Annotated in this window: 50 protein-coding genes and 3 pseudogenes (2 of these 53 cut by a window edge); 32 read left to right on the forward strand and 21 right to left on the reverse strand. The window is 70.4% G+C overall.

Features of this window, described 5'->3' with window-relative positions; genetic code table 11:
* A protein-coding gene (locus ACSMXV_RS33130; RefSeq protein WP_473174813.1) for an IucA/IucC family protein crosses the window boundary here: on the forward strand, window positions 1–791 show its final stretch. 1,138 nt of this gene lie to the left of the window's left edge; only the last 791 of its 1,929 coding nucleotides appear in the window; its start codon lies off the left edge, out of view; it ends in the stop codon at window positions 789–791.
* Between the two features lie 31 nt (window positions 792–822).
* Entirely contained in the window at window positions 823–1,575 is a 753-nt protein-coding gene (locus ACSMXV_RS33135) for a Clp protease N-terminal domain-containing protein (RefSeq protein WP_473174814.1), read from the forward strand.
* Between the two features lie 66 nt (window positions 1,576–1,641).
* Here ACSMXV_RS33135 and ACSMXV_RS33140 read toward each other — a convergent pair whose 3' ends face one another.
* From ACSMXV_RS33140 to ACSMXV_RS33210, 15 genes are all read right to left on the reverse strand, one after another.
* Window positions 1,642–1,869 carry a transposase gene (locus ACSMXV_RS33140; RefSeq protein WP_473179135.1) on the reverse strand — a complete coding sequence of 76 codons (228 nt, stop codon included), beginning with the start codon at window positions 1,867–1,869 and terminating at the stop codon, window positions 1,642–1,644.
* A complete protein-coding gene (locus ACSMXV_RS33145; RefSeq protein ID WP_473174815.1) occupies window positions 1,860–3,461 on the reverse strand; it encodes an AMP-binding protein in 1,602 nt (533 codons plus the stop codon). Before ACSMXV_RS33145 ends, ACSMXV_RS33140 begins: the two co-directional genes overlap by 10 nt.
* Window positions 3,462–3,471: 10 nt before the next feature.
* On the reverse strand, window positions 3,472–4,860 hold the full coding sequence (locus ACSMXV_RS33150; protein ID WP_473174816.1) for an ABC transporter substrate-binding protein: 1,389 nt from the start codon (window positions 4,858–4,860) through the stop codon (window positions 3,472–3,474).
* Window positions 4,861–4,952: 92 nt separating this feature from the next.
* Entirely contained in the window at window positions 4,953–5,996 is a 1,044-nt protein-coding gene (locus tag ACSMXV_RS33155) for a phosphotransferase (RefSeq protein ID WP_473174817.1), read from the reverse strand.
* Window positions 5,993–7,060 (reverse strand): phosphotransferase family protein, encoded by a 1,068-nt coding sequence (locus tag ACSMXV_RS33160; protein WP_473174818.1) that lies wholly within the window; start codon window positions 7,058–7,060, stop codon window positions 5,993–5,995. Before ACSMXV_RS33160 ends, ACSMXV_RS33155 begins: the two co-directional genes overlap by 4 nt.
* Entirely contained in the window at window positions 7,057–7,716 is a 660-nt protein-coding gene (locus tag ACSMXV_RS33165; protein WP_473174819.1) for a TetR/AcrR family transcriptional regulator, read from the reverse strand. Before ACSMXV_RS33165 ends, ACSMXV_RS33160 begins: the two co-directional genes overlap by 4 nt.
* Window positions 7,713–8,165 (reverse strand): nitroreductase family deazaflavin-dependent oxidoreductase, encoded by a 453-nt coding sequence (locus tag ACSMXV_RS33170; protein ID WP_473174820.1) that lies wholly within the window; start codon window positions 8,163–8,165, stop codon window positions 7,713–7,715. The genes ACSMXV_RS33165 and ACSMXV_RS33170 overlap by 4 nt, the downstream gene beginning before the upstream one ends.
* Before the next feature lie 55 nt (window positions 8,166–8,220).
* The gene (locus ACSMXV_RS33175; protein WP_473174821.1) at window positions 8,221–9,468 is read right to left on the reverse strand and encodes a cytochrome P450; all 1,248 of its coding nucleotides are present in this window, start codon (window positions 9,466–9,468) and stop codon (window positions 8,221–8,223) included.
* A 4-nt stretch (window positions 9,469–9,472) separates the two neighbouring features.
* Window positions 9,473–10,258 (reverse strand): SDR family NAD(P)-dependent oxidoreductase, encoded by a 786-nt coding sequence (locus ACSMXV_RS33180; protein WP_473174822.1) that lies wholly within the window; start codon window positions 10,256–10,258, stop codon window positions 9,473–9,475.
* Entirely contained in the window at window positions 10,255–10,536 is a 282-nt protein-coding gene (locus ACSMXV_RS33185) for a ferredoxin (protein WP_473174823.1), read from the reverse strand. Before ACSMXV_RS33185 ends, ACSMXV_RS33180 begins: the two co-directional genes overlap by 4 nt.
* Before the next feature lie 7 nt (window positions 10,537–10,543).
* Entirely contained in the window at window positions 10,544–11,746 is a 1,203-nt protein-coding gene (locus tag ACSMXV_RS33190) for an amidohydrolase family protein (protein ID WP_473174824.1), read from the reverse strand.
* Between the two features lie 91 nt (window positions 11,747–11,837).
* Complete coding sequence (locus tag ACSMXV_RS33195; RefSeq protein WP_473174825.1) at window positions 11,838–13,307, reverse strand: aldehyde dehydrogenase family protein; 1,470 nt, start codon at window positions 13,305–13,307, stop codon at window positions 11,838–11,840.
* Window positions 13,308–13,369: 62 nt separating this feature from the next.
* Window positions 13,370–14,572, reverse strand: a complete 1,203-nt coding sequence (locus ACSMXV_RS33200; protein ID WP_473174826.1) for a thiolase family protein — start codon at window positions 14,570–14,572, stop codon at window positions 13,370–13,372.
* Window positions 14,569–14,994, reverse strand: a complete 426-nt coding sequence (locus ACSMXV_RS33205; protein WP_473174827.1) for a Zn-ribbon domain-containing OB-fold protein — start codon at window positions 14,992–14,994, stop codon at window positions 14,569–14,571. The genes ACSMXV_RS33200 and ACSMXV_RS33205 overlap by 4 nt, the downstream gene beginning before the upstream one ends.
* Complete coding sequence (locus ACSMXV_RS33210) at window positions 14,991–16,202, reverse strand: CaiB/BaiF CoA transferase family protein (RefSeq protein ID WP_473174828.1); 1,212 nt, start codon at window positions 16,200–16,202, stop codon at window positions 14,991–14,993. Before ACSMXV_RS33210 ends, ACSMXV_RS33205 begins: the two co-directional genes overlap by 4 nt.
* Window positions 16,203–16,365: 163 nt before the next feature.
* Here ACSMXV_RS33210 and ACSMXV_RS33215 point away from each other — a divergent pair, with 163 nt between their 5' ends.
* From ACSMXV_RS33215 to ACSMXV_RS33225, 3 genes are all read left to right on the forward strand, one after another.
* Window positions 16,366–16,599: a hypothetical protein gene (locus tag ACSMXV_RS33215; RefSeq protein ID WP_473174829.1), complete on the forward strand. Its 234-nt coding sequence runs from the start codon at window positions 16,366–16,368 to the stop codon at window positions 16,597–16,599.
* A 146-nt stretch (window positions 16,600–16,745) separates the two neighbouring features.
* Entirely contained in the window at window positions 16,746–17,675 is a 930-nt protein-coding gene (locus tag ACSMXV_RS33220) for a HipA family kinase (RefSeq protein WP_473179136.1), read from the forward strand.
* Window positions 17,676–17,814: 139 nt separating this feature from the next.
* Entirely contained in the window at window positions 17,815–18,066 is a 252-nt protein-coding gene (locus ACSMXV_RS33225) for an Rdx family protein (protein ID WP_473179137.1), read from the forward strand.
* Between the two features lie 12 nt (window positions 18,067–18,078).
* Here ACSMXV_RS33225 and aceB read toward each other — a convergent pair whose 3' ends face one another.
* On the reverse strand, window positions 18,079–19,713 hold the full coding sequence (aceB, locus tag ACSMXV_RS33230; protein ID WP_473174830.1) for a malate synthase A: 1,635 nt from the start codon (window positions 19,711–19,713) through the stop codon (window positions 18,079–18,081).
* 322 nt (window positions 19,714–20,035) lie between these two features.
* Entirely contained in the window at window positions 20,036–20,614 is a 579-nt protein-coding gene (locus ACSMXV_RS33235) for a nucleotidyltransferase family protein (RefSeq protein ID WP_473179138.1), read from the reverse strand.
* Between the two features lie 368 nt (window positions 20,615–20,982).
* Here ACSMXV_RS33235 and ACSMXV_RS33240 point away from each other — a divergent pair, with 368 nt between their 5' ends.
* Window positions 20,983–21,303 carry a DUF5955 family protein gene (locus tag ACSMXV_RS33240; RefSeq protein WP_473174831.1) on the forward strand — a complete coding sequence of 107 codons (321 nt, stop codon included), beginning with the start codon at window positions 20,983–20,985 and terminating at the stop codon, window positions 21,301–21,303.
* Window positions 21,304–21,379: 76 nt separating this feature from the next.
* Here ACSMXV_RS33240 and ACSMXV_RS33245 read toward each other — a convergent pair whose 3' ends face one another.
* A complete protein-coding gene (locus ACSMXV_RS33245) occupies window positions 21,380–22,183 on the reverse strand; it encodes an IclR family transcriptional regulator (RefSeq protein ID WP_473174832.1) in 804 nt (267 codons plus the stop codon).
* Between the two features lie 231 nt (window positions 22,184–22,414).
* Between ACSMXV_RS33245 and allB the strand changes: the two genes are divergently transcribed.
* From allB to ACSMXV_RS33275, 6 genes are all read left to right on the forward strand, one after another.
* The gene (gene allB / locus ACSMXV_RS33250) at window positions 22,415–23,752 is read left to right on the forward strand and encodes an allantoinase AllB (protein WP_473174833.1); all 1,338 of its coding nucleotides are present in this window, start codon (window positions 22,415–22,417) and stop codon (window positions 23,750–23,752) included.
* A 401-nt stretch (window positions 23,753–24,153) separates the two neighbouring features.
* The gene (gene alc / locus ACSMXV_RS33255; protein ID WP_473174834.1) at window positions 24,154–25,269 is read left to right on the forward strand and encodes an allantoicase; all 1,116 of its coding nucleotides are present in this window, start codon (window positions 24,154–24,156) and stop codon (window positions 25,267–25,269) included.
* A 285-nt stretch (window positions 25,270–25,554) separates the two neighbouring features.
* Window positions 25,555–26,163 carry a dihydrofolate reductase family protein gene (locus ACSMXV_RS33260; protein WP_473174835.1) on the forward strand — a complete coding sequence of 203 codons (609 nt, stop codon included), beginning with the start codon at window positions 25,555–25,557 and terminating at the stop codon, window positions 26,161–26,163.
* 136 nt (window positions 26,164–26,299) lie between these two features.
* Window positions 26,300–27,214, forward strand: coding sequence for a DMT family transporter (locus tag ACSMXV_RS33265; RefSeq protein ID WP_473174836.1), 915 nt, complete (start codon window positions 26,300–26,302; stop codon window positions 27,212–27,214).
* Between the two features lie 109 nt (window positions 27,215–27,323).
* Window positions 27,324–27,746 (forward strand): guanyl-specific ribonuclease, encoded by a 423-nt coding sequence (locus ACSMXV_RS33270; RefSeq protein ID WP_473174837.1) that lies wholly within the window; start codon window positions 27,324–27,326, stop codon window positions 27,744–27,746.
* Window positions 27,747–28,131: 385 nt separating this feature from the next.
* The gene (locus tag ACSMXV_RS33275) at window positions 28,132–29,334 is read left to right on the forward strand and encodes a cytochrome P450 family protein (protein WP_473174838.1); all 1,203 of its coding nucleotides are present in this window, start codon (window positions 28,132–28,134) and stop codon (window positions 29,332–29,334) included.
* Window positions 29,335–29,378: 44 nt separating this feature from the next.
* On the opposite strand, the pseudogene ACSMXV_RS33280 reads toward ACSMXV_RS33275, so the two are convergent.
* Both ACSMXV_RS33280 and ACSMXV_RS33285 read right to left on the reverse strand, forming a co-directional pair.
* A pseudogene (locus tag ACSMXV_RS33280) lies at window positions 29,379–31,003 on the reverse strand (nuclease/transposase family protein).
* A gap of 261 nt (window positions 31,004–31,264) precedes the next feature.
* Window positions 31,265–32,275 carry a Gfo/Idh/MocA family protein gene (locus ACSMXV_RS33285; protein ID WP_473174839.1) on the reverse strand — a complete coding sequence of 337 codons (1,011 nt, stop codon included), beginning with the start codon at window positions 32,273–32,275 and terminating at the stop codon, window positions 31,265–31,267.
* Between the two features lie 112 nt (window positions 32,276–32,387).
* Between ACSMXV_RS33285 and ACSMXV_RS33290 the strand changes: the two are divergent.
* From ACSMXV_RS33290 to ACSMXV_RS33345, 12 genes and pseudogenes are all read left to right on the forward strand, one after another.
* Window positions 32,388–33,100 (forward strand): annotated as a pseudogene (locus ACSMXV_RS33290) (carbohydrate ABC transporter permease); the annotation flags it as partial.
* A 136-nt stretch (window positions 33,101–33,236) separates the two neighbouring features.
* On the forward strand, window positions 33,237–33,974 hold the full coding sequence (locus ACSMXV_RS33295) for a GntR family transcriptional regulator (protein ID WP_473179139.1): 738 nt from the start codon (window positions 33,237–33,239) through the stop codon (window positions 33,972–33,974).
* A gap of 167 nt (window positions 33,975–34,141) precedes the next feature.
* Window positions 34,142–35,155 (forward strand): sugar ABC transporter substrate-binding protein, encoded by a 1,014-nt coding sequence (locus ACSMXV_RS33300; protein ID WP_473174840.1) that lies wholly within the window; start codon window positions 34,142–34,144, stop codon window positions 35,153–35,155.
* Window positions 35,152–36,234 (forward strand): ABC transporter permease, encoded by a 1,083-nt coding sequence (locus ACSMXV_RS33305; protein WP_473174841.1) that lies wholly within the window; start codon window positions 35,152–35,154, stop codon window positions 36,232–36,234. The genes ACSMXV_RS33300 and ACSMXV_RS33305 overlap by 4 nt, the downstream gene beginning before the upstream one ends.
* A complete protein-coding gene (locus ACSMXV_RS33310; RefSeq protein WP_473174842.1) occupies window positions 36,231–37,103 on the forward strand; it encodes an ATP-binding cassette domain-containing protein in 873 nt (290 codons plus the stop codon). Before ACSMXV_RS33305 ends, ACSMXV_RS33310 begins: the two co-directional genes overlap by 4 nt.
* Before the next feature lie 91 nt (window positions 37,104–37,194).
* Window positions 37,195–38,406, forward strand: a complete 1,212-nt coding sequence (locus ACSMXV_RS33315; protein ID WP_473174843.1) for an ROK family glucokinase — start codon at window positions 37,195–37,197, stop codon at window positions 38,404–38,406.
* Window positions 38,407–38,485: 79 nt separating this feature from the next.
* The gene (locus tag ACSMXV_RS33320) at window positions 38,486–39,073 is read left to right on the forward strand and encodes a sugar kinase (protein ID WP_473174844.1); all 588 of its coding nucleotides are present in this window, start codon (window positions 38,486–38,488) and stop codon (window positions 39,071–39,073) included.
* A gap of 271 nt (window positions 39,074–39,344) precedes the next feature.
* Window positions 39,345–39,701: pseudogene (locus tag ACSMXV_RS33325) on the forward strand (RICIN domain-containing protein); the annotation flags it as partial.
* Between the two features lie 57 nt (window positions 39,702–39,758).
* Window positions 39,759–40,634, forward strand: a complete 876-nt coding sequence (locus ACSMXV_RS33330) for a pectate lyase (protein WP_473179140.1) — start codon at window positions 39,759–39,761, stop codon at window positions 40,632–40,634.
* A 157-nt stretch (window positions 40,635–40,791) separates the two neighbouring features.
* Window positions 40,792–43,782, forward strand: a complete 2,991-nt coding sequence (locus tag ACSMXV_RS33335) for a DEAD/DEAH box helicase (RefSeq protein ID WP_473174845.1) — start codon at window positions 40,792–40,794, stop codon at window positions 43,780–43,782.
* Complete coding sequence (locus tag ACSMXV_RS33340; RefSeq protein WP_473174846.1) at window positions 43,779–45,698, forward strand: SWIM zinc finger family protein; 1,920 nt, start codon at window positions 43,779–43,781, stop codon at window positions 45,696–45,698. Before ACSMXV_RS33335 ends, ACSMXV_RS33340 begins: the two co-directional genes overlap by 4 nt.
* 143 nt (window positions 45,699–45,841) lie before the next feature.
* Window positions 45,842–47,035, forward strand: a complete 1,194-nt coding sequence (locus ACSMXV_RS33345; protein WP_473174847.1) for a serine hydrolase — start codon at window positions 45,842–45,844, stop codon at window positions 47,033–47,035.
* A gap of 102 nt (window positions 47,036–47,137) precedes the next feature.
* On the opposite strand, the gene ACSMXV_RS33350 is transcribed toward ACSMXV_RS33345, so the two are convergent.
* Entirely contained in the window at window positions 47,138–48,259 is a 1,122-nt protein-coding gene (locus tag ACSMXV_RS33350) for an asparaginase (RefSeq protein ID WP_473174848.1), read from the reverse strand.
* Between the two features lie 474 nt (window positions 48,260–48,733).
* Between ACSMXV_RS33350 and ACSMXV_RS33355 the strand changes: the two genes are divergently transcribed.
* From ACSMXV_RS33355 to ACSMXV_RS33390, 8 genes are all read left to right on the forward strand, one after another.
* On the forward strand, window positions 48,734–49,756 hold the full coding sequence (locus ACSMXV_RS33355; protein ID WP_473174849.1) for a LacI family DNA-binding transcriptional regulator: 1,023 nt from the start codon (window positions 48,734–48,736) through the stop codon (window positions 49,754–49,756).
* 74 nt (window positions 49,757–49,830) lie between these two features.
* On the forward strand, window positions 49,831–51,510 hold the full coding sequence (locus ACSMXV_RS33360; RefSeq protein WP_473174850.1) for an ABC transporter substrate-binding protein: 1,680 nt from the start codon (window positions 49,831–49,833) through the stop codon (window positions 51,508–51,510).
* Window positions 51,511–51,606: 96 nt separating this feature from the next.
* On the forward strand, window positions 51,607–52,584 hold the full coding sequence (locus tag ACSMXV_RS33365; RefSeq protein WP_473174851.1) for an ABC transporter permease: 978 nt from the start codon (window positions 51,607–51,609) through the stop codon (window positions 52,582–52,584).
* 13 nt (window positions 52,585–52,597) lie between these two features.
* Window positions 52,598–53,518 (forward strand): ABC transporter permease, encoded by a 921-nt coding sequence (locus tag ACSMXV_RS33370; RefSeq protein WP_473174852.1) that lies wholly within the window; start codon window positions 52,598–52,600, stop codon window positions 53,516–53,518.
* Between the two features lie 3 nt (window positions 53,519–53,521).
* The gene (locus ACSMXV_RS33375) at window positions 53,522–54,475 is read left to right on the forward strand and encodes an ABC transporter ATP-binding protein (protein ID WP_473174853.1); all 954 of its coding nucleotides are present in this window, start codon (window positions 53,522–53,524) and stop codon (window positions 54,473–54,475) included.
* A complete protein-coding gene (locus tag ACSMXV_RS33380; protein ID WP_473174854.1) occupies window positions 54,472–55,563 on the forward strand; it encodes an ATP-binding cassette domain-containing protein in 1,092 nt (363 codons plus the stop codon). Before ACSMXV_RS33375 ends, ACSMXV_RS33380 begins: the two co-directional genes overlap by 4 nt.
* Entirely contained in the window at window positions 55,560–57,074 is a 1,515-nt protein-coding gene (locus tag ACSMXV_RS33385; protein ID WP_473174855.1) for a glycoside hydrolase family 32 protein, read from the forward strand. Before ACSMXV_RS33380 ends, ACSMXV_RS33385 begins: the two co-directional genes overlap by 4 nt.
* Before the next feature lie 86 nt (window positions 57,075–57,160).
* Window positions 57,161–57,671, forward strand: partial view of a glycoside hydrolase family 32 protein gene (locus tag ACSMXV_RS33390; protein ID WP_473174856.1) — the 5' portion only. Its footprint extends 3,062 nt past the window's final position; only the first 511 of its 3,573 coding nucleotides appear in the window; the start codon lies at window positions 57,161–57,163; its stop codon lies off the right edge, out of view.

The following is a 57,671-nucleotide window of genomic DNA, read 5'->3' on the forward strand; positions in this document are numbered from 1 at the left end:
GGCGGCACGACCTGGTGAAGATGCGCGCGACGGATGCCGCTGTCGCGGCCGCCTTCGCCGCGCTGCGGCACTCCGGCGCCGCGCTGGGGCGCTCCGGCGGCTCGTACTGGGCGGACATGGCGTCGGCGGCCTGGCTGAGCGACCGCGGCTACCGCACGGCGGCCTTCGCGTTCGAGGAGCTCGCCGTGCTGGTACGGGACGGGCTGGGCCGGCACGTCCGGCCCGGCGCGACGCCGCTGCTCGCGGCGGCGCTGGCCGAGGGCTTCGAGGGCAGCCCGCTCGACCGGCTCGCCGATCCGGCGGCGTGGTGGGAGGCGTATCTGCGACACGTGGTGCCGCCCGTGCTCGAACTCTTCGGGCGGCACGGAATCGTCCTGGAGGCGCATCTGCAGAACACGCTGGTGGCGGTGGACCGGGACGGCATGCCGGTGCAGGCACTGTTCCGGGACGCGGAAGGCGTGAAGAAGGTGCCGGAGGTGGGGCGCGCGGCCGGCTGGGAGCGGCTCGTGTACTGCCTGGTCGTCAACCACCTCGCCGAGATCGCGGGCGCGCTCGCCGAGCGGTACCCCTCGGAGGGACCGCGGCTGTGGCCGGCGGTACGGCGCGCGCTCGCGCGCTACGACATCCGGCGCGGACTGCCCGAGATCGCCGACCTGCTCACCGCGCCCAGCCTCCCCGGGAAGACGAATCTGCTGCTGCGCTGGACAGGCGCGGACGGGGCGGACGCCCGCTACCGGCCGGTGCCCAACCCCCTGCTGGACAGCTTGGGCGGAGTGTCAACGTCTGGTTGACACTCGAGGGGTGTCAACTTACGGTTGACACATGACGAATCCACCACGCGTCACCACCCACATCCGCCTCGACGACCTGATCGAGGCCATCAAGAAGGTCCACACCGACGCACTCGACCAGCTCTCCGACGCGGTCATCGCAGCGGACCACCTCGGCGACGTGGCCGACCATCTGATCGGCCACTTCGTGGACCAGGCGCGGCGCTCGGGCGCCTCCTGGACGGAGATCGGGCGGAGCATGGGGGTCACCAGGCAGGCGGCCCAGAAGCGCTTCGTTCCGAAGGAACCCGGCGAGCTGTCGGACCTCGACCCCAGCCAGGGATTCAGCCGGTACACACCGCGGGCGAAGAACGTGGTGGTGGCCGCACACAACGAAGCCAAGGCGGCACGCAACGACGTGATGCGCCCCGAGCATCTGGTCCTGGGCCTCCTGAGCGAACCGGACGGGCTCGCAGCGCACGCGCTCCGGGCGCAGGGTGTACGGCTGGAGGCCGTCCGGGAGGCCGCCGCCGCGGCGCTGCCGCCAGCGGCCGATGAGGTGCCGGAGCTCATCCCGTACGACGCGGGGGCGAAGAAGGTACTGGAACTGACCTTCCGCGAAGCCCTGCGGATGGGGCACAACTACATCGGCACCGAACACATCCTGCTCGCGCTGCTGGAGTTCGAGGACGGCTCGGGTGTCCTCAGCGGCCTCGGCGTCGACAAGTCGGCCGCCGAGGCCCACATCGCCGACATCCTGGCCGACTTCGTCGCTGCCCGCGCCGGCGAGCAGAAGGAGTCATGACCTGGGGTCCTGACCTGGGGTACTGCCCGGGGTCCTGACCTGGTCGCCCGGAAACAAGGATCCGGCTCAGGCAGTGCGGCGACCAGCCGCAGCGCGGTGCTGCGGCTGACGGCTACCCCGAAGGTACTCCCACGGGATGCCGGTGCGGTTGACGTGCAGGATCGCGTTGACGATCTCCCGCAGGTCGTGCACCCGGGCCGCCGTACCCGGCCTGGTCCGTCTCGCCCGCCAGGCAGTGAAGACCGGCTTTGGCAGCGGCACCCGACCCTTTAGGTCCAGCCCGGTCAGCCGCAGGCCGCCCGCAGCTTCCGGCGCAGGAGGAACTTCTGGACCTTGCCGCTTGCGTTGCGCGGGAATTCGTCCACTTGGTGAAGTTCCTCGGGCCACTTCTGGCGGGCGAGGCCGACGTGTTCAAGGTGGGCGCGCACGTCCTCGAGCGGGGGCATGGCGTGGCCGGACCGGAGCGCGAGGAATGCGGCGGCGTGCTCGCCGAGCCGCTTGTCGGGGGCTGCAACCACCGCGGCCTCGGCGACGGCGGGCATGCCGAGCAGCGCCTCTTCGACCTCCAGGGCGGAGATGTTCTCTCCGCCGCGGATGATCACATCTGACTTGCGGTCCGCGATGGTGAGGTAGCCGTCCTCGTCCAGCTTCCCGATGTCGCCTGTGTGGTACCAGCCTTCGTCGTCGAACACGGACGCCGTCAAGCCCGGGTCGGTGTAGCCGAGGCACAGGTCCGGCCCCCGGGTCAGGATCTCGCCGTCCTCGGCGAGCCGGAGCTCCACGCCCAACAGCGGTTCCCCATCGGTGTACAGCCGCTTGTCCTCGGGCGCGGCCGGCAACGACCCGGTGACGGACGGGTGCTCTGTACTGCCGTACGAGCGGTGCGCCGTGAGGCCGAGCCCGGCCAGCCGACGGGTCACGCCGACCGGGACGGCCGCGCCGCCGAGGCCGACGTACTTCATCTTCGGCAGGTGTTCGGGACGCCAGTCGGGGTGGTCCAGCAGGCTGCTGACGTAGTACGGCGAGCCGCCGCCGAAGGTCAGTCCGTCGTCGGCCATCAGCCGCAGCATCCGGGCCGGGTCCCAAGCGTCGACGAGGTTGACCGGCGCACCGTCCAGGACGGGAACGAGGAACGCGGTGAGCATCCCGATGAAGTGGCCCACGGGCGCGGCGGTGATCCAGTCGCCTCGGTCCGAGGGGTAGCGCCGGACGAGCTGGCGGGATTCAAAGCCGAGCGTCTGGTGACTGTGCACCACGCCTTTCGGGTCGCGCGTGGTGCCGGAGGTGAAGGCGATCAGCGCCGCACCGGCCGGATCCGCGGCAAGCGTGCCGGGCATCGGCTCGGCCGCGAGCAGGGCGTCGAAGTCCCGCCCCACCACGCCGACGACCGGCACGTCGGCCACCAGGTCCGGCTGGTGCTCCAGATGGCCGAACCGCTCCGGCCCGACGAAGACCTTCGGTTCGGTGGCCGCCAGGATGTGGCCGAGTTCCTTGCGGCCGTAGAAGTGCACGACGGGCACCACCATCGCGCCCAGCAGGGCCGACGCCCAGAAGACGGCCGCGGCCTCCATCCAGTTCGGCAGCTGGAAGACCACGATGTCCCCGGGGCCGACGCCGCGTTCGGCCAGCCCTGCGGCCAGCCGGCGCGCGACCCGTTCGACGTCGGCGAAGGTGCCCGACCACGGGCGCACCGCAGAGTGGACGTGGAATCCGGCGTCGGGGGCGGCGGCGAGGCCGCGTGCGACCAGGTCTCCGAGCGTTTCCCGAGTCCACCACCCCTCCGCCTCGTAGCGCTTGACCAGATCGGCCGGGATGGTGCGTAGCCAAGCCGGTCCGTCCTGGGCGGACCCCGCTACCGTCGATGGTGTCTGCGCCTGGCCGACCATGATTCCTCCTCTACTTGAAGTCGCTCATGCTCTTGCCGACGTCCTTCAGGGTCGCGGGCCTGCCGTAGGGCCCGGTGAGCTTGTACGCCTTCGCGCCGCAGCGGTACGCGCCGCGATCGGGTTTGAAGTCGGCGGGCTTCCAGCCGTCCGGGGTGGCCTTCTCGACGTTGAAGCAGTTCACCGGGGCGTCCTGCACGGAGAGGTCGAGGGGCGCCTGCAAACCGCCACCCGTCCACGCGGTCTCCTTGCGGGCCGCCTCGTACAGGCACTTGCGGGTGAGCGCGTCCCCGCAGGACGCGGCCGACTTGGCGAACAGCAGCCACGCGGAGAACGCCTTCACCGCCGGCATCGTCACCTGCGCCCCCGGCGCGTATTTCGCGAACAGGTCGATGACCTGCTTCGTCGCGGGGTTGGCGGCGGCCTTCTCGAGGGGGAAGGTGCCCATGAGGTCGGCGAGGTTGTTCTGGGTCGCCAGGACCTGAGGACCGGCGAGCTTCAGGAAGGCGGGGCCGTAGGCGTTGTTGTTGGCGTCAATCCAGTCGAGCTTGTAGTCCATGTCGGTCAGCGCCTGCTCGAGCTTCGCGAGCGAGCCGAAGTCGCCCATGAAGATCAGGCCTTTGACGCCTTTGTTCTTGATCGCCTGGGCGTAGGGCGTCCAGTTGGAGACGCCTTGTGCCGGGTAGAGGTCGGTGTAGGTGATCGTCCCGCCGAAGGCCTTGAGGGTCTCCACGCGCTGGTCGAGGGACATCTTGGTGACCGGGCTGTCGCCGGCGATGATGCCCAGGTCGCCGGCCGAGCCCGGGTATGCCTCCGTGACGGCCCAGTGCAGCATGCCCGCGTTGCGGAAATAGGACGGGCCGCCGGGCTGGACGGAGACCTGGAGGTCGGAGCCTTCGTTCTGGCGCTGGACCACCTGGGCGGGGAAGTCGGGCATCAGGCAGGACAGCCGTTCCTTGACGCCCAGCCCGTCCAGGGCAGCGCTGCCGCCGACGAGGGCGAAGTCGTCGCGGCAGGCCTCGATGACGCGCTGGCGGACCTCCACCATCTTGGTGTCGCGGACGGTCGGGACGAGCTTGCGGCCGTGGATGCCTCCGGCGTCGTTGCACCACTCGGTGAACACCTTGGCGGCGTCCGGGAATTCGGGGTTCTTGGTGAAGCCGACGTCGGACAGGACGCCGACCTGGATCTCCTTGTCGGTGACGCCCTTGGCTGGTGCGCCGGTCGGCTTGCCCGGCCCGCACACGTTCTTCAGATCACCGAAGTCGGCAGACGGGGCCGCCCCGGGCGCGGTGGCCGGCCTTCCTTCGCCGTCGGTACCACCGGAGCTGTCACGGCCGCATCCGGCCGTCAACAATGCGGTGGTCACCAAAACAGCGGCGATGGTTCCGTGGGCTCTCACGGGCTGCCTCCTCGGTGCTGTCGGCCGGCGTCCGGGTCGTCGGCGTGATCTCCTTGGCGGAACGGCGGTACATGGGGGAACGGGACGGTGGGTCAGACGCCCAGAAGCGCGAAGCTGTCGTGCCAGGCGACGGCGCGGCCGAGGCGATCGGTGAGGTGTTCGACGACGGGGCGGTCGACAGCGCGGGTGATGGCCCACAGGAAGAACCCGTACGGCAGGTGCGCGCGGTAGGCCCACCAGGCCTCGTCGCGGGTGGGTGGAGTGCCGCCGTGGGTGGCGAGCCGGTCGAGGTAGTGGTCGAGCAGTTCGCGTTCGCTGTGGGCGCGTTCGTCGGGGTCGAGGACGGCGGCGACGTGGTAGGCGACGTCGAGGGCCCAGACGCCGTGCTGGACGACCTGCCAGTCGATGAGGCCGGGGTCGCCGTCGGCGGTCTCGTACACGTTGCCGGTGTGCAGGTCGCCGTGCACCAGGCACCGCGGGTGGTCGCCGTCGAGCCTGTCGAGGGCACCCATCGCGGCGAGCAGCCGGTCGGCACGGCGCAGGTTTGACGGGACGCCCGGGACCCGGCCGTCGTCGAGCTGGAGTTGCAGCTGTTCGGCGCCCATGTGTCGGGCGAGTGACGCGATGCGGGGCGGGAAGGCGTTAGCCAGGTCTGCCTTCAGGCCGCCCCAGGTCGCGGCGTGCAGGGCGGCGAGCTGGTCGAGGGTTCCGGCCGCCTGCTCGGTGCGAAAGCCCACCAGCGGGTCGCCGAACCGCGCTCCGGCCGCGGTGAGGTCGTGCATCAGCACCAGCGGGTGGCCGGTTTCGTCGTCGACGGCGGCGTGTACGCACGGCGGCGTACGCACCGGCAGATTCGCCGAGAGCAGCCGGTAGAAGTCGGCCTCGGCAGGCGTCGTGCGGCGCCGGCTGACCGGGTTGAGATATCCCTTGGCGCACAGGGCGGACGGCGCGTCGGCCGCCTCGTCGGCGTACTCGACGCGGAACCGCAGCTTGGTGGCGACGGTCTCCAGACGGTCCGTCACCTGCACCCTGGCGACCGCGGCGCCGGGATGGCGTTCCGCGAGGACCGCCGTCAGCCACTCGCGGGACAGGACGACGGCTTCGTCGTGCGGCGCGGGGCCGCCCGGGAATCTCATGACAGGTCCGCCGCTACCGTGAGGTCGAGCATCCGACAGGAGCGTTGCAGGAACGGGTTCGCGCGCCCGTCGGCATTGGGCAGCTTCATCGACCGGCGGGTGTGCAGACCGAGCAGGCCGGCCTTGAGGCCGGCGAACACCTCGTGCCAGTGCAGGCTCTCTACCTGACGTCCGGTCAGTTCCTGCCACCGATCGAGGGTTTCCTGCCGTGTGCCGAGCCCGTCGAGTCGTGCCACACCGTGCTCGACGCTGTGGATGTCGTCGAAGAGCAGCCACCAGCCCAGGTCGGCCATCGGACCGGCCAGGGACGCCTGTTCCCAGTCCATGACGCCGACGACGTGGAAATCGTCGCCGAACATCATGTTGCCGATACGGGCGTCCCCCCACGACAGTCCGGGAACGGAGGCGGGCGGTCGGTGGGTCGTCAGCCAGTCGAGGAGCGCGTGCACGGCCTCGGGGAAGTCGTCGCCGAGCGCCCAGGTCGCGAACCGGCTCCAGTAGGCGAGTTGTTGCTCGTCCCCGGTGGCGCCGTGGTCGGAACGGTCGACGAAGGGCACCTCCGCCACCGGCACACGGTGGATGGCAGCAAACTGCCGCATCGCGCTGTCCCACAGGACCCGGCGCTGGGCGGGCGTCGCCTCTGCCAGCCATCCGGACACGTTGTAGACGGGCATGCTCACCGGCACACGGCCGCGCATGCGGCGCATGAGATAGAACGGCCGGCCGAGGACCGCGGGGTCGTCTTCGTACCACAGGGCTTCGGGGACTCGCACCGAGCCGAGGCGGCGCAGCGCGGCCAGGATGTCGTACTGGAGCCGGAAGCGCGGTTCGAGGAACATCTGGTGTTCGCGCGCGGGCGCGACACGCAGAACGAGTTCGTCGACGTGATCGCCGGTTCGGGCCTCGAAGAGGATCGTCTCGTTGGAGACGCCGGCGCCCTGCGGATAGAACATCCCGGTGACGTCGACGTCCGCGACGCCGAGACGGGCGGCCAGCCACGGTCGCAGGGCGGCGGCCGCGGCGTCCAGGTCGCGGCCTTTGGCGAAGACGGGTGCGTCGCTCATTCCTGCTGCCCCTTTCCGGGTCCGGATTCGCCGCCCCAGGCGGACAGGCAGAACGACCACAGCTGTTCGGCGATGTCCTCGATCGGCTCCTTCGCGGTGGCGAACGCGTAGTGGTGGTAGACCGACATCACCAGCTTCATCACGAACCACGCGTCCGCGGCTGGGTCGTTCGGGCGCAACATCCCCAGGTCGGCGGCCTCCCGCAGCTCCCGCTCGACCAGGTCCGCGAAGTGCTGGTTGGCCTGGACCATCTCGTCGGGGAAGAGCTGGTAAAGGCGCCAGTGCTCGGCGGTGATGAACTTGGGCCCGGAATGGTCGCCTTCGGCGCGCAGCGAGTCGAGTGTTCCGGTGATGTAGAAGCGCAGACGCGCGACCGGGTCCGGGAGTTGTCGCGCGGCGGCCTCGATCCGCGCGGCTTGTTCGGCGATCACATCCTCGACGACGGCTAGCAGGATCTGGTCCTTGCTTGTGAAGTGCCGGTAGATGGTCTGCAGCGCGAGCCCGGCCTCTTTCGTCAGGTCCTGGGTCGTGAAGGAGGTGCCCTTGTCCTGGATCAGGCGGTAGGCCGCGCGCGTGATCGCGGTCATCTGCTGCGCACTGCGGGCCCGCGACCGCTGTACAGCGGGCGAGCGGTCGGTTGCACGGTCCGCACTCATACGTTGGCACCTCCTCGCAGCGGAGTGAGCACGACGATCGGGATGACCCGCTCGGTACGCGTCTGGTACGCCTCGTAGTTGGGCCAATAGCCGACCACGGTCTTCCACAGGCGCGCCCGTTCCGCCTCCGACGCGGTGCGCGCGACGACCGGGATGTGTGCGGCCTTCACCTGGATCTCGGCCTGCGGGCGGGCCAGGAGGTTCAGGTACCACGACGGGTGTTTCGGCGCGCCGCCGGTGGACGCGACGACGAGGTAGTCGTCGCCGTCGCGTCCGAAGATGAGGGCTTTGGTCCGGGGCAGGCCGGTCGTTCGCCCCGTGGTGGTCAGCAGAAGGATCGGCACGCCGTTCCATTCGTAGCCGACCTCGCCGTCGGTCTCCTGGTAGCGGGCCACGTGTTCGGCGCCGACCAGGGACAAGTCCGGTGGCCGGTAGCCGGATTCGGTCATGGTCGTCGTGCCTTTCGTGTCGAGGTGCTTGAGGTGACCGAGGCGCTCTGGGCCGTCATCCGAAGACCACCGGGATTTCGGTGGCTCCCCGTTCGTAGAGGCCGATGAACCGGGGTGGTTCGGCGTCCGGGTCGAGGCGCAGGTTCGGCAGTCGGTCGAGGAGCGCACTGATTCCGATGCGCATCTCGGCGCGGGCGACATGCATGCCCAGGCACACATGCGCGCCTCCGCCGAATGCGAACGACGGCCGCAGTCTCCGGGTGATGTCGAACTCGTTCGGGCGCTCCCAGCGCGCCGGATCGCGGTTGGCCGCGCCCAGGCACAGGTGCAGGACGGACCCTTCCGGCAGGTGCACGCCGTGGAAGTCGATGTCCCGGGTGACGTAGCGTGAGAACATCGGGTCGGTCGGCACCCAGCGCAACGCCTCTTCGATCGCCGGGCGCAGCAGCGCGCGCTCCGCGCGTACCGCCGCGAGCACCTCCGGCCGTTGCAGCAGCGCCGTGAGCGTGATGCCCATCTGCTTCCATGTGGTGCCGGATCCCGCGGTCAGCAGCAAGACCGCGAACGAGTAGATCTCGGCATCGGTGAGCCGGTGCGCGACGCCGTCCTCGTCGGTCATCTCGGCCTCGACCAGGACGCTGATCAGATCGTCCTGGGGCGACTCCCGGCGAGCCGCGACGATGGGCCGGAGGATCTCCACGATCGCCGCGGGGTTCCTGAGCGCCGCGCGGATGTCCAATGCCTTCTCGACCGGCACACCGAAGCTGCCGGTGATGGTGAGCACCGGGATCGCGGCGCAGAAATCCACATTCAGCTCGGCTCGCCCGGCGTCGGCGAAGCCGTCGATGAGCAGATCGACGGTGCGCTCGATCCAGTTGCGGATCCACCATCCGGCCTTGCCAGGTACGAAGGACGGCTGGACCAGGGCCCGGTAGCGCCGGTGACGGCGGCCCCCCATCGCGATCATGCTGTTGCTGACCGCGAGTGAGCCGTTGCCGGGGTCGACCGGGGTGAGGGAGGCGGCGAAGACCTCGGCGTCGCGGTACGCGGCGTCGCAGGCGGCGTAGGTGAACGCGGAGAAGTGCGGTCGGTCGAGGTGCGGCAGGCCCTGGAAGTTCGCCGGTCCGTCGTACCCGGTCAGTTCGTGCACCGTTCCCGGGTGCACGGCGGCCTGTTCCCGCAACCGGTGCCAGACGGGGTAGGGGTCTCCCTCGTACCCGCCGCCGACTTCCGCGAGGTAGGAGCCGCGGAGGTCGAACAGTTCGCGGACGCGGTCGCGGTCGAGTTGCTCGGTCGTGGTCATGGGTTCACCTCGCCGTGTAGCCGCCGTCGACCGGCAGCATGACGCCGGTGACGTTGGCGGCCTTGTCGGACACCAGATAGACGGCGGCCTCGGCACAGTCCTCGGCGGTGATCGCCCGGCCGAGCGGGTGGGTCGCCGCGACTCGCTCAGCCGTCTGGGTCAGGGCCTCGGAGTCGGCGTCGAGGCCGCCGGCGGCCATGAAGTTCGTGTAGGGCATGCCGGCAGGGCAGATGGCGTTGGCCCGGATACCGAACGGCGCGCCTTCGATGGCGACCGCTCGGGTGAGCTGGTGGACGGCCCCCTTGGTTGCTCCGTAAACCGAACCGCCCCAGGCGACCAGGCCCGCGACGGAGCCGGTGTTGAGGATGACCCCGCCGCCCTGGCGTTTGAACTGGATCACGGCGTGCTTGCAGCCGAAGAACACGCCGCCGAGGTTGACCGCGACCAAGCGTTGGAAGTCCTCAGCGGTGTGTTCCTCCAGCGTCGCGCCGAGGCGCGGCGTGGGGATACCCACGTTGTTGAAGAGGATGTCGAGCCCGCCGAAATGCTCTACCGCCGCGGTCACAAGGGCCGCGACGTCGTCCTCGCGGGAGACGTCGCACGCGATGGCCACAGCGGTGTCGCCGGCCTTGCTGATCCGACGAGCGGTCTCTTCGGCCTTCTGAACGTCGATGTCGGCGCAGACGACGCGAGCGCCCTCTTCGGCGAAACGCAGCGCCGACGCGGCGCCGACACCTGATCCGGCGCCGGTGACGATGGCGGTCTTTCCGCCGAGCAACACGCGGCTCACCTCCCTTCCTCTTCGGTTGCGGGTCTTGCGGTGGAGGATCGTGCGATGGCCGATCCGCCCGCGGTGTGTCCGTTGGTCGTGGGTGCGTGGGTCGTCAAGCGCAGTGCCTGGGTCGGGCAGCCCTCCACGGCGGTGCGTACCGCGTCGAGGGGGTCGCCGTGGTCGTGGACGACGGCTTTGGCTTCGTCGTCGTGGGTGAAGGTGTCCGGGGCATACAGGACGCAGATGCCGCTGCCGAGGCATCTGTTCCGGTCGACGGTGACGGTCCAGGCCGGCACGTCGGGCCTACGCGAGGACGGGCGGTTCGGCCGGCGTGAACCGGTAGAGCCGCTCGGCGTTGCCGCGCAGGATCTTGTACTGCGTCTCCGCGGGCAGGTGGTCGATGCGGCTCTTGACGGTCTGGATGCAGTCGGGCCAGGTCGAGTCGGAGTGCGGGTAGTCGGTCTCGCACATGATGTTGTCCTCGCCGATCTCGTCGATGCTGGCGATGCCGTGCACGTCGTCGATGAAGCAGCCGAAGACGTGGTCGCGGAACGTGGCGCGGACGTCGAGGGTGTCGAGGTCGACCGCGTCGCTCCCGGCGTGGTCGCCGAACTTCATGCCGCGCTTGACCCAGTGGCGCTGCTTGTCCAGCACCTGCTCGGCGCGCTCGAGGAAGTACGGCATCCAGCCGATCTCGCCTTCCGACAGCGCGATCTTCAGCTTGGGGTAGCGCTGGAACATGCCACTGAACAACCACGACAGCATCGCCCCGGAGGTGCGTGTGGCCCCCCACGCGAGATTGGCCAGGAACGGCGCGTCGGGCGCGATCTGCGGCACCCGTGAGGAGGAGCCGACGTGCATCGACACGACCATCTCCAGGTCGTTCGCGGCGGCCATCACCGGATCCCAGTAGCGGGCCGCGTCGTGGATCGTGGGCAGGCCGAGCGGCGCGGGGTTCTCGGAGAAGGCGAACGAGGTGGCGCCCTTGGCCGCGCAGCGCTCGAGTTCCCTGGCCGCGAGCGGCGGGTCCCACAGCGGGATGAGGACGAGGGGGATGTAGCGGCCGGGCGCGGCGCCGCACCACTCCTCGATCATCCAGTCGTTGTAGGCCTGGAGACACACGAAGCCGAACTCGCGGTCACCGGCCTCCATGAACAGCTGCCCGCAGAAGCGGGTGACCGTGGGGAAGCACAGTGAGGCGAGGATCCCGGCCCTGTTCATGTCCTCGATCCGGGCGGTCGGGTCGTAGCAGCCGGGGCGCATCTCGCTGTAGGGCAGCGGCTCGGGGCTGAACTCCTCCTTCGACTTTCCTACGACGGCGCTCAGGCCGGAGCTGGGGTAGCGCTTGCCGTCGTAGACCCAGAAGTCCAGGCCGTTGTCGTCGAACTCCATGTGCGGGGCACGGTCGCGATCGGCCTTCGGGACGCGGTCGACCCACAGGTGAGGGGGCTCCAGAACATGGTCGTCGACTGAGACCAGCCAGTCGAGCGAGAGATCGGTGGACACGTCGGCTCCTTTACGTCGGGACGAACTCATCGGGTTTACGTCGGGACGAAGTCATCGGGACGAACTCGTCGCAGTTCCCGTTGGCGCGGGGTCATCTGAGTTCGCCGATCACCAGGTGCTTGATCTCCTGGAAGGCGCGGATGCCGTCGGGTCCGCGCTCGCGGCCGAGGCCGCTCTGCTTGTAGCCGCCGCCGGGCGCGTACGCGCTGAACAGGGCGGTGTTGACGTTGACCGCGCCGGTACGCAGCCGGCGGGCAAGGGCGGTGGCCGTCGCGGTGTCGGCACCGTACACCTGGCCGGACAGGCCGTACGGGCTGTCGTTGGCAATGCGGACGGCGTCGTCGAGATCCCGGTAGCCCAGCACGGCGATGACGGGGCCGAAGATCTCTTCCTGGGCCGCGGGGTTGTCGTTGTCGGGCAGGTCGAGGACCGTCGGTTCGAAGTAGTGGCCGCGCTCCAGCCCGCTCGGGCGGCCGCCCCCGTGGGCCACTCGGCCGCCGTGCGCGACGGCCAGGGAGACGAACCGCTCGCAGCGTTCGTGCTGGGCGGAGCTGATGACCGGTCCCATGGTGGTCTCCGGGTCGGTGGGGGAGCCGACGGTGAGGGACGCGTAGGCCCGGGTGACCGCCTCCACGACCTCCTCCTTGCGGTCGTGCGGTACGAGCATGCGGGTGGCCGCGACGCATGCCTGCCCGGCGGTGGCGGCGACCACGGCGACCGCACCGGCGGCCGCCCTGCCCACGGCGTCGTCGAGGTAGATCTGGGCGGATTTGCCGCCGAGTTCGAGGGCGACCCGCTTCACCGTCGGGGCGGCCTGCGCGAGGATCTGTCGGCCGACCGTGGTGGAGCCGGTGAACGAGACCATGTCGACGGCCGGGTGGCTGGTGAGCAGTTCGGCGCCGGCCGCTCCGGCCTCCACCACGACGCTCAGCACGCCGGGCGGCAGCCCGGCCGCGTCCGCCGCAGCGCCGAAGATCAGCGAGGAGATCGGGGTCAGCGGACTGGGCCGCAGGATCACGGAGTTGCCGGACACCAGCGCCGGGACGATCTTCTGGAGCGCCATCACGATCGCCCCGTTGTACGGTGTGATCGCGGTGACCACCCCGACCGGCTCGTGACGCCGCATGCTCAAGGCGACCCGGCCCCGCACCAGTTCGTCGACCGGCACAGGGTTCGCCTCCTCGTGCGGCATCGACAGATACAGGTCGATCGCGCCGCGCGCCACCGCCACTCCGCCGCTTAACTGCGACCGTTCGGCGAACGCCGTGGGCTGCCCTGCCTCGGCGACCATCGTGGCGACCAGCGCCGCCCGCGAGTCCTCCACGTGGTCGAGGAAGGCGTGCAGGACACGGGCGCGGTCGCCGGGAGGCATGTCCGCCCATACGCCGCGGTCGAAGCTGTCGCGCGCTTCGGTCACCGCGCGTTCGATCTCGGACAGCGGCGTGACGAAGACGTCGGCCACGTGCGATTCATCGGCCGGGTTCTCGACGGCGAGGACTTCCTCACCCTCGACCCACTTTCCGGCCACGTACGAGCGCCGTTCCGGGATGATCGCTCCCACGGGGCTCGCCCCTTTCCCGCCGCGACGCGGCGCTGCGTTCGATGGCGTACGCACAGCCCGGGTCACCAGGGCGTGGTGGTGTAGACGACGGCGCCGCCGTAGTGGGGCGAGGAATGGCACGCGAGCCCGACCGTCGCGGTCTCGCGCTGGCGTTCTCCGGCCCGGCCGGCCAACTGCAGGTAGCACTCGAGCATTTGCGGGATGCCGTGCATGCGCCCGTTGCCCAGCGCTCCTCCGCCCGAGAGCACGGGCAGGCCGCCGGGAGCGTCGCTGTCGATGCCGCCGTCCTGGACGAGGCGGTGCGCTTCGCCGAGCGGACAGAAGCCGAGGGCCTCAAGCCAGAACAGAACGAAGGGGGAGAACCCGTCGTACACCTGCGGAAGATCGACGTCGCCGGGCCCGACGCCTGTGTGCCTCCACAGCTGACGGGCCACCTCAGCGCCGCCGGACATGATGTCGTCCAGAGGCCAGTGCAGGGGCAGCCGCCGCGGGACGGTCCCGCTGCTCGCGTAACCGGCGACATATACCGGCTTGTTCGGCAGGTCGCGGGCACGCGCGGCCGAGGTGAGCACGAAAGCCGCTACACCGTCCACCGGGATGTCGCAGTCGTACCGGCACACCGGATCGTTGATCATGGCTGCCGCGAGGTATTCCTCCGTTGTCAACGGCCGCTTGTGCCAGTACGACCACGGGATCCTCGCCCCGTTCTTGCGCGCCTCGACCACCACCGCCGCCAGCGCCTCCCGATCGGCGCCGTACCTCTGGAGATACTCGTTGGCGGGCAGCGCGATCATCGGTAACGGGCCGAAGAAGCCCTGCGGCGCGGTCCATTGCTGGAGCCCGCGTGCCTCGCGCATCGAGTTGTCGTGGTAGCGCCCGGGCGGGTTGTGCAGGGCACGGTGCAGCAGGACGTAGTCCGCGGCGCCGCTCGCGATGGCGTTGACCGCCAGGGCGACGGACCCGGGGATCTGGCCGATGCCCTGGAAGCCCGCGACGTAGCGGGGTGTGACGTCCAGCCGCTCGGCCAGCCAGTTGGCGGACACCATGCTGACGCCGTCCACGACGGCGTGGGCTCCCGCGGTGGGGAACAAGGCGGCGGTGACGAACCCGTCGACGCTCCCCGGCCGCAGTCCGGCGTCGGCGATCGCCTCGCGGGCGACGTCGACGGCGAGCGCGCCCAGCGGGCGTTCCGCGTGCCGCCGGACGACGCTGTGCGCGTACCCGACGATCGCCACTTGGCGGCCGGCTTTGAACTGCGGGCTCACGTGTCACCCCCGAGTACGAAGGCGGGAACGGCGACGCCCGGGGCCGCGTCCTCGAACGCCACGGTCACCCGGTCGCCGATGTGCAGGGCGGCGTCCGGCCCGTCGAGGAGCCTGCCGATCATGCGCAGGTCGGACTGCTCGGCCAACTCGACGTCGACGAGCACGAAGGGCACTTCGGCGGCGTATCCGGGAAGGGACGACTGCCGGACGACCGTCCAGGACCGCACCGTGCCCCGGCCGCTCATCGGCTCGAACGCGAACGCCGGATCGGTCGTCCGGCAGTGTGGACACGTCTGGTCCGGAGGGACGGCGAACGCTCCGCACACCGAGCAGCGCGCGATAGCGAGGACGTGCCGGGCCGCGGCCTCCCAGTAGGGCGCGGAGAGCTCATCGGGCACCGGCACCGGGCGGGCGACCGTCACGGGATCACCCCCGCGTCCTTCAGCTCGGCGATCCGCTCCCACGTGAAGCCGAGTTCCAGGAGGACCGCCTCGGTGTGCTCGCCGTGTTCCGGCGCCCGGCGCAGCGCCGGCGGCCGCTCGTCGAACTGCACCGGCACGGTAGGCAGCCGATACGACGAGCCGTCCTCCAGTTCGACGTCGCCGACGTAGTCGTTGGCCAGCACCTGGGGGTCGCTGAGCAGCTCCTCGACGGCCTGCACAGGCGCCCACGGCGCGTCGATGCGGGACAGGAGGTCTTTCCACTCGTCGAAAGTCCGGCAGGCGAACTCCGCTTCGAGTTCGGCGACGCACGCTTCGCGGTTCTCGCCGCGTGCCCGCAGGTCGGCGAACCGCGGGTCGCCGATCAGGTCGTCGCGTCCGATGAGCCGACAGAAACTCGCCCAATAGCGGTCCGACTCCAGGAATACGAGCTGGATGTGCCGCCCGTCCTTCGTGCGGTACGCGCCGACGACCGGATTGACCGCACCGCCGCGCCCGGAGACGCCGCGCGGCTTCCCTCCCGCCAGCGCGGCGAGCACGTCCGACGAGAGCGTCCACATCGCCGTGGCGAGGAGCGAGACGTCCACGACCGAGCCCCGGCCGGTGCGTTCGCGCCGCAGCAGAGCGGAGGCGATGCCGAACGCCAGGGCCATCGCTCCGTTGCGGTCGCCCATCGCGCCGCGCTGGCTGATGGGGTGGTCGCGTTCCGGCGGCGTCAGGACGTGGGCCATGCCGCCCTGCGCCCAGAAAGCGGAGGAGTCGTAGCCGGCGCGGTCCGCACCAGGCCCGCGCGCCCCGAAGCCGTGCCCGCGCGCATACACCAGACGGGGGAAACGGCGGGCCAGTTCCTCGGCATCGAGGCCGAGGCGGCGCAGCGCGGCCGGCCGGAGGCTGGTGAGGAACACGTCCGCGGTGTCGAGGAGCCGGTCGAGCAGGCGCGGCCCTTCGTCGCTGCGCAGGTCCAGGGCGACGGACCGCTTGCCGCGGTTGGCGAGGGCGACCGAAAGGTTGATGCCCGTGCTGTCGCTGCCGATGCCCTGGGTGGACAGGCCGCGGTACGGGTCGCCCTCTGGGCGTTCGACCCGGATGACGTCCGCACCCCAATCGGCGAGGAGCGCACCCGCGACGGGGACGAACACCCACTGCGCCAGTTCGACCACGCGCACACCGTCGAATGCGTCGTTGCCCACCAAGCACCTCCCGTACGCCGCACCGCGCTGACTCGGTGACGCCGCCAGGCTAGAGTTTCGCTGCCGCTTTTGGGAAGGCTTCTTTCGTAATTTGTAGAGTGCCATTCTCGTATCTGCGAACGTCTACTTCGCACATGCGCCCGCTCCGCGACGGCATACGGGCATGCCAACGCCCCCGCGCCCCAAGGGGGCGAAGCAGTGGCAGTGGGAGGTGGCACCGAAGGACGGCTTCCAAGCGCTGCGGCACACCTATGCCTCGGTCATGCTGGAGGCGGGGGAGTCCGTGGTTACTTCGGCGCGGTGGCTCGGGCACTCCTCGCCGACTGTCACGCTCGGTTACTATGGTCGCTTCATGCCGGAGGCCGGAGGCCGGAAGCAAGGGGCGCACCGCCATTGACGGGCTACTCGGAAGGGAGGGGTATCGGCATGCCAGCCGAAACTCCCAAGATTCCCTCCAGGGCTGATCGTGGCCGGTTCACCGCGTCGCACCCGTGTGGGGCTGACCGTGGATTGTAAGGCAGGAGAGCCGTGGAGCCTGGGATGATACTGAGGGAGGTCGCTGCAACCCGCTATATCGCGCCCCTGAGGTCCGGCGGCTCCGTGCCCGGAGTCGTGGAGGCGGACGACCTGGGCACCTACGTCGTCAAGTTCACCGGCTCGGCCCAGGGCCGGAAGGCCCTCGTCGCCGAGGTCATCGTCGGCGAGCTGGCCCGGCGGCTCGGGCTGCGCGTCCCGGAGCTGGTGCGCGTGCACTTCGACCCTGCCGTCGCCCGGGACGAGCCGCACCGGGAGGTCCAGGACCTGCTGCGCACCAGCGCCGGGCTGAACCTGGGCATGGACCTCCTGCCGGGAGCGAAGGACTTCACGCCCGAGGCGGCGCGGTCGCTGACCGTGGACCCGCTGGAGGCCGGCAAGGTGGTCTGGCTCGACGCCCTGACCGCCAATGTCGACCGCACCGTGCACAGCTCCAACCTGATGATCTGGCCGACGTTCGGGACGCGCGAGCCCAAGCTGTGGCTGATCGACCACGGCGCCGCCCTCGTCTTCCACCACCGCTGGGACTCCGCGGACGCCTCCGTCGACAAGGCGTACGACTTTCGGCAGCACGCCCTCGGCGCGTACGGTCCGGACACGGCCGCCGCGGACGCCGAGCTGGCGCCCCGCGTGACCCTCGACCTGCTCCGGGAGGTCGCCGCCCTGGTGCCGGACGAATGGCTGGAGGCTGAGCCCGGCTTCGCCGGTCCCGACGAGAAGCGCGAGGCGTACGTCACGTATCTCGCCGCCCGTGCCAAGACCTCCCACGCCTGGCTCCCCACGGACTTCCCCACCCGCGAGCAGCTCGCTGCCGAGGACGCCGCCCGCGCCGCGGCCACCGAGGCGGGCCGTCCGCAGTGGCTGAAGCGGGTCCCGGATCTGCACGGCAAACCGGCGGCCGAACAGGACTGGTCCGTGCACTTCGAAAGAAAGAGCTGAACCGTTGACGGAGTCATCCCCGGAGTCATCCCAGGACGCATCGCCGGACACCAGGTCACCCGCTGCCACCGGATCACCCGCGAACACGGGATCACCCGCGAACACGGGATCACCGGCGGCTACCGGCCACCGGGTCCAGATCGAGTACTGCACCCAGTGCCGCTGGCTGCCGCGAGCCTCCTGGCTGGCCCAGGAACTCCTGACCACCTTTGAGACCGAGCTGACCGAACTCGCCCTCAAGCCGGGCACGGGCGGGGTCTTCGTGGTGCGGGTCGACGACGAGGTGGTCTGGGACCGCCGCGATCAGGGCTTCCCCGAACCGACGGCCGTGAAGCGCCTGGTCCGCGACCGAGTGGCACCGGACAAGAGCCTGGGCCACTCGGAGCGCTGAGCGGGCGGTGGTTCAGCCGGTGAGCTGCTCGTACGCCGGCAGGGTCAGGAAGTCCGCGTAGTCCTCGTCGAGCGCGACCTTCAGGAGGAGGTCGTGGGCCTGCTGCCACTTGCCGGCCGCGAAGGTCTCCTCGCCGAGCTCCGCGCGGATCGCGGCGAGCTCCTCGGCGGCGACCTTGCGGGCCAGCTCCGGCGTGGCACGCACGGTCTTTCCGGCGTGCTCGAACTCGACGCCCGCGTTGATCCACTGCCAGATCTGGGAGCGGGAGATCTCGGCGGTGGCCGCGTCCTCCATGAGGTTGAAGATCGCGACCGCGCCGAGGCCGCGCAGCCAGGCCTCGATGTAGCGGATGCCGACCTGGACGGCGTTGACGAGACCGGCGTACGTCGGCTTCGCGTCGAGCGAGTCGATGGCGATCAGGTCGGCGGCCTTGACGTCCACGTCCTCGCGGAGGCGGTCCTTCTGGTTCGGCCGGTCGCCCAGGACGGCGTCGAAGGAGGCCATCGCGATCGGGACCAGGTCCGGGTGCGCGACCCAGGAGCCGTCGAAGCCGTCGTTCGCCTCGCGGTCCTTGTCGGCCTTGACCTTCTCGAAGGCGACCTTGTTGACCTCCTCGTCCCTGCGGGACGGGATGAAGGCCGCCATACCGCCGATGGCGTGCGCGCCGCGCTTGTGGCAGGTGCGGACGAGGAGTTCGGTGTACGCGCGCATGAACGGGGCCGTCATCGTCACCGCGTTGCGGTCCGGCAGCACGAACTTCGCGCCGCCGTCACGGAAATTCTTGACGATCGAGAAGAGGTAGTCCCAGCGGCCCGCGTTCAGCCCGGAGGCATGGGCGCGCAGCTCGTAGAGGATCTCCTCCATCTCGTACGCCGCCGTGATCGTCTCGATCAGGACCGTCGCGCGGACGGTGCCCTGCGGGATGCCGACGTAGTCCTGCGCGAAGACGAAGACGTCGTTCCAGAGGCGGGCCTCCAGGTGCGACTCCGTCTTGGGGAGGTAGAAGTACGGGCCCTTGCCGAGGTCGAGCAGACGCTGCGCGTTGTGGAAGAAGTAGAGGCCGAAGTCGACCAGCGCGCCCGGCACCGCGCGGCCGGTCTCGTCCTTCAGGTGGCGCTCGTCGAGGTGCCAGCCGCGCGGGCGCATGACGACGGTCGCCAGCTCCTCGTTGGGCTTCAGCTTGTACGACTTGCCGGTGCCCTCGTCCGTGAAGTCGATGCGGCGCTCGTAGGCGTCGGTGAGGTTGAGCTGGCCGAGGGCCACGTTCTCCCAGGTGGGGGCCGATGCGTCCTCGAAGTCCGCGAGCCAGATCTTCGCGCCCGAGTTGAGGGCGTTGATGGTCATCTTGCGGTCGGTGGGGCCCGTGATCTCGACGCGGCGGTCGTCGAGCGCTGCCGGAGACGGGGCGACCTTCCAGGACTCGTCCTCACGGATCGCGGCCGTCTCCGGGAGGAAGTCGAGCGTGGAGGTGCGGGCGATCTCGGCGCGGCGCTCGGCGCGGCGGGCGAGCAACTCGTCCCGCCGGGGGGTGAACCGGCGGTGCAGCTCCGCCACGAAGGCGAGCGCCGCGTCGGTGAGGACCTCCTCCTGCCGGGGCAGGGGCTCGGCGTCGACGATGGCCAGCGGGGACGGCGCTGGTGCGGACATGAGCTGTCACTTCCTTCAGCGAACGGGAGCTGCCGGGATCGGGGTTCACGGGCGTCGGACGGTGCCGCCCGGCCGCTCCGCCGCGCGGCGCCTCCATGGTGCGCGCGGAACGGCAGAGCGTGCCAGGGCTGCGGTGGACGGCCGAGTGGGCGGTCCCTCGTGTGTCGAGTGCTTCTACAGAAGTGGATACTAGTTTCCTCATTGTGGAAGTTCAATCGTTTGTTGATGTCGAGAGTCTTCTCATCGACATAGCGCGGCCCTGATCGACGTCACGCGGCCCTCATCGTCGTCACGTGGCCCTCATCGATGTCACGTGGCGCCATCACTCCAGGCGCGCCAAGTCGGCCACCGTGTCGATGTCGTACGGCTCCGCGACATCCCCGCACTCGACAAGCGTGATCGCGTCCTCGTGCGCCTGTAGATAGGCACGCGCCCCACGGTCTCCCACCGCGCTCGCCGCGATTCCGGCCCAGTGGTCGGAGCCGAACAGCACGGGATGGCCGCGTTTCCCGCCGTATGCGGCGGCCGCCAGCGTGGCGGGCGACTCGTACGCGGCCAGCACCCGTGCCACAGCCTCCGGGCCGATCCCCGGCTGGTCGACGAGCGAGACGAGCGCTGCCGGCGCGCCCGTCCCGGCGAGGGAGGCGAGCCCCACCCGGAGCGAGGAGCCCATGCCCTGCTCCCACTGCGGGTTGTCGACCAGTACGCAATCGGGCAACTCTGCACGTTCCCGGACCGCCTCGGCCTGCGCGCCCAGCACGACGTGCACGCGCGTGCAGCCGCCTTCGTGGAGCACGCGCGCCGCGTGCTCGACCAGCGGGCGGCCGCGGTGTTCGAGCAGCGCCTTGGGGCGTCCGCCCAGCCGTCGGCCGCCGCCTGCAGCCAGCAGCAGGCCGGTGATATCGCTGGCCCTGGTGGTCTCTGTGGTCTCTGTGGTCTCTGTGGTGTGGGTGGTGTCGGTGGTCTCGCCGAAGTCGCTGGTGTCGGTGGTCTCGTCGAAGTCGCTGGTGTCGGTGGTGTAGAGGGTCCCGGTTGTCCCGGTGATCCCGGCGGTCTCGATCGTCCCGCTGGTCTCGATTGTTTCCCGTCGCCGCGTCATGCCCCCTGCATATCGCAGCCGTGTACCCATAAGTCCCTTCGGATTCCGTCTATGTGGTGGCGCCCACCGCTCGGGTGGCGGTTTACTGGCCCGCGTCCCCCGGCGTCCGACCATCGCCCAGGGGTGACGACGCAGAATTCGCGCACAAGGACGTGCGAGGGGGGAGAGCCGTGTTGCGGAGCGTGGGGCAGAGGCCATTGACCGGCAGCGACGAGGACCCGCGGGTGACGGAGTTGCGTACCGCCGTGTCCCGGCTGCGGCGCGAACTCGCCGCGCATCCGGCCGAGTTCCCGGACCGTGGGATCGCCGAGGAGGAACTGGCGGCCCTGGCCGCGATGGCCGTGAGCGGCGTCCCGGAAACCCCGCGGCTGCGCCGCTCGTTGCTGCTGATCGCCGGCGCGATCGGCTCGGTGAGCGCGCTGGCGGCGGGCCTTGCGGAGGTCCGCAACGCGGTGGACCTGTTCGGCCAGCCGCGGGGGCCGCGGAGGTGACTGTGCCACGGTGCCCGGCCTGAGGCCGGTGGTTGGGCACCTCATCTGCCGGTCGGGCCCTCAAGGGCCCACGCGCTCAGTTCGCCGGCCCGGAACTCGCCAACGCCTCCGACAGCTCCGCCGCCACCTGCTGAAGCACCGGCACGATCTTCTCCGTCGCCGTGTCCGTGAGGCGCCCTGCCGGGCCCGAGATGGAGATCGCCGCCGCGGTGGGGGAGTCGGGGACGGACACCGCGAGGCAGCGGACGCCGATCTCCTGTTCGTTGTCGTCGACGGCGTAGCCGAGGTGGCGGACCTCTTCGAGCGCGTCGAGGAAGCCCTCGGGCGTGGTGATCGTCTTCTCGGTCGCAGCGGGCATCCCGGTGCGACCGAGCAGTGCACGCACCTCGTCCGCTGGGATGTCGGCGAGCAGCGCCTTGCCGACACCCGTCGAGTGCGGCAGCACCCGGCGGCCGACCTCGGTGAACATCCGCATCGAGTGCTTCGACGGCACCTGTGCCACGTACACGATCTCGTCGCCGTCGAGCAGCGCCATGTTCGCCGTCTCGCCGGTCGCCTCGACGAGGCGTGCGAGATAGGGGCGGGCCCAGGTGCCGAGGAGCCGCGAAGCGGACTCGCCGAGGCGGATCAGCCGCGGGCCGAGCGCATAGCGGCGGTTGGGCTGCTGGCGTACGTACCCGCAGGCGACCAGCGTGCGCATGAGACGGTGGATCGTGGGCAGTGGCAGCCCGCTGCTGGCGGAGAGCTCGCTCAGCCCGACCTCGCCGCCCGCGTCCGCCATCCGTTCGAGGAGATCGAAGGCGCGCTCAAGGGACTGGACACCACCGCTGGAGGCTTGGGCTTTGGAGGCGTCGGTGGTGCTGGCGCTGGACGTCGGCACGGCGCAGTCCTTTCACGGGCGGGAGGGCAGCAGCCTACCCGGCGGTTTCCCGCCCTCTTGATTCACGGAAGTCTAATTTCACTTGGTGGAAACGTCGAGGGTGGTTTCATGGGCTCGGGGCGGGATCGTGGCGGCTCACCGCCGCACGGTGTGGTCTTGACGTGCCCGTACCGGAAGTGAAGACTCCTTCAACAGAACGTTGAATTTGGTGGATGGGCGAGAGGGGCTCGGGTGTCCGACGTCGAACTGGTTGTGCGCTCGACGCGCGTCGTCACCCCCGGAGGGACGCGCGCCGCCTCGGTCGCCGTCGCCGACGGCAAGATCACGGCAGTCCTGGCATACGACGCCGACGTGCCCGCCGGTGCCCGGCTCGAGGACCTCGGCGACGATGTGCTGCTCCCCGGCCTCGTCGACACCCACGTCCACGTCAACGACCCCGGCCGCACCGAGTGGGAGGGCTTCTGGACCGCCACCCGCGCCGCGGCCGCCGGCGGCATCACGACGATCGTCGACATGCCCCTCAACTCCCTGCCGCCGACCACGACGGCCGAGAACCTCCGTACGAAGCAGGAGGTCGCCCGGACCAAGGCGCACATCGACATCGGCTTCTGGGGCGGCGCGCTGCCGGACAACGTCAAGGATCTGCGGCCGCTGCACGACGCCGGCGTCTTCGGCTTCAAGGCCTTCCTCTCGCCCTCCGGCGTCGACGAGTTCCCGGAACTCGACCAGGAACAGCTCGGACGGTCGCTCGCCGAGATCGCGGGGTTCGGCGGTCTGCTGATCGTGCACGCCGAGGACCCGCACCAGCTCGCCGCCGCCCCGCAGCAGGGAGGCCAGAAGTACGCGGACTTCCTCGCATCGCGGCCCAAGGACGCCGAGAACACCGCCATCGAGAACCTCATCGCACAGGCGAAGCAGCTCCACGCGCGCGTGCACGTACTGCACCTGTCGTCCGGGGATGCCCTGCCACTGATCGCCGCCGCCAAGCGCGAGGGCGTACGCGTCACCGTCGAGTCCTGTCCGCACTTCCTCACCCTCACCGCCGAGGAAGTCCCCGATGGCGCAACCGAGTTCAAGTGCTGCCCGCCCATACGCGAGGCGTCCAACCAGGACGCTCTCTGGGCGGGCCTCGCCGACGGCACCATCGACTGCATCGTCTCCGACCACTCCCCGTCCACCAAGGACCTCAAGACGGACGACTTCGCCACCGCCTGGGGCGGCATCTCCTCGCTCCAGCTGGGCCTCCCGGCGATCTGGACCGAGGCGCGCCGGCGCGGGCACACGCTCGAGGACGTCGTCCGCTGGATGGCGACGGCTCCGGCGGAGCTGGCCGGGCTCTCACGGAAGGGCGCCATCGAAGCGGGCCGCGACGCGGACTTCGCCGTCCTCGCGTCCGACGAGACCTTCACCGTCGACCCCGCCGAGCTCCACCACCGCAACCAGGTCACGGCGTATGCGGGCAGGACCCTGCACGGTGTCGTCAAGTCGACATGGCTGCGCGGCGAACGGATCCTGGCCGACGGCGACTTCAGCGAGCCGAGAGGACAGCTTCTGACACGGCACCCGTAACGCATCGGCCGCCGGTGCCCTGCTCATCGGGGCATGGGCCCGTATCCCCGTGCGCCTCGCTCCCGCGGCCTGGATCGGCGGCTCCCGGCCGGGCCGGGGGTTCCCGGCCGAGTCGGGGACTCCGTCCCGGGTCTGGTGCTCTCGCCCGGATCGGGGGCTCCTGGCCTGGATCGGGGGTTCCCGAACGGATCGGGGGCTCTCCTGGCTCGGATCGAGGGCTCTCCGGCCGGATCGGGGGCTCGCGGCCCGGATCGGCGGTTCCCACCCGGATCGGCCGTTCCCGCCCGAATTCGGCGGTGGCCGCCGGGATCGGCCCCCGGCACCCGCAGCCGGTGGCACGGCACCTGCCCCGGCACCCCCTGACCAACCGGCCGGCACCTGGAAAGGAAGACCTGATCACCGTGACGGCGATTCCCCGCTTCACCGGCGACGCCAGCCCCTACGGCGGCGGCGACCCGTATGCCGACTACCGCACCGCCGACTTCCCGTTCGTGCGGTACATCAATCTCGCAGACCGCCGGCTCGGCGCCGGAGTGGTCGCCGCAAACGACGAGTTCTTCGCCCAGCGCGAGAATCTGCTGGTGCCCGAGCACGCCGAGTTCGACCCGGAGCGCTTCGGGCACAAGGGCAAGATCATGGACGGCTGGGAGACGCGCCGCCGCCGTGGCGCCTCCGCCGAGCATCCCTGGCCGACCGGCGACGACCACGACTGGGCCCTGGTGCGCCTGGGCGTGCCCGGCATCGTCCGCGGCATCGTCGTCGACACCGCGCACTTCCGCGGCAACTACCCGGCGGCCGTCTCGGTGGAGGCCGCGTCCGTGCCCGGTTCCCCGTCGCCGGACGACCTCCTCTCCGGCGATGTGAAGTGGACGCCGCTCGTGCCGCGTACGGCCGTCGGCGGTCACGCGGCCAACGGATTCGCCGTGGACGTGGAGCAGGTGTTCACGCATCTGCGGGTCAACCAGCACCCCGACGGCGGCATCGCACGCCTGCGCGTGTACGGCGAGGTAGTGCCCGATCCTCGGTGGCTGGCGGCCCTCGGCACGTTCGACGTCGTCGCGCTGGAGAACGGCGGCCAGGTCGAGGACGCGTCGAACCTCTTCTACTCGCCGGCCACCAACACCATCCAGCCCGGCCGCGCGCGGGCGATGCACGAGTGCTGGGAGACCCGTCGCCGCCGCGACCAGGGGCACGACTGGATCCGGTACCGGCTGGCCGCCCAGTCCGAGATCCGCACGATCGAGATCGACACGGCGTATCTCAAGGGGAACGCGGCGGGGTGGGCCTCGGTGGCGGTGAAGGACGGCGAGAACGGCGACTGGACGGAGGTCCTGCCACGCACCCGCCTCCAGCCCGACACCAACCACCGCTTCGTCCTGGAGGCACCGGTCGTGGGCACGCACGCGCGCGTGGACATCTTCCCGGACGGAGGGATCTCGCGGCTGCGGTTGTACGGGTCGCCGACGGAGGAGGGGGCGGCGCGGCTTCGGGCCCGCCATCGGGAGCTCGGGGGCTGAGGGGGTTCATTTCCCCAGCACGCCCCTTCCCGTAAGCAGGGGGCCAGCCCCCTGGACCCCCGGTCCTCAAGCTCCCCCAGCTAACGCTGGGAGGTGCCCCCGGACGGGCTGAATTTCAGCCCGTCCGGCGATTGAGGACGAGCCCTGGGTTGGGTCTCGCGTACGCCGGGTGGGGGCGCCGTGCGCGGCGATGAGTTCCACGCGCGCGTGGAGTCGAAAAGGTGACAGTGCACGCGTGCGGGGCTCAGCACCGGCGCCCCGGGCAGAGAGAGGCAGGCACCCGACATGAAGATCACCCTCACCCAGTTCCTCACCCTCGACGGCGTCGTCCAGGCCCCGGGCGGTCCCGACGAGGACCGCAGCGGCGGCTTCGAGCACGGCGGATGGTCGGTCCCCTACGGGGACGAGGACTTCGGCGCGTTCATCGACGAGGTCTTCGAACGGGCGGACGCGTTCCTCCTGGGGCGCCGGACCTACGACATCTTCGCCGCCTACTGGCCGAAGATCACCGACCCGGCAGACCCGATCGCGTCCCGGCTGAACAACCTGCCCAAGTACGTCGCCTCGACCACCCTCGAGAAGGCCGACTGGCACGCCACCACCGTCATCGGCGAGGACCTCGTCAAGCAGGTCACCGCTCTCAAACAGCAGCCGGGCCGGGAACTGCAGATCCACGGCAGCAGCAGCCTCGCCCAGTCGCTCATGGCCCACGACCTGATCGACACCGTCCACCTGCTCACGTTCCCCGTCGTCCTGGGCACGGGCCGCCGCCTCTTCGCGGACGGAGCGGTGCCGACGGCGTTCCGCCTCACCGGGTCCCGCACCACGGGCAAGGGCGTGACCATCCACTCGTACGACCTCGAGGGCCGGCCGACGTACGGCTCCTACGTATGACCTGGAAGGAAATATGTAGTCGCCACGGAGCCGCACCGGTACGGTGATCGCCGCGTGTGTGAGCCGACGATGTCTCCTCCCGTGAGACCCCTCAGATACCGCCTGAGACATCGCCGCTCCCCGAAGGGCCCCGCACGTGTCCTCGATCGCCGTCCCCGCCGTACTCGCCCCGCGCCGCCGCGCCTGGCTCACCGACCTCCCGGTACTCCTCGTGGCCGTTGTGTGGGGCGCGAGCTACCTCTCCGCAAAGGACATCACCACCGAGGAGACGGTTCTCGCCGTTCTGGTGCTGCGCTTCGGCATCGTCCTGCCGGTCCTCGTGGTCACGGGCCGGCGGGCACTGCGCGCGCTGAGCGCCGCACAGTGGCGCGGTGCCGGGCTGCTCGGGCTCATCCTGAGCGGCGTCTTCCTGCTGGAGACGTACGGCGTCGTGCACACCTCGGCGACCAACGCCGGTCTCATCATCAGTCTCACCATGATCTTCACGCCGCTTGCCGAAGCGGCCGTGACAAGGACTCTCCCCTCGCGCAGCTTCCTCGCCGCTGCCGGGCTCTCCGTGCTCGGAGTCGTACTCCTCACCCAGGGCGGCGGATTCACCAGCCCCTCGTCCGGCGACCTGCTGATGCTGCTCGCGGCACTCGCCCGTACCGTCCATGTGCTGGTCATGGCCCGCATCAAGTCGGTCCGGGGCGCGGACGCCTTGCCGCTGACGACCGTCCAGCTCGGCACCGCGGTCGCGGTCTTCGCCCTGCTCGCGGCCTCGCCGGGAGCAGGCGCGACGCCCTGGGCCGCGGCGGCCGACTTCGGGGCGCGGGAATGGGCCGGACTGCTCTTCCTCTCGGTCTGCTGCACGCTCTTCGCCTTCTTCGTGCAGATGTGGGCGGTCCGCAGGACGTCGCCGTCACGGGTGAGCCTGCTGCTCGGCACCGAGCCGCTGTGGGCGGCCGCGGCCGGCATCCTCATCGGAGGCGAACGCCTGGGGCCGGCAGGGCTGTTGGGGGCGGCGCTGGTGCTCGCAGGCACGTCGTGGGGACGACGCACCACCGGTTGACGATGTTGGCCGAAAGCGCATTCCATGGCCGCCGCTGCCGGTTAACTCCCGGAAAATTTCCCTGACTTGACGTTGACACGTCAGGCTCTACGCGCGTCACACTATTCCCATGCGAATCCCCCCACGAATCCTCAGCGCCACTGCTGTCGCCGCCGCGCTGTTCATCGGCGGCCCGGCCACCGTGTCGGCCACCGCGGCGCCCGCCCCGTCGACCGCCTCAGTCTCCGCCGGGTTCTCGGCCGCCGCGGTCGGGGACATCTGCTACTCCGACCTGCCGTCCCAGGCCTACGACACGCTCGAACTGATCGAGCAGGGCGGCCCGTTCCCGTTCGAGCAGGACGGCACCGTCTTCCAGAACAGGGAAGGCATCCTGCCCTCCCAGTCCACCGGCTACTACCACGAGTACACCGTCATCACCCCCGGCTCGAGCACCCGCGGCGCCCGTCGCATCGTGACCGGTGAGGAGTACCAGGAGGACTACTACACCGCCGACCACTACGCGTCCTTCGACCTGATCGACTACGGCTGCTAGCTCCTGGCCCCTGACTATTGGCTCCGGGCCCTGGCCGCTGGCTCCGGGCCTCTGGCCCTAGCCCCTAGCGTATTCGGGCCTTTCGGGGCTTTCGGGCCTTTCGAGGCGCGCACAGGATCCTCGCCCCGCGGTACCCCCCACGCCATCGGCCGCGGGGCGAGGTATGCGCCGGCCGAGGCCGGATTCTGCCTGACGGCGACCGGCCGTGGCGACCGGCCATCGTGACCGGCCATGATGATCGGCTATGGGGGCCGGGCATGGCGGCCGGGCTGGTGACATCGGGCACGATGCCGGCCGGAGGAGCGTTGTCAGTACGGTGCGTTACCTTCGATCTCAGTTCGTCGAAGGAGCCGGACGTCGTCGAAAGGGCTGGAGGGGGAAGCTCATGGCAGGTCCGATCGATCTGGGGGAGTACGGCGAGGCGTTCACGGCCGACCCGCATGCGCTGTACGCGGAGTTGCGGGAGCTCGGTCCCGTGCACCGCGTGAGGCTGGGGCCACCGTCGGCCGGGGAGGGCCAGGAAGCCTGGCTCGTCGTCGGGTACGAGGAGGCGCGCGTCGCCTTTGCCGATCCGCGCCTGGCGAAGGACGTGAGCAAACTGGGATACAAAGGGCTCGATGTGGAGCACATCGGGCCGCACATGCTGATGTCGGACCCGCCCGAGCACGCCCGGCTGCGCCGGCTCGTGGCCCGTGAGTTCACCGCCCGCCGTGTCGAGGCGCTGCGGCCGCGGGTCCAGCAGATCACCGATGACCTGCTCGATCAGATGGTGCCGCTCGGTCACGCCGATCTCGTCGAGTCGCTGGCGTTCCCGCTTCCGATGACGGTCATCTGCGAGCTCCTCGGCGTGCCCGACATGGACCGTGCTGCGTTCCGCCGTCTGTCGAACGAGGTGGTGGCCCCCACCAGCGGCGACGCGGAGTACGCGGCGATCGTGGAGCTCGCCGCGTATCTCGACGATCTGATCGAGGACAAGCGCTGCACCGCGCCCGCTGACGACCTGCTGAGCGCGCTGATCCGCACGACCGCGGAGGACGGCGACCGGCTCTCCCGCGAGGAGCTGCGCGCCATGGCGTATCTCCTGCTGATCGCGGGCCATGAGACGACGGTCAACCTGATCGCGAACGGCGTGCACGCCCTGCTCACCCATCCGGACCAACTCGCCGACCTGCGTGCCGACATGAGCCTCCTGGACGGCGCCGTCGAGGAGATGCTGCGCTACGAGGGTCCGGTCGAGAACGCGACGTTCCGGTTCGCGGCCGAACCCCTCGAGATCGGCGGTACGCTCATCGCGCAGGGTGAAGCGGTCCTCGTCGGCATCGCCGCCGCCGACCGCGACGGGGACCGGTTCCCCGAGCCCGACCGGTTCGACATCCGCCGGGCCCCGCAGGGACACCTTGCCTTCGGCCACGGCATCCACTTCTGCCTGGGCGCCCCGCTCGCCCGTATCGAGGCCCGCGTCGCGCTGCGCTCTCTGCTGGACCGTTGCCCGGACCTTGCCCTGGATCCGGACCGAGACGGCCCGCCCGGCCCCTGGATGCCGGGCATGCTCATACGGGGCATGCGCCGTGTTCCGGTGCGCTGGTAGCGGCCGTACGACCGGCGCCGGGGGACGGCCTCATACCGTTCCAATTAAGTGAGCAGGAGTGAGGCTTGGACCCATGCCTGGTCACTGCGGGCATCCCGAACGGTGTTGGATGCCCGGCTGGTTCCCCGCTTTCGCGTCCTGTCCGGCGACGGCACTGTGGGTGCGCGGTCCGTGGCAGGCGGGCGGGGTCCCTCACGCCGTCGGGTGCCCGGTCGGGCCTGGGCGGTCCGATGCCCCACCGCATCGCTCTGGTGCGGTGGGGGCGGTGCCGTCCGTCGCCTGATCGGAAAGCCCTGGGCGCGTCGCCCGACCGCGATGCTCGCCGCATCGTGCCGGGTCGTCTCACGTCGTGGGGTGGTCAGCGGTTTCTGCCAGTGCTGGGCACCCCACCGGCTGGTGTAGGCGGGGTCGACCGCGACGATCGCCACATTCTGCTCGGCGGCCATCGACACCAGCCGGGCTATGAGCTTCGCGGTCGGAAAACGGGAGATCAGCCGCCGGAACCGTTTGTTGCGGCCGTACTTCTCCCGGGTCTTACTGTCGCCGAAGTCGAGGTCCTCGACAGCGATCGCGGCCACGCCGCAACGGCGGGCGAAGTGCAGCAGGCGGGTCAGCGCATGCCGGATCTGGGCATCCCGGTGCGCGGCGCTGCCCAACAGGTCGTAGAAGAAGCGCTGCGGCTCCCCGACCGGGTTGCCGTGGATGTCCAGGCGCCAGGCCGCCAAGTGGTCGTCATTCATGTCGACCCCGACCGCGCCTTGGGCCAGCGCCGTCTGAAGGGGCAGGACGGGCACGGCGGCGCGCTGCCAGGAGGCTGTGACGTACCAGCGCGCCCGTACGGGGTCGTGGTGGATCCGGTACGCCACCGCACGGTGGGCCCCGATCCGGTCGCGCCACTCCTCGCCACGATGGTTGAAGGCGACCACAGCGTCCAGCACGTACCGGCCGTGTGCCGCGTTTGCCATGTGGGCAAGTTTCGGCGGGAGTTTGATGGAGACCTGCCCGGTGTCGGTGATGCGGATGGTCTCGTTACCGAAGCGTTTGCCCGACTCCCCGTCCGCGGCCAGGAACATCCGCGCGGCCTCCCACCGCGCCCGCCACGCCCCCTCCTCGAGGCCGGCCTCGTCCAGGTTGTGGCGGATGGTGGCGAGTCGACGTCCGCCGCGCACCACGCGCACCCGGCCCGTAGCCCAGTCGGTCTCCACCCCCGCCAGCCGATCTTTCAGGGTCTGCAGGCGCCGGGACTTCGCATGCCACTCGCGACGCGACGCGTAGCCTTTCGGCAGTGACGCGTGCTTGTCGGCCTTGGCGCCCAGCGGCCGGGCCAGCCGGGACCCGATCTGTGCGATCTGCCCACGCAGCCACACCATATGCGCTGCCTGTGCGCGCCGGGCCAGCGCCCACTGATCATGGGTGGCCTTGGTGATACTGCCCGCCCAGCGCGATGACGACCCGCCGGTCAGCTCGCGCAGCGCCCAGGAAAGGCCTCGTGTTCCAGACCCTGACGGCAACGGTCGGCGAGATCACTGGCGGCCAGCGAGCCGAGGAAGGCACCGACCTCACGCAGCACGGCCACGTCCCGGTCCGTCACGCGCAGCCGGTCCCGGATGGCCACACCCGCAGGCCCCGGCACGACGAAGGGTGCCGCCAGCGCCCGAACTCCGCCCACCCCTTCACCACCCCCAGCTCAACGAGATCCCCTCACGGCACTCAACGACCGCCACCCGCAAAGGTCACTCATTCGACCTAAGAAACCCTGTTCGCCTCCAGGAGCCCCAGGGCCCGCACCGCGGAAGCAAGCCTCCAGCGCATGGCCACACGACCAGCCCCGGCCCACGCCCGGTTGCCGGCGCTCACTCGTACTCACCAACACTCACTACTGCTCAGCACACCGGCAGCAGTTCCCAACCCCGTAGCCCGCGATGACCGCTCAGATCGTGGCGCCCGGGATCTCCTCGAGGTACACCAACCGCCGCTCACGCCGGGAGAGTTCGCACGCCTCCACGATCCGCAGTGCATGCAGTGCCTCGCGGCCGTCGCAGGGGTTGGGGCGTTCGCCGAGCACCACGTCGACGAAGGCCGAGAGCTCGGCCTCGTACGCGAGGGCGAAGCGTTCCAGGAAGTTCGTCCACGGTTTGTTCGCGGCAGGCGGTCCCATGGGCTCCGTGGAGGCGATGGGCGTGCGGTCGTCGAGGCCGACGGCGATCTGGTCGAGCTCTCCGGCGAGCTCCATGCGTACGTCGTATCCGGCGCCGTTGCAGCGTGTGGCGGTCGCCGTGGCGAGCGTGCCGTCGTCCAGGGTGAGCACCGCGGCGGCCGTGTCCACGTCACCCCACTCGCGGAACACGGCCGGACCGGCGTCCGAGCCTGTCGCGTACACCTCGGTGACCTCGTGGCCCGTCACCCAGCGCAGCATGTCGAAGTCGTGGATGAGGCAATCCCGGTAGAGGCCGCCCGACAGCGGCACGTACTCGGGCGGAGGCGGGGCCGGATCGGAGGTCATGGCGCGGACCGTGTGCAGCCGACCGAGCCGCCCGCCGCGGACGGCTTCGCGCGCGGCCGTGTATCCGGCGTCGAAGCGCCGCTGGAAGCCCAGTTGGAGCACCGTCCCCGCGGCGTCGACCTCGGCCAGCGCGGCCAGCGTTCCGGCGAGATCCAGTGCGATGGGCTTCTCGCAGAACACCGGGAGCCCTGCGCGCGCGGCTCGGCCGATCAGCTCGGCGTGCGCCGAGGTCGCGGTGGTGATCACCACCGCGTCCACACCCCAGGTGAAGATCTCGTCGACGCCGGGTGCCGCCGTCGCGCCGAGCCGGTCCGCGAGTCCGGTCGCCCTCTGCCTGTCGGCGTCGGTGATGACCAGCGAGCCCACCTCGCGGTGCCGGCTGAGGGAGGCAGCGTGAAAGGTGCCGATGCGGCCGGCGCCGATGAGTCCGATGCGCATGACCCAAACGTGGCGTCCGGGTTCGCTACTGTCAATATTTGTCCTGATAAATGCGCGGCGTTCATCCCGATACGTGTGCGCGTCCCGCCCACATGCCCTATGCCACGAACGTATGGCGGACGGCAGCGGCGCGCTTTCGCTGCCGGACGACTGGCTGAACCTGTCCAACTACGTGACGGCGTTCCAGGACGGCCAGATGCTGGCGGCCTTCGGGAACACCGCCTTCATCCTGGCGTTCGCCATCACTGGAACCGTCGTGATCGGCTCCATGACCGCATACGCGATCGACCGGTTCGACTTCCGCCTCAAGAAGCTCGTGGTGGCGCTGTTCCTGATCGCGACGCTGGTGCCCGGTGTGACCACCCAGGTGGCGACGTCCAGATCGTCGACAGCTTCGGCCTCTTCGACAGCCGGTGGGCGCCCATCCTGCTCTACATGGGCACGGACATCGTGTCGATCTACATCTTCCTGCAGTTCATCCGCGGCATCCCGGTCTCGCTGGACGAGTCGGCGCGGCTGGACGGCGCGAACGCCTTCACCATCTACCGGAAGATCATCTTCCCGCTGCTCAAGCCGGCCATCGCGACCGTCGTGATCATCAAGGGCATCACGGTCTACAACGACTTCTACATCCCGTTCCTCTATATGCCGTCAGAGGAGCTGGGCACGATCTCGACCTCGCTCTTCCGCTTCAAGGGGCCCTTCGGGGCGCACTGGGAGACCATCTCGGCGGGCGCGGTGCTGGTGATCGTTCCCACACTGATCGCCTTCCTCTTCCTGCAGAGGTACATCTACAACGGCTTCACGAGAGGGGCGACTCGATGACGACGGTCGCCGTGAGCGGTGAGCGATGCCACACGCGCATCGTACGGTTGTCCGGACAACCGAACCTCCCAACTTCGCGTCATCATTTACCTGCGACTACGCTCGCTCCGTGCCCAAACCAGAAGTCGATGCCGCCGTGTCGCTCCAACTGAGCGTCGACCGCAACAGCCCGGTCCCGCTGTACTTCCAGCTGTCGCAGCAGCTGGAAGCGGCGATCGAGCACGGGACACTCACCCCGGGCAGCCTCCTGGGCAACGAGATCGAGCTCGCCGCGCGGCTCGGACTGTCCCGGCCGACCGTTCGCCAGGCCATCCAGTCGCTCGTCGACAAGGGCCTGCTCGTACGCCGCCGCGGCGTCGGCACCCAGGTCGTGCACAGCCAGGTCAAGCGGCCGCTGGAGCTCAGCAGCCTCTACGACGACCTCGAGTCGGCCGGCCAGCGCCCGGCCACCCGCGTCCTGGGCAACGCCCTCGAGCCCGCGTCCGCCGAGGTCGCCGCCGCACTTCGGGTCGCGGAGGGCAGTGACGTGCACCGCGTGGAGCGGCTGCGCCTGGCTCACGGCGAGCCCATGGCGTATCTGTGCAACTGGCTGCCCCGCGGCCTGCTCCCCCTGGAAACCGCGCAACTGGAGGCCACCGGCCTCTACCGGCTGATGCGCGCCGCCGGTATCACGCTGCACAGCGCCCGCCAGACCATCGGCGCACGCTCCGCCACCGCCGAGGAGGCCGAGCGGCTCGCCGAGCCCGAGCACGCCCCGCTGCTCACGATGCAGCGCACCACCTTCGACGACACGGGCCGCGCCGTCGAGTTCGGCTCGCACACCTATCGGGCCTCGCGCTACTCCTTCGAGTTCCAGCTGCTCGTACGGTCCTGATTCCTGCTGCTCAGGCGCCTCCCCGGCCCGGGGAACCGCCCGGACGTGACCTTGTGCACAACCCTCTGTGTCCGGATACCGAATTTCTGTACTCGATAATGGTGCGTTTGGGGCCGGAGGAAATCCGGGCCCGACCATCGAGCAGAGTTCAGGAAGGACGCGGCGTCGTGGCAAGGGTTCGGACAGGGGTACGTGCGGTGGGCGCCGTCCTGGTGGCGGCGCTCGGGCTGTCCCTGGCGGGATGCAGCAGCACCGGCGGCAAGCGCGCGGAGGACGCCCGCAAGGCCGCGGCCGCCGAGGGGAAGGCCGCGGTGAACACCCCCCGCTGGACCATCGCGATGGTCACCCACTCCGGCGACGGCGACACCTTCTGGGACATCGTCCAGAACGGCGCCAAGCAGGCCGCCGTCAAGGACAACATCAACTTCCTGTACTCGCACAGCGACGAGGCCCAGCAGCAGGCGCAGCTCGTGGACGCGGCCGTCGACAAGAAGGTCGACGGCATCATCGTGACGCTGGCCAAGCCCGACGCCATGAAGGCGGCCGTGGCCCGCGCCGTCAAGGCCGGGATACCGGTGGTGACCGTCAACTCCGGCTCCGCCGAGTCCAAGGAGTTCGGCGCGCTCACCCACATCGGCCAGGACGAGACCGTCGCCGGCGAGGCCGTCGGCGACGAGCTGAACGAGCGCGGCAAGAAGAAGGCGCTCTGCGTCCTTCACGAGCAGGGCAACGTCGGCCATGAGCAGCGCTGCGCGGGTGCCGAGGACACGTTCGACGGCGAGATGCAGAACCTCTACGTCGACGGCACGAGCATGCCCGACGTCCAGTCGTCCATCGAGGCCAAGCTCCAGGCCGACCCCTCCATCGACTCCGTCGTCACGCTTGGCGCGCCTTACGCGGACGCCGCCGTCAAGGCCAAGGAGAGCGCGGGCAGCAAGGCCGAGGTCGACACCTTCGACCTCAACGCCAAGGTCGCCTCGGCGCTGAAGGCCGGCACGCTGGGCTTCGCCGTCGACCAGCAGCCGTACCTCCAGGGCTATCAGGCCGTCGACCTGCTGTGGCTGTACAAGTACAACTCCGACGTGCTCGGCGGCGGCAAGCCGGTGCTCACCGGGCCGCAGATCATCACGAAGGACCAGGCCGCCGCGCTCGCCGAGTACACGGAGCGGGGGACCCGATGAGCCTCACCGCCCCCGCCCGGGAATCCGGCACGACGCCCGGCCCGGCGCCGGACAGCACCGGCCCGGACGAACGGCTCCTCAAGACCTCGCCGCTGCGCAGGCTGCTCGGCCGCCCCGAACTCGGTTCGGTCGTCGGCGCCCTCGCTGTCTTCCTCTTCTTCGCCGTCGTCGCGGACAGCTTCCTGCGCGCCTCCAGCCTCAGCACCGTCCTGTACGCGGCGTCGACGATCGGCATCATGGCCGTACCGGTCGCGCTGCTCATGATCGGCGGCGAGTTCGACCTGTCCGCGGGCGTGATGGTGACCAGCTCGGCGCTGATCTCCTCGATGGTCAGCTACCAGATGACCGCGAACGTCTGGGTCGGCGTCGGCGTCTCGCTGCTGGTGACGCTCGCCTTCGGGCTCTTCAACGGCGTTCTGCTGACCCGCACGAAACTGCCGAGCTTCATCATCACGCTCGGCACCTTCCTGATGCTGACCGGTATGAACCTCGGCTTCACGAAGCTGATCAGCGGCACGGTCTCCACGAAGTCGATCTCGGACATGGAGGGATTCGCCTCGGCCCGTGCCCTGTTCGCGTCGCAGCTCACACTCGGCGTCGTCACCGTCAAGGTGACCATCCTGTGGTGGCTCGCGCTGGTCGCCGTCGCCACCTGGATCCTGCTGCGCACGCGCGCGGGCAACTGGATCTTCGCCGTCGGCGGCAACGAGGACGCGGCCCGCGCAGTCGGCGTCCCGGTCAGCAAGACCAAGATCGGCCTCTACATGGGCGTGGCCTTCGCCGCCTGGGTCTCCGGCCAGCACCTCCTGCTGTCGTACGACGTCGTGCAGTCCGGCGAGGGCGTCGGCAACGAGCTGATCTACATCATCGCGGCCGTCATCGGCGGCTGTCTGATCACGGGCGGATACGGCTCCGCGGTGGGGTCCGCGGTCGGCGCCCTGATCTTCGGCATGACGAGCAAGGGCATCGTCTTCGCCGAATGGAACCCGGACTGGTTCAAGTTCTTCCTCGGAGCGATGCTGCTCCTCGCGACCCTGCTCAACGCCTGGGTCCGCAAGCGCGCGGAGGCCACCTCATGACGACCGGAAGCACGACCACGACAGTGGGCTCTGCGGAACGCACGGCGCTCGTCGAGCTTGACGACGTCAGCAAGTACTACGGCACCATCCGCGCCCTCGAAGGCGTGTCCCTGGAGGTCCACGCAGGCGAGATCACCTGCGTCCTGGGCGACAACGGCGCCGGCAAGTCGACCCTCATCAAGATCATCGCCGGGCTGCACCAGCACGATGCGGGCGCCTTCCGCATCGACGGCGATGAGGTCCGGCTCGGCAACCCGCGTGAAGCCCTGGACCGCGGCATCGCCACGGTCTACCAGGACCTGGCCGTCGTCCCGCTGATGCCGGTCTGGCGGAACTTCTTCCTGGGCTCAGAGCCGAGGAAGGGAACCGGTCCCTTCAAGCGCCTCGACACCGCGTACATGCGCGAGACCACCCGCTCCGCACTGCTGCGCATGGGCATCGACCTGCGCGACGTCGACCAGCCCATCGGCACCCTGTCGGGCGGTGAGCGGCAGTGCGTGGCCATCGCCCGCGCCGTCCACTTCGGGGCCAAGGTCCTCGTCCTCGACGAGCCGACGGCGGCCCTGGGCGTCAAACAGTCCGGCGTGGTCCTGAAGTACGTGGCCGCCGCCAGGGACGCGGGGCTCGGTGTCGTCCTCATCACACACAACCCGCACCACGCCTACCTCGTGGGCGACCGTTTCGTCCTTCTGAAGCGCGGCGCCATGTCGGGCGGTTACCTCAAGGACGGCATCACGCTCGACGAGCTCACGCGGCAGATGGCGGGTGGTTCGGAGCTGGAGGTACTCCGTCATGAACTGGAGCGGGCGCCGATGGCAGCCGGTGCGAGTGGGTACTCGACGGAAGCGGAACCGAATCAGGTGAAATGACCGAAATGCTCTTGAATGGAACGGCCTTTGTCCGCCCGGGCGTCGGGCGTCGTCATGCAGGCCAGTGCGGCCGTGAGGCAGAATCGGCGCGATGAGCACCTACCGCGACCTCGCACTGCCCCGGGCTCTCGGCTCTGCTCGCGCAGGGGGCGCCCCCATAGGCTCCCGCCGGGCCACGGTCCTGCGGACCGTCGGCACGCGTGAGCGCCGTAACCACCTCACGGCGCCCCGCGTACCCACCGTCGGCATCGACATCGGCGGTACGAAGGTGATGGCGGGCGTCGTCGACGCGGACGGCAACATCCTGGAGAAGCTGCGCACGGAGACCCCCGACAAGTCCAAGAGCCCCAGGGTCGTCGAGGACACCATCGTCGAACTGGTCCTGGACCTCTCCGACCGGCACGACGTGCACGCCGTCGGGATCGGCGCGGCAGGCTGGGTCGACGCCGACCGCGCCCGGGTCCTGTTCGCCCCCCACCTGTCCTGGCGCAACGAGCCCCTCCGGGACCGCCTCTCCGAGCGGCTCTCCGTTCCCGTCCTGGTCGACAATGACGCGAACACCGCCGCCTGGGCCGAGTGGCGCTTCGGCGCCGGACGCGGCGAGGACCACCTCGTCATGATCACGCTCGGTACGGGCATCGGCGGCGCGATCCTCGAGGACGGGAAGGTCAAGCGCGGCAAGTACGGCGTCGCGGGTGAGTTCGGCCATATGCAGGTCGTGCCCGGCGGTCACCGCTGCCCGTGCGGCAACCGCGGCTGCTGGGAGCAGTACAGTTCGGGCAACGCGCTCGTCCGCGAGGCGCGTGAGCTGGCCGCCGCCGACTCGCCGGTGGCGTTCAACATCATCGAGCACGTCAAGGGCAACATCCCCGACATCACGGGACCGCTCATCACCGAGCTGGCCCGCGAGGGCGACGCCATGTGCGTCGAGCTCCTCCAGGACATCGGCCAGTGGCTCGGTGTCGGCATCGCCAACCTCGCGGCCGCCCTCGACCCGTCCTGCTTCGTCATCGGCGGCGGGGTCAGCGCGGCCGACGACCTGCTGATCGGCCCGGCCCGCGACGCGTTCCGGAGGACCTTGACGGGCCGGGGCTACCGCCCCGAGGCCCGCATCGTGCGCGCCCAGCTCGGCCCCGAGGCCGGCATGGTCGGCGCCGCCGACCTGGCACGCCTGGTCGCCCGCCGGTTCCGGCGCGCGAAGCGGCGGCGCGTGGAGCGCTACGAACGCTACGAGCGGTACGCGCAGGCACGGGGCAGTGCGGGCACGGGCACGGGCACAGGCACGGCGGAGGGTCCGAAGTGACGCGTGCCGTTCCGACCGCCGCCCGCACCAGCCACGGCGGAACAGTTTCCATCGCCGCCCGCACCACCCAGGGAATCCAGTGACGCCCTTCGTGCCCCACCAGTCGCCGCCGCCGGACGAGGCCGGTGTACCGGGACGCGCCGAGCACCGCCGACGTGTGATCCGCCGCCGCTTTCTGACGGCGGTCATCATCGTGCTGCTCATCGGCATCCCCGCCGGCTATCTCGTGATCTCGGCCAACCAGAGCCGTGACAGCGGCAAGGACAAGGAGAGGAAGTACTCCGCGACCGGCCTCACGGCGGGCTGGCCCTCCAAGGTCCAGCGCCGCCTCTACGACGTGCCGATACCGCGATACTCCGACGACGTCGCCTACTACGAGACGAACAACTGGAAGACCAGCCGTCTCTACGTCCAGTTCCTCACGAGTAATGAAGGACTGGACAAGTTCCTCGACAAGATCGGCACCAACGGCGACACCCTCGCGGACCAGGACATCGCCATCAGCCCACGGGACCGCAGGATCGTCGGCTGGGACTTCTCCGAACCAGGCTCATGGTCCGGGCTCACCCATGCGCAGAAGGACCCGAAGCCCAGCCTGGACGTCGTGGTCGACCGGTCGAACCCGGACCACCCCATGGTCTACGTGGTCTCCACGGCGACGCCCTGAGGTCTTCTCCGGTCACACGCAGAGGTCTCTGGTCACACGCAACTGAGGCGGCCAGGCGGAAAAACCTTTCATCAGAGCGGCAACCTTCAACCGTGACGGTGGCGACTGAGGGTCGAGATGGCTTCCCGACCCTCGAACGAAAGTCACCTACGTGAGCACTGGAGCAACCCCGCGCACCCGGCGCCGCAGAAGGACGAGCCGTCGCCGGACCCTGCTGATCGGCGTGCTGGCGACCGCCCTGACCGGCGGAGCGGTCGCCGGCGGTGTCCTGATGTCGGCTTCGGCGTCCGGGCCGGGCGCGGGTACGTACAGGCTGGTGAACGCCGCCGATGACGGATGCCTGGAGGTACCGTCGGGCGCCACGGCGAGCGGTGTGCAGTTGGGTACGGCGGCGTGTGACGACGGCGCGGCCGAGCAGATCTGGCAGCTGACCGTGTCCGGTGACGGGTTCACGGTGAAGGCCGCGCACAGCGGGCTGTGCGCGGGAGTCAAGGGCGCGTCGACGTCGGCGGGCAAGGCGGTGCAGCAGCAGACCTGCAACGGCGGGGCCTCGCAGGTGTGGAAGCCGGCCCGGGCCGGGGACGCGTATCACCTGGTCAACTCGGGCAGCGACAAGTGCCTGAACACCGGTGCCGGGCTCGCGAAGCAGAACTCCTGCGACAACGCGATCAGCAAGAGCTGGACGCTGAAGGCGACGACGGGTGCGTCCCCGTCCGCCTCTCCCACCTCGTCCGCGTCCCCTTCCGCCTCGGCTTCCGCGTCCAAGTCCGCCTCTCCTTCCGCCTCGGCCTCGGCGAGCCGTACCGCCTCCGCGTCCGCCTCGGCCACGGCGTCCAAGACGTCGACGGCCGCGCCCTCCGACACGGCACTCGGCGCATGGCCCACCCCCACCGCCCAGAAGGCTGTGACTGCCACCATCGAGGTGTCCGGCACCTACGACGGCGGCCTGAAGCGCTTCTACGGCTCCGGTGACCTCGGTAGCAGCGGCCAGGACGAGGACCAGGGCCCGATCTTCGAGCTCGCCGACGGAGCCACCCTGAAGAACGTCGTCCTCGGCGCCCCGGCCGCCGACGGCGTGCACTGCCTGGGCAGCTGCACCCTGCAGAACGTCTGGTGGGAGGACGTCGGCGAGGACGCGGCCACCTTCAAGGGCAAGTCCTCCTCGGCCACGTACCTCGTCGTCGGCGGCGGCGCGAGGAAGGCGGACGACAAGGTCCTCCAGCACAACGGCGCCGGAACGCTGACCATCAAGAACTTCCAGGTCGAGGACTTCGGCAAGCTCTACCGCTCGTGCGGCAACTGCTCGACGCAGTACCAGCGCCACGTCGTCATCAGCAACGTCAAGGTGACCAGCCCCGGCGGCGTGGTTGTCGGCATCAACGCCAACTACGGGGACACGGCCACCCTCTCCGGCGTGACGATCGTCGGCGACAGCAGCAAGGAGATCACCGTCTGCGAGCGCTTCAAGGGCAACAACAGCGGTGACGAGCCGACCGGGCTGGGCAGCGGCCCGGACGGCACGCACTGCCGCTACAGCGCATCGGACGTCACGTACAAGTGACCCGATGTGACGCGCGCGGCCCGGTCCTCGCCCCTCGGTGTTCTCCAGGGCGAGGACAGGCCGGCCCGTGTGACCGCCCGCTGCACCCCGCTGCTGTCAGTGCCCGTCGTTAGAGTCGAAGACGAGTGATCCGACTTGTACGACGGAGGGAGGAAGCGTGGGCACGCGCACTGCTGCGGACGAGGCCGTGTCCGTGCGGCTTGCCGCGATCTTCCTGCCGTCGCAGGTGCCGCGCGAGGGCCGGGTGGCCTTCTGGGACCCGGAGCGCGGCGGGCCACTGCCGGCGGGTGACGTTACGGAGCGCGGTGTCGGTCCGGAGCTCGGGGCGCTTACGGGGTCGGGTCTCCGTCCGGAGCTCGGGGCGCTTACGGGGTCGGGTCTCCGTCCGGAGCTCGGGGCGCTTACGGGGTCGGGTCTCCGTCCGGAGCTCGGGGCGCCTACGGGGTCGGGTCTCCCTCCGGAGCTCGGTGAGGTCACGGAGCTGACCGTCGTCCGGCGGCACGGTCGTAACGGTGTCCGCAGGGTCCCCGCCCCCGCGCTGCTGCTTCCGCTCGCCGACGCCTTGCCGCTGCTCGTGCGTGCCCGTCATGATCCGGCCGCTCATCCGGCCACGGCCTGCTGGGGCGCCGCCGCCCTGCACGCGCTGCGGCTCGTCGCACGCGGCCGCCTGCTGCCCGGCCTCAGCCCCGGCGGGTACGACGCCTGGCGCGCCGGCCCGCTGGAGGCCAACGACATCGCGCATCTGCGCGCCATCGCCGCCGCCCTGCCGTACGAGGGCCACGCCACCCCGCTCCCGGACCGGGGCCCTCTGCATCTGCCCGACCCGGAGGCGCTGGTGCGGGCCTTCCTGGACGCGGTCGCCGACACCCTGCCGCGTACCCCGGCCGCGCCGTACGCCACCGGTGCGCCGTTCGCCGCGCGCGAGCCGCAGCCACTCCCCGGGGCGCGGGACTGGGCGGCCGAGGTCGCCGCCGGGATGGACGCGGGCGTACGGATCTCGCTCCGCCTCGACCTGTCCGCGTACGACCTCTTCGACTCGACGGACGGCGTCCGCAGCGCCGGGGCCGCCGTCGTCCAGGTGCACAGCCTCGCCGACCCGACCCTCGTCATCGACGCGGCGGCGCTGTGGTCGGGTGGGGGAGAGGCGTCGTTCGGGCCTCGCGCGCGTGTCGACGCGGCGCTCGCCCTGCGCCGCGCCGCCCGCATCTGGTCCCCGCTCGACCGTCTCGCCGACCAGGACGTCCCGGACGTACTGGTGCTGTCCGAGGAGGAGTTGTACGACCTGCTCGGGCCCGCCGCCACCCGGCTTGGTGCCGCCGGGGTCGCCGTGCACTGGCCCCGCGACCTCGCTCACGATCTCTCCGCCACCGCGGTGGTGCGACCCGCACCCGGCTCCGCGACCGACGGCACCGGGTTCTTCGAGGCCGAGGAACTGCTGCAGTTCCGCTGGCAGTTGGCGCTCGGCGGGGATCCGCTCACGGATGCGGAGATGGACGCGCTCGCCGAGGCCCACCGGCCCGTCGTGCGGCTGCGCGACCAGTGGGTGCCGGCCGACCCGGCCATGGTGCGCAAGGCCCGCAAACGCGAACTCGGCCTCCTCGACCCGGTGGACGCGCTCTCCGTCGCGCTCACCGGCAGTGCGGAGGTCGACGGCGAGACGGTGGAGGCGGTGCCGGTCGGCGCGCTGGCCGCGCTGCGGGACCGGCTCACCGCCGGGGTTGCGCCCGTGGAGCCGCCGCCCGCCCTGCGGGCCCGGCTGCGCGACTACCAACTCCGGGGACTCGCCTGGCTGGACATGATGACCTCACTCGGTCTGGGCGGCTGCCTCGCCGACGACATGGGCCTCGGCAAGACCGTCACCGTGATCGCGCTGCATCTGCGCCGGGCGCGGCACGAGCCGACGCTCGTGGTCTGCCCCGCATCGCTCCTCGGCAACTGGCAGCGGGAGATCGCCCGTTTCGCGCCGGGCGTCCCCGTGCGCCGCTACCACGGGCCGGACCGCACCCTTGAGGAACCGGAGCGCGGCGGTTTCGTGCTCACCACGTACGGCACGATGCGGTCGAGTGCGCCCCTGCTCGCGCAGGAGAAGTGGGGCATGGTCGTGGCCGACGAGGCGCAGCACGTCAAGAACCCGTACTCGGCGACGGCGGTGGCGCTACGCACGATCCCCGCCCCGGCGAGAGTCGCCCTCACGGGCACCCCCGTCGAGAACAACCTCTCCGAGCTGTGGGCGCTGCTCGACTGGACGACACCGGGGCTGCTCGGCCCGCTCAAGTCGTTCCGCGCCCGGCACGCGCGTGCCGTCGAGGGCGGAGAGGACGAGGAGGCCGTCCAGCGCCTGGCGCGGCTCGTCCGGCCCTTCCTGCTGCGCCGCAAGAAGTCGGACCCGGGCATCCTGCCCGAGCTGCCGCCCAAGACCGAGACGGACCACCCGGTGCCGCTCACCCGCGAACAGGGCTCGCTGTACGAGGCGGTGGTCCGTGAGTCCATGGCCGCCATCGAGGACGCGCAGGGGATGGCGCGCCGCGGCCTCGTGCTGAAACTCCTCACCGCGCTCAAGCAGATCTGCAACCACCCGGCGCAGTATCTGAAGGAAGGTGCGGCCGCCCGGCTCCTCGGCCGCTCCGGCAAACTCACCCTGCTCGACGAGCTGTTGGACACGATCCTCGCCGAGGACGGCTCGGCGCTCGTCTTCACGCAGTACGTCGGCATGGCCCGGCTGCTCGAGGCGCACCTCGCCGAGCGTGCCGTGCCGGCTGAACTGCTGCACGGCGGAACACGGATCGTCGAGCGTGAGCGCATGGTGGACCGCTTCCAGAGCGGAGCGACCCCGGTCCTGGTCCTCTCCCTCAAGGCCGCAGGCACCGGTCTCAACCTCACACGCGCGGGTCACGTGATCCACTTCGACCGCTGGTGGAACCCGGCGGTCGAGGAGCAGGCCACCGACCGCGCGTACCGCATCGGGCAGACGCAGCCCGTCCAGGTCCACCGTCTGATCACCGAAGGCACGGTGGAGGACCGCATCGCCGACATGCTCGCAGCCAAGCGCGCCCTGGCCGACGCGATCCTCGCCTCCGGCGAAACGGCCCTCACCGACCTGACGGACCGGGAGCTGGCCGACCTCGTCTCCCTTCGGAGGCAGCCATGACACGCCATCCGCAGCCGCCCGATCCCGACCGCGTGGAAGCGGACGGCAGCGGGGCGGCCACGACTGACCAGGCGCGCGCAGGCTCTGCAGAGACGGCTCGTCCTGCGGACGCGCCGTCTTCAGAGTCCGTGGCTGGGCGCGGGGGCGTGTCGTCTTCAGAGTCCGTGGCTGGGCGCGGGGGCGTGTCGTCTTCAGAGTCCGTGGCTGGGCGCGGGGGCGTGCCGTCTTCAGAGTCCCAGGCTGGGCCCGGGGACGCGCCGCCTCCAGAGTCCGCGGCTCGGCCCGGGGACGCGCCGCCTCCAGAGTCCGAGGCTCGGCCCGCGGACATCGTCCGCAGGGCGCTTCGGGCTGCCCGCCGAGGGCAGACGGACGCCACACGCCAGGCCACGGGTGAGTCCCGCCCGCCCAGCGGCCCCGGGCCTGACGAGCCCGCCGGCCGCGTGCCGCGCGGCAATGCGGCGGCGCGCGTTCCCTATGAGGCGGCGCGCGTTCCCCGTCGTGGCCGCAGCCTCGACAGGGAACGTGACCGCGTTCGCGACGCGGAACGCGACCGCAGCCTCGACAGGGAACGTGACCGCGTTCGCGACGGGGAACGCGGCCGCAGCCGCGACGCGGAACGTGGCCGCCCAAGCGCCGTCCCGGCCACCGCCGGGACGGGAGGGGGAACCGAGCTGCGCCGTACCTTCGGCGCTCTTCCTCCCGGCCTCGACGCCCCCGACGCCCGCTTCGCCCATACCTGGTGGGGCAACGCCTGGACCGACGCGTTGGAGGAACTCTCGCTGGACCCGGGTCGGCTCGACCGTGGTCGGCGCTATGCCGCCCAGGGCAACGTGGGCGCGATCACCGTGACGCCGGGGCTCGTCCTGGCGTATGTCCAGGGGAGCCGCGCCCGCCCGTACCGCACCCGTATCGCCCTGCGTGTTCTCTCCGACGAGGAATGGGACCGTTTCCTGGACGCGGCCGCCGAGCGTCCCGGACGTATTGCCGCGCTGCTGGAGAAGGACATGCCGCACTCGCTCGCCGACTGCGGAGTGGACCTGTTGCCGGGCCCCGGCGATCTCCGACCGGACTGCTCCTGCCCCGACTTCGGCCACCCCTGCAAGCACGCCGCGGCCCTCTGCTATCAGACCGCCCGCCTGCTCGACGAGGACCCTTTCGTGCTGCTGCTGATGCGCGGCCGGGGCGAGCGTGAGCTGCTGGACGAGCTGGCCCGCCGCAACGCCGCGCAGGCCGCACGCCCCGGCCACGACACGGCCCCCTTCCCCGGCGTACGCGCCCGGGACGCCCTCGCCCCGCGCACCCTCCCGCCCCTCCCGGCCCCGTTGCCCGTACCGCCGCACCCCGAGCAGCCGCCGGTCTACCCCGCCGCCCCGGGAGGTCCGGACCCGTTCGCCCTCGACCAGCTGGCCACCGATGCGGCGGCACGTGCACACGCCATGCTCGCCACCGGCCGTGACCCCGTCGCTGAGCTGACCCTTTGGCAGGACGCCGTCCGCCTCGCCGCGGCCCGGCCCGGGTCCGGTCTCACCGGAACCGGCCGCACCCTGTATGCCTCCCTGGCCACGGCCGCCGGCCGCACCCCCGCCGAGCTCGCCCGCGCGGTCGCCGCCTGGCGCCAGGGCGGCGAAGCGGGCCTCGCCGTTCTCGAGGAGTACTGGGATCCGCCCGCGGGCCGCTTCGACCGCGCACGCCCGGCGCTCCTGGCCGCCGACTTCCCGCCCTTCCGCCCCTGGCACAACCACCTCACCCACCCCCAGGGCCACGTCCAGCTGCGCCTCGGCCGCGACGGCCTCTGGTACGCGTACGAGTCCGAGCCCGGCCGCGACGACTGGTGGCCGAGAGGCACCCCGGACCTGGATCCGGTCGGTGCTCTGACGGGTCTCCTGGGAGCCGGTGGAACGGGCACCGATCCGTAGCCGGGAGCCGGGGTGCTGGGCCGCCTCCAGAGGCATCGCCGCACGTGGCGGTCGTGGAGGCGCAGACGGACCGGCCCGCATGTTTCGTGAACCGCACCGTATCCATCATCTTGGCGAAACATGCCGAGGCTTTCCTCTGTACCGTGAACGGACTCCGAGGAACGGTCTGGTGGACGCGGGCGCCATGGTGGGGCCTGTGGTGCGCCGCGCTCGCGGCCCTCGTGCTGGGCGACACGTGCGCGACGGGCACGGCCCCGGTCGCGCGACAGGCAGCGAGCGGCGCCGCCCGGCCGCTGTCCACGGCCATGGTCGTCTCCGCCCCGCTGCCCGTGGCAGTGTCTCCTCCCATGCACTCCAGGCCCGCGCCCGCCCGGCCCGCGTCCGCCGCAGCCGACCCCGAGCTGAGCACCGGCACCGCCGCCGCCGGCCGTCCCGCCGACCCCGACGCGCTGCTCGCCGACGCCCTCGCAGACGTGGCCGAAAGCGCCCACGGCCACTTCTCGCTGGCCATCGCCGACACGGACACCGGCATCCGTGCCGTATACGCCCCGGAGGAGCACCGGTTCGCCACCGCCAGCATCGTCAAGGCCGACATCCTCGCCGCGCTCCTGCTGCGCGCACAGCGGGAGGGCCGCTCCCTGACACAGCAGGAGCGGTACGACGCCGGACCGATGATCCGCGTCAGCGACAACGCCTCCGCCAGCCGTCTCTGGGCACGGATCGGCGGCGGCGCCGGCCTCGCGGAGGCCAACGAGCGGCTGGGGCTCACCGCCACCACACCCGGCCCGGCCGGGCTGTGGGGCCTGACCCGGACCACGGCGGCGGACCAGCTGCGTCTGCTGGAGGCGATCACCCGCGACGACTCCGCGCTGTCGAGTGCGTCCCGGACGTACCTCTACGACCTCATGACACACATACATGCAGGTCAGGACTGGGGCGTCACGGCCGCCCAGACCCCGGCGGCCACAACACCGACCGACACACCGACCGCCACCGCGGCATCCGCCGACGCGCCCTCCGCCACTTCCCTCGCCACTCCCTCCGCCCCCGCCACGGCCACCGACTCGGCCACCGCCGAGCCCGCCGCCGCCCCTTCCGCAGCAGCCACCGCCCCCGCCGCCGCGCTCAAGAACGGCTGGTTGCCCCGCAGCGCGACCGGCCTGTGGGTGGTCAACACCATCGGCGTCGTGGAGCACAACGGTCACCGGCTGCTCATCGCCGTACTGAGCGACGACCAGCCGTCCATGGCCGCCGGGATACGGCTGGTGGAAGCGGCGGCGGCCAAGGCGGCCGAGGCCCTGACCGCCGCCGAGACGGAGCCGCCGACCCAGCCCTGACGGCGCTCACGACGCCGCAACTCCGCCATGCAGCAACGCCGACATGCAGCAACGCCGACATGTCGCGACGCCGCAACGCCGTAGCGCCGCCGTGTCACAACATCACCGCGTGACGAACTGAGCCGTCCCCAGCGTCGAGAACCACTCGCGGATCTGCTTCTCGTCCTCCGTCGCCGCCAGCGAGAGCAGAAGCAGCAGACGAGCCTTCTGCGGGGTGAGGTCCTCCGCGCCGATGACGCCGGTCGTCGTCGACGAGCCGTACACCGCGCCCGATCCCGTGCGGGTCGTCGACGCGAACAGCACGCCCTTCTTGACCGCCTCCGTGCGGGCCGCGGACATGGCGGGCGAGATGCCGCCCGCCCCCGTGCCCGCGGTCACGATGCCGTCCGCTCCGGCGCCCGCGAAGGCGGTGATCGCCTCACCGCCGGCGTCCTGGTAGGAGTACGCGATCTCGACCTTGGGCAGCGGGCCGTCGGCGATCGCGTCCAGGTCGAAGGGCGTGTCCCAGCCGCTCCTGCCGCACTTCTGGACGCGTGCCGGTGCCCGGTGGAGGCGGATGTTGTCCTGGTCGATGACACCGAGTTCGCCCGTCGGGCCGCTGTCGAAGGTGTCCATGCGCAGCGCGTTCGTCTTGCGGACCTCGCGGGCGGACTGGATCTGGTCGTTGAGCATGACGACCGTGCCGTAGCAGGTGGTCTTGCGGCTCGCGGCGAGCTTGATCGCGTTGTAGAGGTTCGCCGGTGCGTCGGTGCCGATGACCGTCCACGGACGCATCGAGCCGGTCAGGACGACGGGTTTGTCGCTGCGCACGGTCAGGTCGAGCCAGTACGCGAACTCCTCCATCGTGTCGGTGCCGGTGGTGACCACCACCGCGTCGTTCTTCTTCAGCGCCGCGTCGACGGAGGCGGTCAGGCGGCGGTAGTCGGCGATCGTGTACGAGCCGGATCCCTTGTTGCCGAACTGCTCGGTGGTGACGTCGGCGAGACCGTCGACCTCCGGCCGCAGCTCGTCGACCATCTTCGAGATGGCCAGCTGGCCGGAGCGGTAGTCCTGGAAGGACACCCGGTTGGTGCTGACCCCGGAAATGGTGCCACCCGTTCCTATGACGGCGACTTCGGGGACGTCCTTTCCGGCGCCGGGTTCGGCGCTGGCGCCGGTGACGGTCGCACCCACCGCGGCGGCGAGGGCGAGCAGCAGGGCAGTGGTGCGGTGGGCGATTCTCAAGGCGTCACGCATCCTTAGTCGGTTGATCCGTTGCCGACGGCTCGCCCCGACGCTAGAAAGCGTTCTTTACCCGCTGATTGCCTGCACATGTCAACCGATTGCCTGCACATGCCACCCGGTGTGTGTGTCAACGGACTTCCGCCCGTCGTGCGTGTCAACCATCCCCTGCCCATGCTGACTTGTGTGCCCGTGATGACCTTCGTATCCGTGGTGGCTTCCGTGTCCGTGGCGTGCAGGTGAGGTGCGCCCACGGGCCCTCTGTCCACCCCGCAGCGGGGGTCCGGCCGGTGCGGGTCGTCCCGCGTCCGTACCGGCGATGGCCACCGGGCCGGTGGCCTGATGCGGCCCATGCACAGGTATTGACATGCCGCTCAAGACGGACGTAACTTCCCTGCCACGAGGAAGTAACGCGCGTTATTAAAGCGCGAAACCGGAGGCGATGTCTCGCCCCCGTCCGGCCGAAGGGAACTGGAAGTGGCCACGAACCAGACGCATCGCGTGACCATGAGCGATGTGGCACGCCATGCGGGCGTTTCGCGGACCACGGTCTCCTTCGTCCTCAACGACAAGCCCGGTGCCGCCATCCCCGACGAGACCCGTCGGCGGATCCTGGAGGCGATCGACGAGCTCGGCTACCGGCCCAACGCCGGGGCGCGGGCGCTGGCCGCGAAGCGCAGCGGGTGGTTCGGTCTGATCACCGAGATCGTGACCGGCCCCTTCGCGGCGGAGGTGATCACGGGAGCGCAGAGCCGCGCCTGGGGGGACCGTAGGTTCCTCCTGATCGCCGCGAGCGAGGGCGACCCCGCCCAGGAGGCGGCCGCGCTCGACCAGATGCTGGAGCACCGGGTGGAAGGGCTGCTGTACGCCACGACCTGGCACCGGGCCGTTACTCTGCCGAAGGCCGTACGCGAGGTGCCGACAGTGCTCGTCAACTGCTACGACTCGGAGGGGGAGCTGCCGTGCATCCTGCCCGACGAGGAGTCGGGCGGATACCGCGCTACCCGCCGGCTCCTCGACGCCGGTCACACCCGCATCGGGTTCATCAACCTCGACCCGGCGATCCCGGCGGCCATCGGCAGGCGCGCGGGGTACGAACGTGCCCTGCGCGGGGCCGGGATCACCCCCGACCCTTCCCTCGTCATCCCTGGCTGGGCCACTGCCGACGGCGCCTACACCGCCGCCTGCGAACTGCTGGACCGCCCGGCCGCCGATCGGCCGACCGCGCTGTTCTGCGGCAATGACCGGATGGCGATGGGCGCGTACGACGCGATCAAGGAACGTGGGCTGCGCATCCCGCACGATGTGGCCGTGGTGGGGTTCGACAACCAGGAACTCATCGCCGCCTATCTGCGGCCGAAGCTGACGACGCTCGCCCTGCCCTTCGAGGCCATGGGCACCAAGGGCGTCGACATGCTCGCCGCTCTCGCAGCGGGGCAGCCGCTCGACACCCACCGGGTGATGATCGACTGCCCGCTGCTCGAACGCTCGTCGGTCTGACCGCGAATCAGTCCGCCGAGTAATCCCATCCCGTCTTCGTCCTGTGTGTTGAAGAGAGGAAAAGAGTCTCCATTATGACACCCTCCATAGCCTCACGGCGGCTGCGCCCTGCCCTGAGAGTGGTCACCGCGACCGCCGCCGCAGCCCTCGTCCTGTCCGCCTGTACGGGTGGCTCGGGCGCCGCCGGCGCCGGTGACACCTCCGGCAACCAGCTGCTCACCATCCCGCGCGAGGACCTGGCGACGTTCACGCGCAACTTCAACCCGCTCTCCCCGCAGGCCGCCCCCATGACCAAGGAGGCCGTCTACGAGCCGCTCGTGGTGCACAGCATGGCGGATGCCAAGGACACGCCGTGGCTCGCCACCAAGTGGGAGCAGGCGAAGGACGGCAAGTCCCTCACCTTCACGCTGCGCGACGGCGTCAAGTGGTCGGACGGCAAGCCACTCACCGCCGACGACGTCGTCTACACCTTCCAGCTGCGCAAGAAGGTGCTCGGCGGCCTGGAGTACCTCGACAAGGTCACCGCAGGCGACGCCCACACGGTGGAGTTCTCCTTCAACAAGCCCTTCTCGCCCGGCTTCTTCGAGATCGCCGGACAGTCGATCATGCCGAAGCACGTCTGGTCCAAGGTGAAGGACCCGGCGAAGTTCACCAACCCGAACCCGGTCGGCACCGGCCCGTACGCGAAGCTGGAGAAGTTCCAGGCCCAGTCGTACGAGCTGGGCAAGAACCCCGACTACTGGCAGCCCGCCAAGCAGCAGATCGCCGGCATCCGGATGCTCGCCTTCTCCGGCAACGACAGTGCCAACGTCGCCTTCACCAACGGTGAGGTGGACTGGACGCAGTCGTTCATCCCGGACATCGAGAAGTCCTTCGTCGCGAAGGACAAGGAGCACAACCACTACTGGTTCCCGCCCGCCGGTGCCATGATCAACTGGCAGCTGAACACCACGAAGGCCCCCTTCAACGACCCGGCTGTGCGCAAGGCGCTCAGCATGGCGATCGACCGCGACCAGATCACCAAGGTCGCGATGAACGGCTACGCCGAACCGGCTGACTGCACTGGCCTGGCCCGCACGTACGACAAGTGGCGCGACAAGGATCTCGCCGCGTCCTGCGCCTGGACGACGTACGACACCGACGCGGCGGCCAAGGCCCTCGACGCTGCCGGCTACAAGGAGAGCGGCGGCAAGCGGACGCTGAAGAACGGCAAGCCGTTCACGCTCGACATCTCCGTCGGCTCCGCCTCGTCCGACTGGATCTCGGTCGCGAACATCATCAAGCAGAACCTCGCGAAGGTCGGCATCACCGCCACCGTGAAGACGCCCGACTGGGGGGCGGTGGTCAGCTCGTACGAGCAGGGCACCTTCGACTCCGGCATCGTGTGGAGCAACAACGGCGCCACCCCGTACGAGTACTTCCGCGGTGTGATGTCGACCGTCATGGTCAAGCCCGTCGGCGCGAAGGCCACCGAGAACTACCACCGTTTCGGGGACAAGAAGGCCGACAAGCTCATCGACGCTTTCGCCGCCGCCGCGGACGAGAGTGAGCAGGGCGAGCAGATCGACGGCCTGCAGGAGCTGTACGACGAGGACGCGCCCGTCGTCCCGCTGTTCACCGGCCCCGAGTGGGGCGCGTACACGGACACCCGCTTCACCGGCTGGCCAACCGAGAAGAACCCGTACGCCACCCTCGGCAACCGCAACAGCAGCACGATCCTCGTGCTCACGTCGCTGAAGCCCGTCAAGGGCTGACGTCGCCCGCGCGGACCGGCGGCCGCCCTCCTCCCCGGACGGCCGCCCCCGCTGACCGCATCACCGTTCATCCCCCACTGACAGGGAGCACGACCCGTGCGTCTGATCCTGCGCAATCTGGGGTTCTATCTGCTCGCCTTCTGGGCCTCCATCACCCTGAACTTCGTTCTCCCGCGCTTCATGCCGGGCGACCCGGTCTCCCGGATGTTCGCGCAGGCCCAGGGCACGATGCAGCCCGACCAGATAGCCCAGCTGCGAAAACTCTTCGGCCTGGACGACCGCCCCCTCTGGGAGCAGTACGTCTCTTACGTCAAGAGCGTCTTCACCGGCGACCTCGGCATCTCCATCACCCGCTTCCCGACCCCGGTCTCCGACGTGATCGGCTCGCAGATCGGCTGGACCCTGCTGCTCGGCGGCGTCGCGCTCATCATCGCCGCCGTCGTCGGCAACCTGCTCGGCATCGTCGCCGCCTGGCGACGCGGCGGCGCCCTCGACTCCGCCTTCCCGCCCCTGCTGATCTTCGTCGGCTCGTTCCCGTACTTCTGGCTGGCGATGGGCGCGCTGTACCTGTTCGGGGTGAGCCTGGGCTGGTTCCCGCTGCGGCACGCCTACGACGTCGGACTGACCCCCGGCTTCAACGGCGAGTTCCTCTCGAACGTCGCCACCCACCTGGTGCTGCCCGCGCTGACCATCGTGCTGGTCTCCATCGGCGGCTGGATGCTCGGCATGCGCAACACCATGATCGCGACGGCGGCGGAGGACTACATCACGATGGCCGAGGCGAAGGGGCTCAGTCCTTCGCGGATCATGTTCCGCTACGCCGCCCGCAACGCGCTGCTGCCCTCCGTCACCAACTTCGGCATGGCGCTCGGCTTCGTCGTCGGCGGCGCGCTGCTCACCGAGGTCGTGTTCGCCTACCCCGGCATCGGCTACCAGCTGCTGATGGCCGTCCAGGGCCTGGACTACCCGCTGATGCAGGGCATCTTCCTGACGATCACGGCGGCGGTGCTGCTCGCGAACTTCCTCGTCGACCTCGTCTACGTCCGCCTCGACCCGCGCGTCCGCGTCCGCTGAGGAGGTTGCCGACATGACCGCCATCGAGATCGCGACGGCCACCACGCCGACAGTGCCCGCGCGCATGTCCCGCCGCCGTGGACTGCTGCGCCAACTCATCGACAGCAAGAAGGCGTTGGCGGGGCTGACGCTGCTCGCCCTTTTCGCGCTGCTTGCCTTGCTCGCGCCCGTCCTCGCCCCGGGTGACCCGTCACTCATCAACTCCACGGGCAGCCAGGCTCCTTCGGCCGCACACTGGCTCGGTACGACCGCCAAGGGACAGGACGTGCTCGCCCTCACCCTGTGGGGCGCGCGCAGTTCCCTCTTCGTCGGTTTCACCGTGGGGCTCGCGGCGACAGCGGTAGCTATCGTCGTCGGCCTCGCGTCCGCGTACTTCGGCCGCATCGTGGACGACGCGCTGACCCTGGTCACCAACGTCTTCCTGCTGCTGCCAGGGCTGCCGCTGCTCATCATCCTGGCCGCGTTCCTGCCGCCCGGGACCTCCACCGTGATCCTCGTGCTCGTCGTGACCGGCTGGGCGGGCTCCGCCCGGGTACTGCGCGCGCAAGCCAAGTCGATCCGGGGCAAGGACTTCGTGGCCGCGGCCGTCGTCACGGGGGAGCGCCCGCTGCGGATCATGTTCCGCGAAATCCTGCCCAACATGGCGTCCGTCGTGATGACCACGCTGCTCGGCTGCGTGATCTTCGGCATCGGCGCCCAGGCCGGCCTGGAGTTCCTCGGCCTCGGCGACAGCAGCGTCGTCAGCTGGGGCACCAACCTGTACTGGGCCAGCAACGACGGCGCGTTGATGACCGGCGCCTGGTGGGCCTTCGCCCCCTCCGGACTGTGCATCGCCCTCGTCGCCTTCGCGCTCGCGCTGGTCAACTACGCGGTCGACGAGATCACCAACCCGAGGCTGCGCAACCGCTGTGCCCGCCGTGAGAGGAGGGGCTGAGCCATGGAACCCGTACTTGAGGTGAGCGGCCTGCGTGTCGAATACCGCGGCGACGGGCGCACCGTCGTGGGCGCCGACGACGTCTCCTTCTCCATCGGCGCCGGAGAGGTCTTCGGTCTCGCCGGTGAGTCGGGCTGCGGCAAGTCGACCATCGCCAACGCGGTGATGCGGCTGTTGAAGCCCCCGGCGGAGATCACGGCGGGCAGCATCCGCTTCCAGGGTGGGGACGTCCTCGCCCTGGACGAGCGGGAGCTGCGTGCCTTCCGGTGGCGGCAGATCGCGATGGTCTTCCAGTCGGCGATGAACTCGCTCAACCCCGTCCTCACCATCGGCGAGCAGATCGTCGACATCTTCACCACGCACGAGCGGATGAAGAAGCGGGTCGCGCGGGAGCGGGCGGGCGAGCTGCTGGAGCTGGTGGGCATCGGCCCGGGTCGGCTGAAGGCATACCCGCACCAGCTCTCCGGCGGTATGCGCCAGCGCGTGGTCATCGGCATGGCCGTCGCGCTCCGTCCCCGGTTGCTGATCATGGACGAGCCGACCACCGCGCTCGACGTGGTCGTGCAGCAGGAGATCATGGCGCAGATCCGCGACCTCCAGCGGGAGCTGGGCTTCTCCATCCTCTTCATCACCCACGACATGTCCCTGATGGTGGAACTGTCGGACCGCATGGGCGTGATGTACGGCGGACGGATCGTCGAGCTCGCCGATGCCAAGGACCTGTTCATCAAGCCGCTCCACCCGTACACCGAGGCGCTGATGAACGCCTTCCCGCCGCTGACCGGCCCGCGCCAGGAGCTCACCGGCCTCTTCGACGCCCCGCGTACCGCCGACAGTTGCGGCTTCCACGTCCGTTGTCCCGAGGACCGCTCGGACTGCTCCATGAACATCCCCGACCTGCGCGAGATCGCCCCCGGCCGGTGGGTGGCCAAGAGCGCCCAGGGAGCCCCGCGATGACCCAGCCCTTGCTTTCCGTACGCGGCCTGACCAAGGACTTCCAGATCGGCACCGTCTTCTCACGGCGCCGCGTCCGTGCCGTCGACGACGTGTCCTTCGACCTGCCGGCCGGCCGGATCACCGCCCTGGTCGGCGAGTCCGGCAGCGGCAAGTCCACCATCGCCCGCTGCCTCGCCCGCCTCGAACAGCCCTCCGCCGGACAGGTGCTGCTCGACGGCGAGGACGTCCTGCGCACCGAGCGGCGCCGAGCGTCACGGGCGTACCGCCGCAAGGTCCAGATGGTCTTCCAGGACCCCTTCGGCTCGCTCAACCCCGTCCACCGCATCGAGCACTTCCTCACCCGGGCCCTCGTCCTGCACGGCCGTCCCGCCACCCGCGAGGCGCTGTGCGAGCTGATGGCGACGGTCGGCCTGACCGAGGACATGCTGCAGTCCTACCCGCACGAACTCTCCGGCGGCCAGCGTCAGCGCGTCGCGATCGCCCGCGCCCTCGCCGTCGAGCCCCGGCTGATCCTCGCCGACGAACCGACGTCGATGCTGGACGTCTCCGTGCGCGTCGGCGTGCTCAACCTGATGCGGCGCCTGCGCGACGAGCGGGACATCGCCATGCTCTACATCACCCACGACCTGGGCTCCGCGCGCTACCTCGCGGACACCACGATGGTCATGTTCGCCGGCGAACTCGTCGAGGGCGGCGACGCGCTGGCCGTCATGGACGCCCCCGCCCACCCCTACACCCGCCTGCTGCTGTCCGCCGTCCCCGACCCCGAACGGGCCGGGAGCTACGACCCGGTCGAGCGCGCCCGGCTGCGCGAGGCGATCCTCAACCCCACGTCCTGCCCGTATGGCGACGACGGCACGTGCAGCCGCACCGAGCCCGTCCGCCACATCGTCGGCGAGACGAGCGAAGCGAGATGGGGGTCCCCCCGGCCGGAGGCTGGGGGAGGACAACCCCACTGGGTGCGCTGCCATCTGCGCGCACCCGCCTCCGACATCGCCCGCCGCGTGCTCAAGGCCACCGACCGGCCGGACGGCGAGGCCACCGACGACACCGACGCCACTGAGAAAGCGGAGAACACCGCCGCATGACCCACGACCTCACCCTCCCCTCCGGCAGTCCCACCGCCGAGGGGTTGGCCGAGCGCGCCCAACGCGACCCCCACCGCCCCCGCTTCCACTTCACCTCGCCCGGCGGCTGGCTCAACGACCCCAACGGGCTGACGCACTGGAACGGCGTCTACCACCTCTTCTACCAGTACAACCCGCTCGCCGCAGCCCACCACCGCATCCACTGGGGCCACGCCACCAGCACCGACCTCGTCCACTGGACCGACGAACCGATCGCCCTCGTCCCCAGCACCGACGGGCCGGACCGCGACGGCTGCTGGTCCGGAGTCCTCGTCGACGACGGGGGAGTGCCCACGCTCGTCTACTCCGGCCGCCACGGGGACCGCGAACTTCCGTGCGTGGCCACGGGATCCGCCGACCTGCGCTACTGGACCAAGGACCAGGCGAACCCGGTGATCAGCGGGCCGCCCGAGGGCGTCGACGTCACTGCCTTCCGTGACCACTGCGTGTGGCGGGAGGGCCAGGTGTGGCGGCAACTGGTGGGCTCCGGCATCCGGGGCGTCGGCGGAACCGCCTTCCTGTACGAGTCGGACGACCTGCGCAGCTGGCGGTACGTCGGCCCGCTGCTGACCGGCGACGCCTCGCAGAACCAGGGCGAACCCGACTGGACCGGCACGATGTGGGAGTGCGTCGACCTGTTCGGTCTCGAAGAGACCGATGTACTGGTCTTCTCCGCCTGGGACGAGGGCACCACCCACCACCCCCTGTACTGGACCGGCCGCTACAAGGGCGACACCTTCACCCCGAGCGCCCTCCACCGCCTCGACTACGGCGGACGCTACTTCTACGCCCCCCAGTCCACCCGCGACGAGCACCGCCGCCGCATCATGTTCGGCTGGCTCCAGGAGGGCCGGACGGACGAGGCGAGCGCCCAGGCCGGCTGGTGCGGTGTGATGTCCCTGCCGAGGGCCGTCACGCTCGGCGCGGACGGCAGACTGCACCAGGCCCCGGTGCCGGAACTGACCCAGCTGCGGCGGGAGCACGTAGAGGTGGCGGCGGGTCCGCTGACCGCCCCCTACACCCGGCTGTCCCCCGTGCGCGGGGACCAGCTGGACATCGAGACGACCCTGCGCCTCGCCCCCGGAGCGACCGCCCGGCTCGTGGTCCGCGAGACACCGGACGGCGCGGAGCGCACGGTCGTGGAGGTGAGCAGGGCGCACGACGGAGCGGGCGGCATCCTCCGCCTGCACCGCGAGTCCAGCAGCCTCGACCCGTCGGTCGACATCGAACCCAGGTACGGCGAAGTGCCATTGGACCCCGACGGCCGGGTCGACCTGCGCGTCCTCGTCGACCACTCCGCGCTGGAGATCTTCGCGGGCGGGCGCCCCCTCACCGCCCGCATATACCCCACCCGCCCCGACGAGGCCGTCGGCGTCGGCATCGGTGCCGACGGCGACGTGACCCTGGAGCGGTTCGACGCCTGGCAGATGGCGTCGGCCTTCACCCAGGGACCCCGGCCGCTGTGGCCGTGACGGTCTTACACCCGGTACACCCGGCTACGGCCCGCGGGGCAGGCGACCCCCGGGCCGATGGCCCCCCCCTTCCCTCAGGAGCCGCCATGAGCGTGTCCCGCCGCACCCTCCTGCTCGCAGGAGGCACCGCCGCCACCCTGCTGCCTCTCGGAGGCATCCTCCCCGCAGCACAGGCCGCCACCCCGAGTGCCGGCGGATCAACCTCCGCCCCCACCCCGATCCCCGACCCCATCCCTGTCACCGGGACCTGGACCCGCACCTCCGACGGAGGCCAGAAGGCGACTGCCGGCCGTCGCGGGCACGCCCTCGCCCTGTCCGAGCAGCAACTCGCCACCAAGGGCACGTACGCGGCCCGCATGACGCCCGATTCCGCATCCGCCGTGGGCGCGTTGGTGTTCCGGTCCGCCCTGGACGGCTCAACCGGATACGCGGCCGCCCTCGACCCGGAACGCGCCCGCATACGGCTCTACGACCTGGCGAGCGGCGGCACACTCGCAACCGCACCGCTACCGGGCGCGCCGGCCGCAAGACCCTACGACCTCGAAGTAGCCGTGGACGGGCCAAAGCTGACGGTGTACGTCGACGGCGAACTGCTCC

Source organism: Streptomyces sp. DSM 42067 (assembly GCF_055792885.1).

Excerpts from the sequence above, each read along its gene's own strand:
- ACSMXV_RS33145 (WP_473174815.1), bottom strand. The coding sequence starts at position 3,461 with ATGGTCGGCCAGGCGCAGACACCATCGACGGTAGCGGGGTCCGCCCAG.
- ACSMXV_RS33375 (WP_473174853.1), top strand. The coding sequence starts at position 53,522 with ATGGAACCCGTACTTGAGGTGAGCGGCCTGCGTGTCGAATACCGCGGC.
- ACSMXV_RS33310 (WP_473174842.1), top strand. The coding sequence starts at position 36,231 with ATGACGACCGGAAGCACGACCACGACAGTGGGCTCTGCGGAACGCACG.
- ACSMXV_RS33165 (WP_473174819.1), bottom strand. The coding sequence starts at position 7,716 with ATGAGTGCGGACCGTGCAACCGACCGCTCGCCCGCTGTACAGCGGTCG.
- ACSMXV_RS33360 (WP_473174850.1), top strand. The coding sequence starts at position 49,831 with ATGACACCCTCCATAGCCTCACGGCGGCTGCGCCCTGCCCTGAGAGTG.
- ACSMXV_RS33385 (WP_473174855.1), top strand. The coding sequence starts at position 55,560 with ATGACCCACGACCTCACCCTCCCCTCCGGCAGTCCCACCGCCGAGGGG.
- aceB (WP_473174830.1), bottom strand. The coding sequence starts at position 19,713 with ATGTCCGCACCAGCGCCGTCCCCGCTGGCCATCGTCGACGCCGAGCCC.
- ACSMXV_RS33215 (WP_473174829.1), top strand. The coding sequence starts at position 16,366 with ATGCCAACGCCCCCGCGCCCCAAGGGGGCGAAGCAGTGGCAGTGGGAG.
- ACSMXV_RS33260 (WP_473174835.1), top strand. The coding sequence starts at position 25,555 with ATGAAGATCACCCTCACCCAGTTCCTCACCCTCGACGGCGTCGTCCAG.
- ACSMXV_RS33315 (WP_473174843.1), top strand. The coding sequence starts at position 37,195 with ATGAGCACCTACCGCGACCTCGCACTGCCCCGGGCTCTCGGCTCTGCT.
- ACSMXV_RS33135 (WP_473174814.1), top strand. The coding sequence starts at position 823 with ATGACGAATCCACCACGCGTCACCACCCACATCCGCCTCGACGACCTG.
- ACSMXV_RS33175 (WP_473174821.1), bottom strand. The coding sequence starts at position 9,468 with ATGACCACGACCGAGCAACTCGACCGCGACCGCGTCCGCGAACTGTTC.
- ACSMXV_RS33275 (WP_473174838.1), top strand. The coding sequence starts at position 28,132 with ATGGCAGGTCCGATCGATCTGGGGGAGTACGGCGAGGCGTTCACGGCC.
- ACSMXV_RS33370 (WP_473174852.1), top strand. The coding sequence starts at position 52,598 with ATGACCGCCATCGAGATCGCGACGGCCACCACGCCGACAGTGCCCGCG.
- ACSMXV_RS33380 (WP_473174854.1), top strand. The coding sequence starts at position 54,472 with ATGACCCAGCCCTTGCTTTCCGTACGCGGCCTGACCAAGGACTTCCAG.
- ACSMXV_RS33170 (WP_473174820.1), bottom strand. The coding sequence starts at position 8,165 with ATGACCGAATCCGGCTACCGGCCACCGGACTTGTCCCTGGTCGGCGCC.
- ACSMXV_RS33285 (WP_473174839.1), bottom strand. The coding sequence starts at position 32,275 with ATGCGCATCGGACTCATCGGCGCCGGCCGCATCGGCACCTTTCACGCT.
- ACSMXV_RS33160 (WP_473174818.1), bottom strand. The coding sequence starts at position 7,060 with ATGAGCGACGCACCCGTCTTCGCCAAAGGCCGCGACCTGGACGCCGCG.
- ACSMXV_RS33305 (WP_473174841.1), top strand. The coding sequence starts at position 35,152 with ATGAGCCTCACCGCCCCCGCCCGGGAATCCGGCACGACGCCCGGCCCG.
- ACSMXV_RS33155 (WP_473174817.1), bottom strand. The coding sequence starts at position 5,996 with ATGAGATTCCCGGGCGGCCCCGCGCCGCACGACGAAGCCGTCGTCCTG.
- ACSMXV_RS33270 (WP_473174837.1), top strand. The coding sequence starts at position 27,324 with ATGCGAATCCCCCCACGAATCCTCAGCGCCACTGCTGTCGCCGCCGCG.
- ACSMXV_RS33340 (WP_473174846.1), top strand. The coding sequence starts at position 43,779 with ATGACACGCCATCCGCAGCCGCCCGATCCCGACCGCGTGGAAGCGGAC.